This window comes from Streptomyces sp. NPDC088116, assembly GCF_044741745.1.
In the GTDB taxonomy this organism is placed as follows: Bacteria; Actinomycetota; Actinomycetes; order Streptomycetales; family Streptomycetaceae; genus Streptomyces.
In genome coordinates this window covers 811270-853887 of sequence record NZ_JBIUTF010000004.1, presented here as the reverse complement: position 1 = coordinate 853887, position 42618 = coordinate 811270, and the positions used below count along the sequence as shown (strand labels likewise).

General features: G+C 69.3%; 31 protein-coding genes, 1 tRNA gene and 1 pseudogene. 20 read left to right on the top strand and 13 right to left on the bottom strand.

Annotated features, from left to right (window positions below; all coding sequences use genetic code 11):
* Window positions 1-229: 229 nt before the first annotated feature.
* A tRNA-Thr gene (locus tag ACIOJD_RS20595) sits at window positions 230-302 on the top strand.
* A 60-nt stretch (window positions 303-362) separates the two neighbouring features.
* Here ACIOJD_RS20595 and ACIOJD_RS20590 read toward each other — a convergent pair.
* Window positions 363-3014, bottom strand: coding sequence for a SpoIIE family protein phosphatase (locus ACIOJD_RS20590; RefSeq protein ID WP_401915459.1), 2652 nt, complete (start codon window positions 3012-3014; stop codon window positions 363-365).
* Window positions 3015-3309: 295 nt separating this feature from the next.
* Between ACIOJD_RS20590 and ACIOJD_RS20585 the strand changes: the two genes are divergently transcribed.
* The 10 genes from ACIOJD_RS20585 to ACIOJD_RS20540 all read left to right on the top strand — a co-directional run bounded on the left by ACIOJD_RS20585 (window position 3310) and on the right by ACIOJD_RS20540 (window position 18804).
* The gene (locus ACIOJD_RS20585) at window positions 3310-8862 is read left to right on the top strand and encodes a HAMP domain-containing protein (RefSeq protein ID WP_401915457.1); all 5553 of its coding nucleotides are present in this window, start codon (window positions 3310-3312) and stop codon (window positions 8860-8862) included.
* Window positions 8863-9139: 277 nt separating this feature from the next.
* Window positions 9140-9808, top strand: a complete 669-nt coding sequence (locus ACIOJD_RS20580; RefSeq protein ID WP_401884418.1) for a two-component system response regulator — start codon at window positions 9140-9142, stop codon at window positions 9806-9808.
* Between the two features lie 219 nt (window positions 9809-10027).
* Window positions 10028-12838 carry a DNA translocase FtsK gene (locus tag ACIOJD_RS20575; RefSeq protein ID WP_401915454.1) on the top strand — a complete coding sequence of 937 codons (2811 nt, stop codon included), beginning with the start codon at window positions 10028-10030 and terminating at the stop codon, window positions 12836-12838.
* Between the two features lie 273 nt (window positions 12839-13111).
* Entirely contained in the window at window positions 13112-13954 is an 843-nt protein-coding gene (locus tag ACIOJD_RS20570) for a helix-turn-helix domain-containing protein (protein WP_401915452.1), read from the top strand.
* A gap of 49 nt (window positions 13955-14003) precedes the next feature.
* Window positions 14004-15539 (top strand): 30S ribosomal protein S12 methylthiotransferase RimO, encoded by a 1536-nt coding sequence (gene rimO, locus ACIOJD_RS20565; RefSeq protein ID WP_401915449.1) that lies wholly within the window; start codon window positions 14004-14006, stop codon window positions 15537-15539.
* Window positions 15536-16201 (top strand): CDP-diacylglycerol--glycerol-3-phosphate 3-phosphatidyltransferase, encoded by a 666-nt coding sequence (gene pgsA / locus ACIOJD_RS20560; RefSeq protein ID WP_401915446.1) that lies wholly within the window; start codon window positions 15536-15538, stop codon window positions 16199-16201. The genes rimO and pgsA overlap by 4 nt, the downstream gene beginning before the upstream one ends.
* Before the next feature lie 114 nt (window positions 16202-16315).
* Window positions 16316-16846, top strand: a complete 531-nt coding sequence (locus ACIOJD_RS20555; protein WP_401915443.1) for a CinA family protein — start codon at window positions 16316-16318, stop codon at window positions 16844-16846.
* 109 nt (window positions 16847-16955) lie between these two features.
* Complete coding sequence (locus ACIOJD_RS20550; protein WP_401915440.1) at window positions 16956-17339, top strand: helix-turn-helix domain-containing protein; 384 nt, start codon at window positions 16956-16958, stop codon at window positions 17337-17339.
* A gap of 194 nt (window positions 17340-17533) precedes the next feature.
* A complete protein-coding gene (locus ACIOJD_RS20545; RefSeq protein ID WP_401915437.1) occupies window positions 17534-18004 on the top strand; it encodes a Dps family protein in 471 nt (156 codons plus the stop codon).
* 485 nt (window positions 18005-18489) lie between these two features.
* Window positions 18490-18804 carry a hypothetical protein gene (locus tag ACIOJD_RS20540; RefSeq protein WP_401915435.1) on the top strand — a complete coding sequence of 105 codons (315 nt, stop codon included), beginning with the start codon at window positions 18490-18492 and terminating at the stop codon, window positions 18802-18804.
* 7 nt (window positions 18805-18811) lie between these two features.
* Here ACIOJD_RS20540 and ACIOJD_RS20535 read toward each other — a convergent pair whose 3' ends face one another.
* Both ACIOJD_RS20535 and ACIOJD_RS20530 read right to left on the bottom strand, forming a co-directional pair.
* A complete protein-coding gene (locus tag ACIOJD_RS20535) occupies window positions 18812-19570 on the bottom strand; it encodes an Fpg/Nei family DNA glycosylase (RefSeq protein ID WP_401915432.1) in 759 nt (252 codons plus the stop codon).
* A gap of 211 nt (window positions 19571-19781) precedes the next feature.
* Window positions 19782-24401, bottom strand: coding sequence for an ATP-dependent helicase (locus ACIOJD_RS20530; protein ID WP_401915429.1), 4620 nt, complete (start codon window positions 24399-24401; stop codon window positions 19782-19784).
* Between the two features lie 397 nt (window positions 24402-24798).
* Between ACIOJD_RS20530 and ACIOJD_RS20525 the strand changes: the two genes are divergently transcribed.
* Complete coding sequence (locus ACIOJD_RS20525) at window positions 24799-25575, top strand: AzlC family ABC transporter permease (protein ID WP_401915426.1); 777 nt, start codon at window positions 24799-24801, stop codon at window positions 25573-25575.
* On the top strand, window positions 25572-25880 hold the full coding sequence (locus ACIOJD_RS20520) for an AzlD domain-containing protein (protein WP_401915424.1): 309 nt from the start codon (window positions 25572-25574) through the stop codon (window positions 25878-25880). Before ACIOJD_RS20525 ends, ACIOJD_RS20520 begins: the two co-directional genes overlap by 4 nt.
* A gap of 10 nt (window positions 25881-25890) precedes the next feature.
* On the opposite strand, the gene ACIOJD_RS20515 is transcribed toward ACIOJD_RS20520, so the two are convergent.
* Complete coding sequence (locus ACIOJD_RS20515) at window positions 25891-26877, bottom strand: hypothetical protein (RefSeq protein ID WP_401915421.1); 987 nt, start codon at window positions 26875-26877, stop codon at window positions 25891-25893.
* 79 nt (window positions 26878-26956) lie between these two features.
* On the opposite strand from ACIOJD_RS20515, the gene ACIOJD_RS20510 reads away from it, so the two are divergent.
* From ACIOJD_RS20510 to recX, 4 genes and pseudogenes are all read left to right on the top strand, one after another.
* On the top strand, window positions 26957-27151 hold the full coding sequence (locus ACIOJD_RS20510) for a DUF3046 domain-containing protein (RefSeq protein WP_401884400.1): 195 nt from the start codon (window positions 26957-26959) through the stop codon (window positions 27149-27151).
* A 231-nt stretch (window positions 27152-27382) separates the two neighbouring features.
* On the top strand, window positions 27383-28531 hold the full coding sequence (locus tag ACIOJD_RS20505; RefSeq protein WP_401915419.1) for an AI-2E family transporter: 1149 nt from the start codon (window positions 27383-27385) through the stop codon (window positions 28529-28531).
* Between the two features lie 288 nt (window positions 28532-28819).
* Window positions 28820-29947 (top strand): recombinase RecA, encoded by a 1128-nt coding sequence (recA, locus tag ACIOJD_RS20500; protein ID WP_401915416.1) that lies wholly within the window; start codon window positions 28820-28822, stop codon window positions 29945-29947.
* Window positions 29881-30537 (top strand): annotated as a pseudogene (gene recX, locus ACIOJD_RS20495) (recombination regulator RecX); the annotation flags it as partial. The gene recA and the pseudogene recX, both read left to right, overlap by 67 nt.
* A gap of 73 nt (window positions 30538-30610) precedes the next feature.
* Here the strand turns inward: recX and ACIOJD_RS20490 are convergent.
* The 8 genes from ACIOJD_RS20490 to ACIOJD_RS20455 form a co-directional block, all read right to left on the bottom strand.
* A complete protein-coding gene (locus ACIOJD_RS20490; RefSeq protein ID WP_401915413.1) occupies window positions 30611-31087 on the bottom strand; it encodes a rhodanese-like domain-containing protein in 477 nt (158 codons plus the stop codon).
* Window positions 31084-31614, bottom strand: a complete 531-nt coding sequence (locus tag ACIOJD_RS20485) for a cysteine dioxygenase (protein ID WP_401884394.1) — start codon at window positions 31612-31614, stop codon at window positions 31084-31086. The genes ACIOJD_RS20490 and ACIOJD_RS20485 overlap by 4 nt, the downstream gene beginning before the upstream one ends.
* 183 nt (window positions 31615-31797) lie before the next feature.
* Window positions 31798-31869, bottom strand: coding sequence for a putative leader peptide (locus ACIOJD_RS20480; RefSeq protein WP_401915586.1), 72 nt, complete (start codon window positions 31867-31869; stop codon window positions 31798-31800).
* Window positions 31870-31916: 47 nt separating this feature from the next.
* A complete protein-coding gene (locus ACIOJD_RS20475; protein ID WP_401915410.1) occupies window positions 31917-33524 on the bottom strand; it encodes an FAD-dependent monooxygenase in 1608 nt (535 codons plus the stop codon).
* A 143-nt stretch (window positions 33525-33667) separates the two neighbouring features.
* Complete coding sequence (locus ACIOJD_RS20470) at window positions 33668-34573, bottom strand: amino acid ABC transporter permease (protein WP_401915407.1); 906 nt, start codon at window positions 34571-34573, stop codon at window positions 33668-33670.
* The gene (locus tag ACIOJD_RS20465; RefSeq protein WP_401915404.1) at window positions 34570-35244 is read right to left on the bottom strand and encodes an amino acid ABC transporter permease; all 675 of its coding nucleotides are present in this window, start codon (window positions 35242-35244) and stop codon (window positions 34570-34572) included. Before ACIOJD_RS20465 ends, ACIOJD_RS20470 begins: the two co-directional genes overlap by 4 nt.
* A gap of 74 nt (window positions 35245-35318) precedes the next feature.
* The gene (locus ACIOJD_RS20460; RefSeq protein ID WP_401915401.1) at window positions 35319-36143 is read right to left on the bottom strand and encodes a glutamate ABC transporter substrate-binding protein; all 825 of its coding nucleotides are present in this window, start codon (window positions 36141-36143) and stop codon (window positions 35319-35321) included.
* Between the two features lie 309 nt (window positions 36144-36452).
* The gene (locus tag ACIOJD_RS20455; protein WP_401884388.1) at window positions 36453-37238 is read right to left on the bottom strand and encodes an amino acid ABC transporter ATP-binding protein; all 786 of its coding nucleotides are present in this window, start codon (window positions 37236-37238) and stop codon (window positions 36453-36455) included.
* Between the two features lie 293 nt (window positions 37239-37531).
* Between ACIOJD_RS20455 and ACIOJD_RS20450 the strand changes: the two genes are divergently transcribed.
* Both ACIOJD_RS20450 and ACIOJD_RS20445 read left to right on the top strand, forming a co-directional pair.
* Window positions 37532-38242, top strand: a complete 711-nt coding sequence (locus tag ACIOJD_RS20450) for a response regulator transcription factor (protein WP_401915398.1) — start codon at window positions 37532-37534, stop codon at window positions 38240-38242.
* A gap of 4 nt (window positions 38243-38246) precedes the next feature.
* Window positions 38247-39638 (top strand): ATP-binding protein, encoded by a 1392-nt coding sequence (locus ACIOJD_RS20445; RefSeq protein ID WP_401915395.1) that lies wholly within the window; start codon window positions 38247-38249, stop codon window positions 39636-39638.
* A gap of 153 nt (window positions 39639-39791) precedes the next feature.
* On the opposite strand, the gene ACIOJD_RS20440 is transcribed toward ACIOJD_RS20445, so the two are convergent.
* Window positions 39792-40793, bottom strand: a complete 1002-nt coding sequence (locus tag ACIOJD_RS20440; RefSeq protein ID WP_401915393.1) for a TAXI family TRAP transporter solute-binding subunit — start codon at window positions 40791-40793, stop codon at window positions 39792-39794.
* A gap of 219 nt (window positions 40794-41012) precedes the next feature.
* Between ACIOJD_RS20440 and miaB the strand changes: the two genes are divergently transcribed.
* Entirely contained in the window at window positions 41013-42530 is a 1518-nt protein-coding gene (gene miaB, locus ACIOJD_RS20435; RefSeq protein WP_401915391.1) for a tRNA (N6-isopentenyl adenosine(37)-C2)-methylthiotransferase MiaB, read from the top strand.
* Window positions 42531-42618 lie beyond the last annotated feature (88 nt).

Here is a 42618-nt window from a genome sequence, read left to right as displayed (position 1 = left end):
CTGCAGGGGGGACCCTGTGGGAGAGTAGGACGCCGCCGAACAATTGTTGTGGGAATGCCCCGTACCAGTCATGGTACGGGGCATTCCTGCGTTCACGATCTATTCTATTTCCCCTCAGTCTCCGTTTCATGGCTCCGGCCTGCGGGAGCCGGCCCGAGCAGTCGCTTCTGGCAGCTCCTGGGCGGTTCCGAGCATCCCTGAACATCGGGTATGCTTTATCTCGTTGCTCGCCCCAATAGCTCAGTCGGTAGAGCGTCTCCATGGTAAGGAGAAGGTCTACGGTTCGATTCCGTATTGGGGCTCATGTACAGGAAAGGCCCCCGCCAATTGGCGGGGGCCTTTCCTGTTTCCGGACTGCCGCGCTAGACGGTGTGGGGCTCCGGGACGCGCATGGCGAGGATGGCCATGTCGTCGGAGGCCGGCTCGGCCGCGAAGCGCTCCACGGCTCGCAGTACGCGGGCGGCGACCGCGCCCGCGGTGAGACCGGTACAGGTCGTCAGAACGTCGGTCAGACCGTCGTCGCCCAGCATGCGTGCGCCCTCACGGCGCTCTGTGACGCCGTCAGTGACGCACAGGAGGACGTCTCCCGGGTCCAGGGTGATCGTCTGCTCGTACAGCTCCAAGTCCTCCATGACGCCCAGCAGTGGCTGCGGCTCGGCCGCCGGCTCGACCGTGCCGTCCTGGCGCAGGCGCAAGGGGAGCGGATGCCCGGCGCACACCACCTTGAGGATCGCGCTGCCATCTTCTTGTGGCCACAACTCGCCATAAAGAAGGGTGAGGAAGCGGCTGCGGGCGCCCTCCTCGAGGATCGCCGCGTTCAGTCGTTCGAGGACCGCCGGGCCGCCGAAACCCTCGCGGGCCAGCAGGCGGAGTGCGTGCCGGGCCAGGCCGGTGACGGCCGCCGCCTCCGGGCCCGTACCGCAGACGTCGCCGATGGCGAATCCGTAGGCACCGTCCCGGATCGGGAACAGGTCGTAGAAGTCACCGCCGACCTCGTTGCCCTCGCCCGCGGCACGGTAGATGACCTCGACCTCCACTCCGGGCACCTGGGGGAGACCCGGCGGCAGCAGGCTGCGCTGGAGTGCCTGGCTGATAGCCGTGCGCTCGGAGTAGAGACGGGCGTTGTCGAGGGCGAGTGCCGCCCGGCGGGAGAGGTCCTCCGCGAGTTCCAGGATCTCCTGGCGGAAGTGGTCGTCGGACGGCTTGCCGAGGGTCAGCATGCCGATGACCCGGTTGCGGGCCACCAGTGGCAGCACCACGGTCTCGCCGCCGACCGCGGCCGCTGTCGCCAGCGTCGTACCGATGCCCGAGGACACCGGTGAGGAGCTGCCTTCCAGCTCACGCATGGAGTTGCGCAGCGCCGCCTGGTGGGCGGCCGCCGCGGGTGCCGTCCAGATGCGGGCGCCCGGTGTGGGAACCGGGTCCGGCGGGTCGATCTTGGAGAGCAGGGCCTTGAGACCGTCGATGCGCTCCTCGTCCTCGTGCAGCACATAGGAGAGGTACGGGTCCGACGACTGGTCCGCGATTGTGTAGACGGCGCACCAGGTGGCCAGGGTGGGGACGGTCATCTGTGCCATCAGGGCCAGCGTCTGGTCGCGGTCCAGTGTGCCCGCGAGCAGGTCCGAGGCCTCGACGAGGAAGGAGAGCGAACCACGGCGGAGACGTTCCAGTTCGCCGAGGCGGGCCGATTCGACGGCCAGGGCGATACGGTCCGCGGCGAACTGGAGACGCAGTGCCTCCTCGTTCGAATAGCGGCCCGCTCCCTCCGCGGCGACGCCGAGGGAGCCGGTGAGCCTGCCCTCGACCTTGAGCGGGACGGTCACCACGGAACGCATCCCGGTGTCGTTGAGCAGCGGGACGGCCCCGGGGACCGCCGTGAGGTCGTCGTGGACGGCGGGCATCCGTGCCGAGCCGTAGCGGCCCGTGCCGGCCTCCACGGGGACGCGAGCGAAACGCTGGCGGGCGGAGGGGAGCCCGGTGGAGGCCCGTACTTCCAGTTCCGTCTCGTCGTCCGTGGCCAGGAGGAGGAAGGCCGAGTCGCCGTCGAGCATGTCGCGGGCGCGTTCCACCGTGCGCTGGAGCAGTCCGTCGAGGTCGTCGGGGGCCGGTGAGCCGATGAAGACTTCGAAGGGGTCCACACTGCGGCTCTCGGAACCCGCCTCGGTGGCGGGGGCGCGCAGTGGTGTCTGGATGACGGCGCGTTCGTAGTCGCGTACCAGCAGACAGACCGTGGACGGTTCGCCCTGGGTGTCGCGCACCCGCAGATGGGAGGCGTAGACGGGGATGACACGGCCGTCGGCGTGCCGGATGCCGTAACTGCCCTCCCAGCGGGAGAGCAGGAGGGCCTCGGCGATGCCGGTGCCGATGCCGGGCGTGTGCGGCCAGGCGGCGATGTCGGTGAGGGGTTTGCCGACGACCTGCTCGTCGGCGTATCCGAAGATGGTTTCCGCGTCCTCGTTCCAGCCGGCGACGGCGCCGGCCTGGTCGATCTGGACGACCGCGACCCTGACGCGTTCGTCGGCGACGGGGAGCAGACTGGGAGGCAGGACGGGGCCGGCGGAACGGGTGCCGACCGGGCGCTGTGGAAGGTCGAGCTGGAACCAGACCTGTTTGAACGTTGGCGTGTATTCGACACCCCAGCGTGAGGCGAGGGCCGCGCAGAGCAGCAGCCCCCGGCCGTTCTCCCGGTCCGGGTTGGCGAACGACTGGCCGGTGCCCTGTATGGGAACTTCACGTTCGGGGTAACGGTCGGCGACTTCCACGCGGACGCCGTCCTCCGTACGGAGGCACAGCACATCGGCGGAGGTGCCGGCGTGAATGACGGCATTGGTGACAAGTTCACTGGTGAGGACGACGGCATCGTCGACCACATCGGAGTAGCCCCACCCCTGGAGCGTGTCACGCACAAAGGCGCGGGCAGTCGCGACGGACCGCCCGACAGGGTCGAAGCTGGCAGCCGCCCGCGCGGTGATCACAGAACTCCTCGTACGCGTTTCGACGCCCGGCTCCGGCATGATCGGCCCCGCCCTCCAGATGCCCGGTGGTAGTACCTTCGCCAGTCCGCCCCCGCCGGGCGGACCGGGACGGTTGGACAGCCGGATGCCAGGTTACTTACCTTCGCTGTCCGAACGGATGCCGGTCACCACTGTTTCCGCCCTCTGGGGGTGGGGACGCTAGTCGAAGCTGCCGAACTGTTATCGCCTGGTTCGGCCATGGTGAAACACTGGGCAGGCTTTCGGAGACGGCCCGGACAGAACGTTCAAACCCTGCGGGAGGGACACGGTGGAGTCTGGCACGGCAGCGCGTGGCATGAGCACACGCGCGAAAGGCGGACGGTCCCGGAACAATGGGACGACCGAGGTGGACTCTGCGGAGCTGAACAGACTCCTGACCGCCTTGGTGGCGATGAGGGACGGCAACTTCCGTAAACGCCTCACCGTTTCAGGTGACGACGTGATGGCGGAGATCGCCGCTGTCTTCAACGAGGTCGCCGACCGCAACCTCCACCTCACGGGTGAACTGGCCCGCGTACGACGCATGGTCGGGCGGGAGGGAAAGCTCACTGAGCGGCTGGAGACCGGTGCCTGCGAGGGCTCCTGGGCCGCGGCCATCGACGCGTCGAACGCGCTGGTGGACGACCTGTCACGGCCTGTGTCCGAGGTGGGCCGGGTGCTTTCCGCCGTCGCCGAGGGCGACTTGGAGCAGCGGATGGAGCTGCGCTCGCACTCCACCGACGGGGCGGAGCGGCCGCTGCGCGGCGAGTTCCTGAAGGTGGCCCGTACGGTCAACAACCTGGTCGACCAGCTCTCGGCGTTCACCGACGAGGTGACCCGGGTGGCGCTTGAGGTCGGTACCGAGGGCAAGCTCGGTGGCCAGGCCAAGGTGCGCGGTATGTCCGGATCGTGGAAAGACCTCACCGACTCGGTCAACACGATGGCGTATCGATTGACCGCTCAGGTGCGTGACATTGCTCTCGTTACGACGGCGGTCGCCAAGGGTGATCTGTCGCGCAAGGTCACGGTCCATGTGGCCGGCGAGATGCTTCAGCTGAAGAACACCGTCAATACGATGGTGGACCAGCTGTCGTCCTTCTCCTCCGAGGTCACGCGGGTGGCCCGGGAAGTCGGCACCGAGGGCGAGCTGGGCGGTCAGGCGACCGTGCCCGGTGTCGCCGGGGTGTGGAAGGACCTCACCGATTCGGTGAACACGATGGCCGGCAACCTGACCAACCAGGTGCGCGGCATCGCCGAGGTCACCACGGCCGTCGCCAATGGTGATCTGTCGCAGAAGGTCACGGTGAGCGCGCGTGGCGAGGTCGCCCAGCTCGCCGAGACCATCAACCAGATGACCGAGACGCTCCGTACGTTCGCGGACGAAGTGACCCGGGTGGCCAGCGAAGTCGGCGCCGAGGGGCTGTTGGGCGGGCAGGCTCAGGTGCCCGGTGCGGCCGGGACCTGGAAGGACTTGACGGACTCCGTCAACACGGCGTTCCGCAACCTCACTCTTCAGGTGCGGGACATCGCGCAGGTGACGACGTCGGTCGCGAACGGCGACATGTCGCAGAAGGTCACCGTCGATGTCGCGGGCGAGATGCTGGAGTTGAAGAACACCGTCAACACGATGGTGGCGCAGCTCCAGTCGTTCGGTTCCGAAGTCACGCGGGTCGCGCGGGAGGTCGGTGTCGAAGGCCGGCTCGGCGGCCAGGCCGAAGTGCCGGGAGCCGCGGGGACCTGGAAGGACCTCACGGATTCGGTCAACACGGCGTTCCGGAACCTCACCGGTCAGGTGCGGGACATCGCGCAGGTGACGACAGCGGTGGCCAACGGCGATCTGACGCAGAAGGTCACGGTCAATGTCGCGGGCGAGATGCTGGAGTTGAAGAACACCGTCAACACGATGGTGGCGCAGCTCTCCTCCTTCGCGGACCAGGTGACGCGCATGGCGCGGGACGTGGGCACGGAGGGGCGGCTCGGCGGCCAGGCGCGGGTGGACGGCGTCAGCGGTACGTGGAAGGAACTCACCGACTCGGTCAACTTCATGGCCGGGAACCTGACGGATCAGGTGCGGCAGATCGCGCAGGTGACCACGGCGGTGGCGCGCGGTGACCTGTCGCAGAAGATCGATGTGGACGCCCGGGGCGAGATCCTGGAGCTGAAGAACACCATCAATACGATGGTCGACCAGCTCTCGGCCTTCGCCGACCAGGTGACCAGGGTCGCGCGTGAGGTGGGCACGGACGGACGGCTGGGCGGTCAGGCGCAGGTGCCGGGCGTCGCCGGTGTCTGGCGCGACCTGACCGACTCCGTGAACGGCATGGCGGGCAACCTCACCGCGCAGGTCCGCAATATCGCCGGGGTCGCCACGGCGGTGGCGCGTGGCGACTTGTCGCAGAAGATCGACGTGGATGCCCGGGGCGAGATCCTGGAGCTGAAGAACACCCTGAACACGATGGTGGACCAGCTGTCCAACTTCGCCGAGCAGGTGACCCGGGTGGCCCGCGAGGTGGGCACCGAGGGAATCCTGGGCGGTCAGGCCGAGGTCCAGGGCGTCTCGGGTACGTGGAAGGACCTCACCCAGTCCGTCAACTTCATGGCGAACAACCTGACGTCCCAGGTCCGCAATATCGCCGAGGTCACCACGGCGGTCGCCAAGGGCGACCTGTCGAAGAAGATCACCGTCGACGCGAGGGGCGAGATCCTCGACCTGGTCACGACCGTCAACACGATGGTCGATCAGCTGCTCAACTTCGCCGACGAAGTGACCCGTGTCGCCCGTGAGGTCGGTACGGAGGGCATCCTCGGCGGTCAGGCCCGGGTCCGCGGTGTCACCGGGATCTGGAAGGACCTCAGCGACAACGTCAACACGATGGCCAACAACCTGACCAGTCAGGTACGTAACATCTCGCGGGTCTCGTCGGCGGTCGCCAACGGTGATCTGACGAAGAAGGTGACCGTCGAGGCACGTGGCGAGGTCGCGGAACTCGCCGACACCGTCAACACGATGGTGACGACCCTGTCGTCCTTCGCGGACGAGGTGACGCGGGTCGCCCGTGAGGTGGGCACCGAGGGGGAACTGGGCGGCCAGGCCCGGGTGCCGGGCGTGTCGGGGACGTGGAAGGACCTCACCGAATCCGTGAACTCGATGGCGTCCAACCTGACCGGTCAGGTGCGCCAGATCGCGACCGTCACCACCGCCATCGCCAAGGGCGATCTCACCAAGAAGATCGACATCGACGCGCGCGGCGAGATTCTGGAGCTGAAGAACACCATCAACACGATGGTGGACCAGCTCTCCTCCTTCGCCGACCAGGTCACCCGAGTGGCCCGTGAGGTGGGTACAGACGGCCAGTTGGGCGGTCAGGCGCGGGTGCGGGATGTCGACGGCACCTGGCGCGACCTCACCGAATCGGTGAACGAGATGGCCGGCAACCTGACCCGTCAGGTGCGGGCGATCGCCGCCGTGGCCACCGCGGTGACCCGGGGCGATCTCAACCTCAAGATCGATGTGGACGCGGCGGGCGAGATCCAGGTCCTCCAGGACAACATCAATACGATGATCGCCAATCTGCGTGACACCACCCTCGCCAATGAGGAGCAGGACTGGCTGAAGGGCAACCTCGCCCGTATCTCCGGTCTGATGCAGGGCCGCCGCGATCTCGACGACGTGGCTTCGCTGATCATGAGCGAGCTGACCCCGGTGGTCTCGGCGCAGCACGGTGCGTTCTTCCTGGCGATGCAGACCGGCGCGGTGCCCCAGGTCGGTACGGACGGCGGCAAGGACGCCTCGTACGAGCTGTGCATGCGCGGCAGTTACGGCTACTCGGCCGGCGCGATGCCGACGTCGTTCCGGCCCGGTGAGACGCTCATCGGTACGGCGGCCGAGGAGAAGCGCACCATCCAGGTCAATGTGCCGCCGGGCTATCTCAAGATCTCGTCCGGGCTCGGGGAGGCGTCGCCGGCGTATGTGATCGTGCTGCCGGTGCTCTTCGAGGGGAAGGTCCTCGGTGTGATCGAGCTGGCGTCGTTCCAGCCGTTCACACATATTCAGCGGGACTTCCTCAACCAGATCGCCGAGATGATCGCGACGAGCGTCAACACCATCAGCGTCAACTCGAAGACCGAGGTGTTGCTGAAGCAGTCGCAGGAGCTCACGGAGCAGCTGCGGGAGCGCTCGGCGGAACTGGAGAACCGGCAGAAGGCCCTTCAGGAGTCCAACGCGGAGCTGGAGGAGAAGGCCGAGCTGCTGGCACAGCAGAACCGCGACATCGAGGTGAAGAACACCGAGATCGAAGAGGCCAGGCAGGTGCTGGAGGAGCGGGCCGAGCAGCTCGCCGTCTCGATGCGCTACAAGTCGGAGTTCCTGGCGAACATGTCGCACGAGCTGCGTACACCGCTCAACTCGCTGCTGATCCTCGCCAAGCTCCTGGCGGACAACGCCGAGTCGAACCTCTCGCCGAAGCAGGTGGAGTTCGCGGAGACCATCCACGGCGCGGGATCCGACCTGCTGCAACTGATCAACGACATCCTCGATCTCTCCAAGGTCGAGGCGGGCAAGATGGACGTCAGCCCGACCCGGATCGCGCTGGTGCAGCTGGTCGATTACGTGGAGGCGACCTTCCGGCCGCTGACCGCGGAGAAGGGGCTCGACTTCTCCGTACGGGTCTCGCCGGAGCTGCCCGCGACCCTGCACACGGACGAACAGCGGCTCTTGCAGGTGCTGCGCAACCTGCTGTCCAACGCGGTGAAGTTCACCGACAGCGGCGCGGTGGAGCTGGTGATCCGGCCGGCCGGTACAGATGTCCCGAACGCCATCAGGGAACAGCTCCTGGAGGCGGGTTCGCTGCGTGACGCCGACGGTGATCTGATCGCGTTCTCGGTCACCGACACCGGGATCGGTATCGCGTCGAGCAAGATGCGGGTCATCTTCGAGGCGTTCAAGCAGGCGGATGGTACGACCAGCAGGAAGTACGGCGGTACGGGGCTGGGTCTGTCGATCAGCCGGGAGATCGCGCGCCTGCTGGGCGGTGAGATCCACGCGGCGAGCGAGCCGAGCCGGGGCTCGACCTTCACGCTCTATCTGCCGCTGCACCCGAGCGAATTGCCCCCCCAGGGATATCCGCAGCTGACGCCCGCGGGCATGCAGCCGCTGGGGCGCGTGACGGACAGCCTCACGCGTGCGGGTACGGCGGGACAGCCTCCTCAGCTGGAGGCGGCCTCGCCCCCGCCGCCGGAACTGCCGGAGCCTGCCACGCTGTTCCGTCGCCGCCGCAAGAGCGCGGCGGCGGTGGAGCAGGGTGCGAGGCAGCCCGGACAGGGGCTCGAGGCACAGCCGGGGACACCCGGCTCGTCAGGTACCTCGGACGGCCCGTCGGGCACCACGGACCCGGGTCCGTCGGACAGTTCGGGCGGCCAGGAGGAGTCCTGGGCCGACGGAATGGCCGGAACCGGCCGTCAGGAGGCCTCCAGGGAGAGGCGTACGTTCATGTTCACCGGCGAGAAGGTGCTGATCGTCGACGACGACATCCGTAACGTTTTCGCTCTCACCAGCGTGCTGGAACAGCACGGTCTGGCGGTGCTGTACGCGGAGAACGGCCGTGAGGGCATCGAGGTCCTGGAGCAGCACGACGACGTGACGGTCGTTCTGATGGATATCATGATGCCGGAGATGGACGGATACGCGACGACGACCGCGATCCGCAGGATGCCGCAGTTCGCCGGACTGCCGATCATCGCGCTCACCGCGAAGGCGATGAAGGGCGACAGGGAGAAGGCCATCGACTCCGGTGCTTCCGACTATGTGACAAAGCCTGTTGATCCCGATCACTTGCTGTCTGTGATGGAGCAGTGGATGCATGACAGGTGATCGATTGATGAGCGAATCATCGTGATGTCCTGACCGACTGTGGCCGGGGGCGTGTGAGGCGGTCTTATTCGGGGAACCTTCTGGTCTCCCGCTACGTTTCTGCTTCGGACACAGTGACATCACGGTGACAGGGTGTGGCGACGGGCGGGGTGCAGCTACCATGACCGGCACAAGGACGGACGGCGTAAGGGAGTCGTCCCCTGGGGCGATGTCCGGCGTTTCGCCGGAGGCCGCGAGCAGGGGGCGCCCCATGCCGGGGCGAGGAGGGCGGGCGGCCATGGTGCAGAAGGCCAAGATCCTCCTGGTTGATGACCGGCCGGAGAATCTGCTGGCGCTGGAGGCGATCCTCTCCGCGCTCGATCAGACGCTGGTGCGGGCATCGTCAGGGGAGGAAGCGCTCAAAGCGCTGCTGACAGACGATTTCGCGGTCATTCTGCTGGATGTCCAGATGCCAGGGATGGATGGTTTCGAGACCGCCGCGCACATCAAGCGGCGTGAGCGGACGCGTGACATCCCGATCATCTTCCTCACGGCCATCAACCATGGCCCGCACCACACCTTCCGGGGATACGCGGCGGGCGCGGTGGACTACATCTCGAAGCCGTTCGACCCCTGGGTGCTGCGTGCCAAGGTGTCGGTCTTCGTCGAGCTCTACATGAAGAACTGCCAGCTGAAGGATCAGGCCGAGCTGCTCAGACTTCAGCTGGCCGGAGCGGGCGAGGCCAAGGAACCGGCCGGTCTGCTCGCCGAACTGTCCGCGCGGCTGGCGGCAGTTGAGGAGCAGGCGGAAGCGCTGTCCAAGCAGTTGGACGACGACTCGGCGGATGCCACCGCCGTGGCCACGGCCGCCCATCTGGAGCGCAAACTCACCGGCCTGCGGCGGGCGCTGGACGCGCTGGAGCCGGGTACGGGAAGCGGTTCGGCCACACTTCCCTCGCAGAACTGAGCGCGTCCCCGACCGCCTGGGGCGTGTTGTGCCCGGAACCACCCGCCGTACCTCGGCAGCCCGCCCCGTCTGCCCATCCCGCCCGGTTCGTTCCGGTGGGACGGGGCAGCGGAGCCCGGCGAATCAGCGTCAGCCCGTCGCTTTCGTGGAGGGCGACACGAACGGGTGAAGCGGTGGGCACACGTGTCCGCGGCCGTTCACACCGGTAACCTCACCCCCATGGCCTCACGTACGTCCGGCAAGGGTTCCCAGGGCACGGCGGGCACCGCAAAGCCGCGGGCCGGCCGTACGACCGGCGCCGCGAAAGCGGCGCCCGCCAAGAAGGCGCCGGCGAAAAAAGCCGCGCCCGCGAAGAAGGCACCGGTCAAGAAGGTGCCTGCGAAGAAGGCGGCGGCGAAGCCGGTTCCCAAAGCCGCGCCGTCCCCCACCGCGGGTGTCTACCGGCTGGTGCGTGCCGTCTGGCTCGGCATGGCACACGGCGTCGGCGCGATGTTCCGCGGCATAGGGCGTGGTGCGAAGGGACTTGACCCGGCGCACCGCAAGGACGGGGTGGCCCTGTTGCTGCTCGGCCTCGCACTTGTCGTCGCGGCGGGCACCTGGTCGAACCTGCAAGGACCGGTGGGCGATCTGATCGAGATGCTCATCACCGGCGCCTTCGGCCGGCTCGATCTGCTGGTACCGATACTGCTGGGCGTCATGGCCGTCCGGCTGATCCTCTATCCCGAGAAGCCGGAGGCCAACGGACGGATCGTCGTGGGGCTCTCCGCGCTGGTCATCGGTGTGCTCGGGCTGGTCCACATCGCGTGCGGCGCCCCGGGGCGCGGCGAAGGCACCGAGGCGATCCAGGACGCGGGCGGTCTCATCGGCTGGGCCGCCTCCAAGCCGCTGATCTTCACCATGGGTGACGTACTCGCCGTACCGCTGCTTCTGCTGCTCACGGTCTTCGGGCTGCTGGTCGTCACGGCCACCCCCGTCAACGCCGTCCCGCAGCGGCTGCGGCTGCTCGGTACCAAGCTGGGGATCGTCCAGCCCGCCTACGAGCCGGAGTACGAGACCGGTGACGACGAGCGGTACGACGAGCAGTGGCGCGAAGCGCTGCCGGGGGGCGCGCGCCGTCCGTCCGCGCGCCGGGGTGCGGGGCGCGGGGAGTACGACCCCGACGAGGCGGAGGCGGACGCGCTCGCCAAGCGGCGCAGGCCGCGCCGGAGTTCCGTGCAGCCGTCCGTGGACCGGCCCCTGGACGCCGTGGACGTGGCCGCCGCCGCGGCGGCGGCACTGGACGGCGCCGTGCTCAACGGGATGCCGCCCTCGCCGCTCATCGCGGACCTCACCCAGGGCGTCTCCACCCAGGGCGTCTCGACGGACCGTAAGCGCAAGCCGGGGCAGCGGCCCGGGGAACGCTCGGACGACGCGGCCCCGGCGGAGCGCCCCGTAGCCGTACCGACCGCCCGGGAGCCCGAGAAGCCGGCCGCCGGTGTCGCGGATCTGACCAAGCCCGCGCCCCGGCAGGACAAGCCGCTGCCGTCTCGTGCGGAGCAGCTCCAACTCCGCGGCGACATCACCTACTCGCTGCCCTCGCTGGACCTGCTGGAGCGCGGCGGCCCCGGCAAGACGCGCAGCGCCGCCAATGACACCGTCGTCGCCTCGCTCACCCAGGTCTTCATGGAGTTCAAGGTCGACGCGGCCGTCACCGGCTTCACCCGGGGGCCGACGGTCACGCGGTACGAGGTCGAGCTAGGCCCGGCCGTGAAGGTCGAGCGCATCACCGCGCTCACCAAGAACATCGCGTACGCGGTGGCCAGCCCCGACGTACGGATCATCTCGCCGATCCCCGGCAAGTCCGCCGTCGGCATTGAGATTCCCAACACCGACCGCGAGATGGTCAATCTCGGCGATGTGCTGCGGCTCGCGGACGCCGCCGAGGACGACCATCCGATGCTGGTCGCGCTCGGCAAGAACGTCGAGGGCGGCTACGAGATGGCGAATCTCGCGAAGATGCCGCACGTACTGGTCGCGGGCGCCACCGGATCCGGTAAGTCCTCCTGCATCAACTGCCTGATCACCTCGGTGATGGTCCGGGCGACCCCGGAGGACGTCCGGATGGTCCTCGTCGACCCCAAGCGGGTCGAGCTGACCGCGTACGAGGGCATCCCGCATCTGATCACGCCTATCATCACCAACCCCAAGCGGGCCGCGGAGGCGCTCCAGTGGGTCGTGCGGGAGATGGATCTGCGCTACGACGACCTCGCCGCGTACGGCTACCGGCACATCGACGACTTCAACCACGCCGTACGCACGGGCAAGGCCAAGGTGCCCGAAGGCAGCGAGCGTGAGCTCGCGCCCTATCCGTATCTGCTGGTCATCGTGGACGAGCTGGCCGACCTGATGATGGTCGCGCCGCGTGATGTCGAGGACGCCATCGTCCGTATCACTCAGCTGGCCCGTGCCGCCGGTATCCATCTGGTGCTCGCCACGCAGCGGCCCTCGGTGGATGTCGTGACCGGTCTGATCAAGGCGAATGTGCCCTCACGGCTCGCCTTCGCGACCTCCTCGCTGGCGGACAGCAGGGTCATCCTCGACCAGCCGGGCGCGGAGAAGCTGATCGGCAAGGGCGACGGGCTGTTCCTCCCGATGGGGGCCAACAAACCCACGCGTATGCAGGGCGCCTTTGTCACCGAGGACGAGGTCGCGGCGGTCGTCCAGCACTGCAAGGATCAGATGACACCGGTCTTCCGGGACGATGTCGTGGTCGGGACGGCGAAGAAGAAGGACATCGACGAGGACATCGGGGACGATCTCGATCTGCTCTGCCAGGCCGTCGAGCTGGTGGTCTCCACCCAGTTCGGCTCGACCTCCATGCTCCAGCGGAAGCTGCGCGTCGGCTTCGCCAAGGCCGGCCGGCTGATGGACCTGATGGAATCGAGGAACATCGTCGGACCGACCGAGGGCTCCAAGGCCCGCGACGTCCTGGTGAAGTCGGACGAGGTGGATGGAGTGCTCGCCGTGATCCGTGGGGAGTCTCAGACGTAGAGACCGTACCGGGGTGGCAGATGCCCGAGGGATCCCCGAGGATGCCGGGGACGACGGGGAGACCGGTTATCCAGCCGGATTCCCGGGAATCCGGGGGCAACCGTTTCCCTTGGGCGGACGTCAAGTTGAGAGGGGAAGAGCCTCATGTCCCTCTCCCACGCTCTCCGGCCATTCTGATGGCGTACAAAGTGCATCCGCCCGGTTGCCCCACCCTTTCGTACCACCCATAGACTGAACCCCCAGCAGGTGGCTACACGCTCGAAAGGCGCCCCCGTGTCCATCGGCAACTCTTCCGACGGCAGTGCCCCCGACGACAACTCCCCTGAAGACAACTCCCCTGAAGACGACCGCCCTTCGGTCGGTCAGGCCCTTCAGCAAGCACGTATCGCCGCCAATCTGACCGTCGACGAGGTCAGCGGATCCACGCGGGTGCGCGTCCTCATCGTCCACGCGATCGAACAGGACGACTTCTCACGCAGTGGCGGCGACGTCTACGCCCGTGGCCACATCCGTATGCTCGCCCAGAAGGTCGGGCTCGATCCGAAGCCCCTCATCGAGCAGTTCGACGCGGAACACGGCGGGCGCCCCGCGCCCACGCCCGCGGCGCCGCTGTTCGAGGCGGAGCGGATCCGGCCCGAAAGGCGCCGGCCCAACTGGACCGCCGCCATGGTCGCGGCGATCGTCGCCGTGATCGGTTTCGTCGGCTTCACCTTGTTCAACGGTGCGGACGGCGGAAAGACCAAGCAGGTGGCCGAGGGGTCGACGCCCGAGAAGGGCAACGTCAAACCGAGTGCCACCAAGCCGGCCGCACCGAAGCCTGACCCGTCGGAGAGCGCCATCGCGGCCGCTCCGCGCGACAAGGTCACGGTGAAGCTGTCCGCGATAGAGGACAAGAGCTGGATCTCCGCCAAGGCGCACAACGGCAGGCTGCTGTTCGACGGCACCCTCAACAAGGGCGATTCCAAGACCTTCCAGGACGACGAGCGGATCGATCTGATCCTCGGGAACGCCGGGGCGATCGAGCTCTTCGTGAACGGCAAGAAGGTCGGCGACGAGTTCGAAACGGGCCAGGTCGAGCGGCTCTCGTACACGCAGGGTGACCCGGAGGCGGGCTGAGCAACCCTGCACGCCAAGGGCAGGGCCAGGACAAAGTAGTCTTGCGCCCATGCCCGAACGCCGTACCGTCGCCCTTGTCACTCTTGGCTGCGCCCGTAACGAGGTGGACTCGGAGGAGCTTGCAGGCCGCTTGGCAGCGGATGGCTGGGAGCTCGTCCAGGACGCCTCCGGGGCGGATGTCGCCGTCGTCAACACCTGTGGATTCGTCGAGGCCGCGAAGAAGGACTCCGTCGACGCCCTGCTGGAAGCCAACGATCTCAAGGATCAAGGGAGAACCCAGGCCGTCGTCGCCGTCGGCTGCATGGCCGAGCGGTACGGCAAGGAGCTGGCGGAAGCCCTGCCCGAGGCGGACGGCGTGCTCGGATTCGACGACTACTCCGACATCTCCGACCGTCTGCAGACCATCCTGAACGGCGGCATCCACGCCTCGCACACCCCCCGGGACCGTCGCAAGCTGCTGCCGCTCAGTCCGGTCGAACGGCAGAGCGCCGCCGGTGTGGCCCTGCCGGGGCACGGCGACGCTTCCCCGGCCTCGGAGAGCGCCGAGATCGTTCCGGCCCCCGAGGACCTGCCGGAGGGGCTCGCTCCGGCCTCCGGGCCCCGGGCACCCCTGCGGCAGCGGCTCGACCGCAGCCCCGTCGCCTCCGTGAAGCTCGCGTCCGGCTGCGACCGGCGCTGTTCCTTCTGCGCCATCCCGTCGTTCCGCGGTTCCTTCATCTCCCGTCGCCCCTCCGATGTGCTGGGCGAGACGCGCTGGCTGGCCGAGCAGGGCGTGAAGGAGGTCATGCTCGTCTCCGAGAACAACACCTCGTACGGCAAGGACCTCGGCGACATCCGGCTGCTGGAGACGCTGCTGCCCGAGCTGGCGGACGTCGACGGGATCGAGCGGGTACGGGTCAGCTACCTCCAGCCCGCCGAGATGCGGCCGGGCCTGATCGACGTCCTGACCTCGACGCCCAAGGTCGCGCCGTACTTCGATCTGTCCTTCCAGCACTCGGCGCCCGGCGTGCTGCGCGCGATGCGGCGCTTCGGCGACACCGACCGCTTCCTGGAGCTGCTGGAGACCATCCGGGGCAAGGCGCCCCAGGCCGGTGTGCGCTCCAACTTCATCGTCGGCTTCCCCGGCGAGACCGAGGCGGACTTCGCCGAGCTGGAGCGCTTCCTCACGGGCGCGCGGCTGGACGCCATCGGTGTCTTCGGCTACTCGGACGAGGACGGCACCGAGGCCGCGACGTACGGCGACAAGCTGGACGGTGACGTCATCGCCGAGCGGCTGTCGCACCTGTCGCGGCTGGCCGAGGAACTGACCGCTCAGCGTGCCGAGGAGCGGCTCGGAGAGAGCCTCCAAGTGCTGGTCGAGTCGGTCGACCCGGAGGGGGAGAGCGGGGAGGCGGCGGTGGGCCGCGCGGCCCACCAGGCGCCCGAGACCGACGGTCAGGTGATCTTCACCTCGGGCGAGGGCTTGCGTCCCGGTCGTATGGTCGAGGCAAAGGTGGTCGGCACCGAGGGCGTGGATCTTGTGGCCGAGTGCTACGAGCTTTCGGGGGGCGACCCTCGGATCCCGGGCGAGGAGGCGGCCAGATGAGCGGAGTCCCGGCGTCCGCAGCCGGTGGAACCGGCGCCAAGCCGGCACCCGGCGGCAAGCTGGGGGCCGCGGTCGATCAGGCCGGCCTGTGGAACATCGCCAATATCCTGACCATGATGCGGCTGCTGCTGGTGCCCGGCTTTGTCATGCTGCTGATCCAGGACGGCGGATTCGACCCGGTCTGGCGGGCCTGGGCCTGGGCGGCCTTCGCCGTTGCCATGATCACGGACATCTTCGACGGTCATCTGGCCCGTACGTACAACCTGGTCACCGACTTCGGGAAGATCGCCGACCCGATCGCCGACAAGGCGATCATGGGGGCCGCGCTGCTCTGTCTCTCCGTGCTCGGCGATCTGCCGTGGTGGGTGACGGGGGTCATTCTCTTCCGTGAGCTCGGGGTCACGCTGATGCGATTCTGGGTGATCAGGCACGGGGTCATCCCGGCCAGCCGGGGCGGCAAGCTGAAGACCTTGACTCAGGGCGTGGCCGTGGGGATGTACGTACTGGCGCTGACCGGACCGCTGGCCACGCTGCGTTTCTGGGTGATGGCGGTCGCCGTGCTGCTGACGGTGCTCACCGGGCTGGACTATGTGCGCCAGGCGGTCATGCTGCGGCGCCAGGGGCTGGCGGAGGAGCGTGCCGCGGCGGAGTCGGCGCGGTGAATGACGGTTCGATGTGATGAGTTTCGAAGTGACGAGTGACGGTTCGACGCGATGAGTGACGGCTCTATGGATGAGGCCGGGGGCGGGGCTGTGGGTGGTGCCGGGGGTGCTCCCGTGGGCAGTGCCACGGGTGGTGCGGCTGGTGCGGCACAGGTGCTGGAGGTTCTGGGGAAGCACGCAGGGACACTGGCCGTCGCGGAATCCCTGACCGGCGGTCTGCTGGCCGCGGAGCTGACAGCAGTGCCCGGTGCCTCCCGGACCTTCCGCGGGTCCGTCACGGCCTATGCGACGGACCTCAAGCGGGACATCCTGGGTGTCGACGGGGCGCTTCTGGGGGAGCGCGGTGCGGTGGACCCCGAGGTCGCGCGTCAGATGGCCGCCGGTGTACGCCGGGCGCTGGGCGCGGACTGGGGCGTGGCGACCACCGGGGTCGCGGGTCCCGATCCACAGGACGAAAAGCCGGTCGGGACCGTGTACGTGGCGGTTGTGGGGCCGGACGACAGGGGGAAAGTGACCGCTTTGCGATTGAACGGCGACCGGGCGGACATCCGTAAAGAGAGTGTGCGAAGCGCATTCGTACTGCTCCTCGGCGAACTCTCCGGGAACGAGCGGGCACAGGATACGGAAGAGAACGGGGGGAATTGATGTTTGCAGCCCTGAGTGAACACGACATCGCTCCCCGCACGGCCGCGGCGCGAGGCGGTACGGTGGGGCGTGAAGGATGCGGCTACGCGGTCCGAGGAGGGAGCCACCGATGATTCTGCTCCGTCGCCTGCTTGGTGACGTGCTGCGTCGGCAGCGCCAGCGCCAGGGCCGTACTCTGCGCGAAGTGTCCTCGTCTGCCCGGGTCTCGCTCGGCTATCTTTCCGAGGTGGAGCGGGGGCAGAAGGAGGCGTCTTCCGAGCTGCTCTCCGCGATCTGCGACGCGCTTGACGTACGGATGTCCGAGCTCATGCGAGAAGTGAGCGACGAGCTGTCGCTGGCCGAGCTGGCCGCGTCGGCGACGGCCGACGAGCCGGTGCCTGCGGCAGTACGTCCCATGCTCAACTCTGTCTCTGTGACGTCGGTGGCCGGAGTGCCGACGGAACGTGTGACGATCAAGGCGCCTGCGGAGGCGGTGGACGTCGTCGCCGCCTGAGGGCGATCACTCCGTAGCGTTTGACTTGAGCCCGGATCGGTCTTCGTGACCGATCCGGGCTTTATAAATCCCTGAATGCCCGCTTTGTGATGTTTGTGCCATGGTGGAAGTGCGTGTGAAGGCAACACGGGTGCGCGGCAATGCGAAGTCGTGAAGTCGTGAAACCGAGTTCAGAACGGAACTGGAGGATCTGCATGTCTGTCGTGAAGAGTTCTCTGTCCGAGGCGAATCTGAAGCTGGTCGGCGAGGCGCTCCAGGGGGCGCTTGTGGACCTGGTGGACCTTTCTCTGGTCGCCAAGCAGGTTCACTGGAATATCGTCGGGCCGCGTTTCCGCTCCGTACATCTCCAACTGGACGAGGTTGTGGCCACGGCCCGACAGCACTCCGACACCGTGGCCGAACGGGCCTCCGCGATCGGCGTGACGCCGGACGGGCGGTCCGCGACGGTAGCGGCGACGAGCGCGATCGGGACCGTGCACAACGGCTGGATCAAGGACGTGGAAGCCGTACAGGTCCTGGTGGACGCGCTCGGTGCGGTGGTGACGCGGATGCGTGAGCGCGTGGAGGCGACGGCCGATCCGGATCCGGTGACCCAGGACGTGCTGATCCAGGTGACGGCGGACCTGGAGAAACATGCCTGGATGTTCCAGGCGGAGAGTGCGTAGAACGGTAGAGCTCGCAAGGGGCCGAGCACGTAGGGCGGGGAATGCGTGGACAGGTCTCGGGGCCCGGATTTCAGCGGGGTTATGGGTGGCCGGGTCCCGAGGTGAAGACCCTGCTCACGGAAATTCCGGTCACATCGACTGTGTGTCACGGGCGCGATGTGCTCTGGATGCGGCATGGGCTCCGCCGGGGGAGACTTCTGTGGAGAGACATCGTCCGCGGCTGGGCCGTGGTGGAGAAGTCAGTTACCAGGACGGCGGTTTCGGGAGAGGTGTGCCTGGCCCTCGCCGTGATCCGTCGGACAGGACCCAGGGGTTTCGTCTGGAACAGGCCCGATCAGGGCGCGGCGCCAGGGCACGCGAGCCCGGCAAGATCCAGACGGGAGGCCCTGGGCGGAATCGCGAAGTCCCGCGCGCCGGAGCGTGCATCCGATGCGCCCTCCCCGCGGGTGATCGTGCGGGTCTAGCGTCGGTCGGAGGAGGCAGCCATGGCAAGGCGATGGGTCCTTCTGCCGGCGCTTGCTCTGGGCGGGCTGTGGTGGTGGGCCGTACTGCGCATCGCGCTGGAGCCCGAGCACACCGGGCTGGTGGAGGGTGCGGTGGCGGCGGGCGGTTGGGGGCTGAGCCTGCTGCCGGTGCACGCCGCGTCGTCTCGGCGCCGGCAGGGGCAGCAGCCGGTGCGGCGGGGGCAACGACCGGAGCGGCAGGGGCAACGGGAAGTGCGGCAAGGTCTTCGGCCGGGACAGTGTCGGCATGGTCCGGATCCGGAGTCCGATGCGCGCGGGCCGTACGACAATTTCTGACGGGTGATCAACTCGTAGGCCCTGACTGGCAGACAGGGCACCAGTAGACGGGGCGCTCGTCCTGGTCGGCCACGCGGATGGGGGCGCCGCAGCGGGGGCAGGGGCGGCCGGCGCGACCGTATACGTACAGTCGCCGACTGCCGCCGGGGCGTTCGCGGTTGGCTTCGAGGAGTTTCTTCGCGGCCCTCACCAGGCGCTCGGGTGACGGGAGTTCGCCGATCGGCAGCCAGGGGGTCGCGCGGACGAGGAAACACGTCTCGGATTTGAAGATGTTGCCGACTCCGGCAAGATTGCGCTGGTCCAGCAGGGCCTCTCCGATGGAGCGGGCGGGGTCGGCGAGGAGATTGCGCAGAGCGGTGGCGGGATCCCAGTCGGGACCCAGCAGGTCGGGGCCGAGATGGCCGACGACGCGCTCCTCGTCGCTGGTGCGCAGCAGTTCCAGTACGGGCAGGCGATAGCCGACGGCGGTGCTTTCGGCGGTGCCGAGGACGGCCCGGATCTGGTGCGCCGGGCCGCCGAGCCAGCGCTCACCCGACGCGTACACCTTCCAGGAACCGTCCATGCGCAGATGTGAGTGGAGGGTGAGACCACCCTCGATGCGGGCGAGGAGATGTTTGCCGCGCGGGGTGACATCGAGGACGGTGCGTCCGGTGAGATCGGCGGTCGCGAACCGGGGCACTCGCAGGTCGAAGCGGGTGAGCGGCTGCCCGGCGAGCGCGGCGTGCAGGCGTCGGGCGGTCTGCCAGACGGTGTCTCCTTCGGGCATGGTCCCATGATGCGCGATGAGGCCCTGTCCGGCCGTCCCGGCCGATCTTTGCCGGGGCCGGGACGCCTGGCACGGACGTGACCGTTTGTGAGCCGTGCGAGGGGCTGGTCCGTGCGTGTTGCCGTGTGTTTTCCGATCGGGGTGTGCCGGTCCGGGGCGGCCGTACTCGGCTCGGACGCGGTCTGCCGGTCCCGGGTGCGCGCAGGGGCTCTCAGGCGCGCACGCGCAGACCCCTGGGGGTGGCGTGGAAGCCGGCTGCTTCCAGGGCGCGGCCCAAGGGCGACGTCAGGGCCGGAGCGCCATTGGTGCGCTCCACCGTGACGGTGCCGAGCGCTCCCGCGCGCGCCGCTTCGGCCAGAGCCTCGGCGGCGGACCGGAGCGAGGGGTCTTCCGGGTCCGTCGGCCAGGCGAGCAGCGTCTTGCCGCCGCGCTCCATGTAGAGGGTCAGCTCACCGTCGACGAGTACGACCAGGGAGCCGGCCTTGCGGCCCGGTTTGTGGCCCGCGTCGGCCGGGGGCTCCGGCCAGGGGAGCGCCGCCCCGTAGGCGTTGGCGGGATCGGCGGCGGCCAGGACGACGGCGCGCGGCGAGGGATGCGCCTCGGCGCGGTCCCGGGCCGTCGCCGCCGCGCGCAGCCGGTCGACCGCGCCGTCCATCGCGAACTGGGCCGCGCCCAGGCCCTCGACGACATACCCCCGGCGGGCCTGTCCGCTGTCCTCGAAGGCGGACAGCACGCGGTACGTCGCGGAGAAGCCGCCTTCCACACCTTCGGCCGCGACCGCGCCCCGGGTCACCACGCCATGCCGGTCGAGGAGGGTGCGGGCCAGCGCGTGGGCGCGGTGCGTCGGGTCCGCTTCCCGCTCGGGGAGCAGCGACCAGCGGCCGCTGACCGTCGGAGGGCCCGTGCGGGACGTGGGTCTGGCCGCGGCGGTGAGTGTGCCGTACCGTCCGCGCGGCACCGGGCGACGCGCGCGGTGGGCCGTGGAGCCCGCGGTACGGCCCGAGCCGAGCAGCGAGCGCAGCGGCGCGAGGGTGTCATTGGTGAGCCGGCCCGACCAGGCCAGATCCCATACGGTGTCGGCGAGTTGAGGATCGGTCGCGTCGGGGTGGGTGGTGGCGCGGACCTGGTCGGCGATCTGCCGGAAGAACAGGCCGTACCCACCCGACAGGGTGGTCAGGACCGATTCGTGGAGGGCTGTCGGCTCCAGCGGACGCGGCGGCGGCAGCAACAGCGGGGCCGCGTCGGCGAGATAGAGCGAGACCCAGCCGTCCTTGCCGGGCAGCGCGCCCGCGCCGGCCCACAGCACCTCGCCCGTGGTGGTCAGTTCGTCCAGGAGCGCCGGTGTGTAACCGGAGACCCGGGACGGGAGGATCAGCTTCTCCAGCGCCGACGCCGGTACGGGAGCGCCCTGCAACTGCTCGACGGCGCGGGCGAGTCCGTCGATGCCCCGCAGGCTGTTGCCGCGCAGATGCTGCCACTGCGGGAGGAACGTGGCGAGCGCGGCGGGCGCCACCGGCTCCAACTCCTGGCGCAGCGCGGCCAGGGAGCGGCGTCGCAGCCGACGGAGCACGGTGGCGTCACACCACTCCTGGCCGATGCCGGAGGGATGGAACTCGCCCTGTACGACCCGGGAGCCGGCGGCGAGGCGCTGGAGGGCGCCGTCGGTCACCGCCGATCCCAGGCCGAAGCGCGCGGCGGCCGCGGACGAGGTGAACGGGCCGTGCGTACGGGCATAACGGGCCAGCAGGTCGCCCAGCGGGTCCTTGACCGGCTCGGTGAACGCCTCCGGGACTCCGACCGGCAGCGCCGTGCCCAGCGCGTCGCGCAGCCGGCCCGCGTCCTCGACCGCCGCCCAGTGCTCGGCTCCGCCGATCCGGACCCGGATGGCGCGGCGCGCCGTGGCCAGGTCCTCGGCCCACGACGTCCGCGCACCGCGCTCGGCCAGCTCCTCGTCGGTGAGCGGGCCGAGGACCCGCAGCAGGTCGGCGACACCCTCGATGTCCTTGACGCGCCGGTCCTCGGTGAGCCACTGGAGCTCCCGCTCCAGCTCGGCGAGGACATCGGGATCGAGCAGCTCGCGCAGCTCGGCCTGGCCCAGCAACTCGGCGAGCAGGTGCGAGTCCAGGGACAGCGCGGCTGCCCGCCGCTCCGCTATGGGGGAGTCGCCCTCGTACAGGAACTGGGCGACATAGCCGAAGAGCAGGGACCGGGCGAACGGCGAGGGCTCGGGGGTGGTGACCTCGATCAGCCGGACCCGGCGGGACTCGATGTCGCCCATGAGCTCGGTGAGACCGGGGACGTCGAAGACATCCTGGAGGCACTCGCGCACGGCCTCCAGCACGATCGGGAACGAGCCGAACTCGCTCGCCACCTGAAGGAGTTGCGCGGCACGCTGGCGCTGCTGCCAGAGCGGGGTGCGTTTGCCGGGGCTGCGGCGCGGGAGCAGCAGCGCCCGCGCGGCGCACTCCCGGAACCGGGACGCGAACAGCGCGGAGCCCCCCACCTGGTCGGTGACGATCCCGCGGACCTCGCCGCCGTCGAAAGCCACGTCCGCGGCCCCGACAGGTGCCTGCTCGCTGTCGAAGGCCGCCCCGGCGCTGTCCGGCTCGTTGTCGAGGAGGTCCAGGCCCAACAGGTCGGCGTCGGGGAGGCGCAGCACAATGCCGTCGTCGGCGTGCATGACCTGTGCGTCCATCCCGTACCGCTCGGAGAGCCGGGCGCCCAGGGCCAGCGCCCACGGGGCGTGCACCTGCGCCCCGAACGGCGAGTGGATCACCACCCGCCAGTCGCCCAGCTCGTCGCGGAACCGCTCGACCAGGATCGTCCGGTCGTCGGGGACATGACCGCAGGCCCGGCGCTGCTCGTCCAGATACGACAGCACATTGCCGGCGGCCCAGGCGTCGAGGCCGGCGGTCAGCAGCCGCAACCGGGCGTCCTCTTCGGAGAGGGATCCGATCTCGCGCAGGAAGGCGCCCACCGCGCGGCCCAGCTCCAGCGGGCGGCCCAGTTGGTCACCCTTCCAGAAGGGCAGCCGGCCCGGGGCGCCGGGGGCGGGCGAGACCAGCACGCGGTCACGGGTGATGTCCTCGATCCGCCAGGACGAGGTGCCCAGGGTGAAGACATCGCCCACCCGGGACTCGTACACCATCTCCTCGTCCAGCTCACCGACGCGGCCGCCGCCCTTCTTCGGGTCGGCTCCGGCGAGGAACACCCCGAAGAGGCCGCGGTCCGGGATCGTGCCCCCCGAGGTGACGGCCAGACGCTGCGCACCCGGCCGGCCCGTGACCGTACCCGCCACGCGGTCCCACACCACCCGCGGACGCAGCTCCGCGAAGGCGTCGGAGGGGTAACGCCCGGCGAGCATGTCGAGCACGGCGGTGAAGGCCGACTCGGGCAGCGAGGCGAAGGGCGCCGCCCGGCGGACCGTGGCGAGCAGGTCGTCGGCCTGCCTGCTGTCCAGAGCGACCATGGCGACCAGCTGCTGGGCCAGGACGTCCAGCGGGTTGGCGGGCACGCGCAACGCCTCGATGGATCCGCTGCGCATCCGCTCGGTGACGACGGCCGCCTGCACCAGGTCGCCGCGGTACTTGGGGAAGACGACGCCCGTGGAGACCGCACCCACCTGGTGGCCGGCGCGGCCGACGCGCTGGAGCCCCGAGGCCACCGACGGCGGTGACTCGACCTGGACGACCAGATCCACCGCGCCCATGTCGATACCCAGCTCCAGACTGGAGGTGGCCACGACGGCGGGCAGCCGGCCCGCCTTCAGGTCCTCCTCGACCTGCGCGCGCTGCTCCTTGGAGACCGAGCCGTGGTGCGCGCGGGCCAGCACGGCGGGAGCCCCCTTGGCCGCCCCCGACTGGGCCATGATCTCGGCCGGTGAGTGCTTGTCGGGCATGGTCTGTCCGGTCGCGCGTTCGTACGCGATCTCGTTGAGCCGGTTGCACAGGCGCTCGGCCAGCCGACGGGAGTTGGCGAAGACGATCGTGGAGCGGTGTGCCTGGACGAGATCGGCGATCCGCTCCTCCACATGCGGCCAGATGGACGGCTTCTCCGCGTTGTCCGTCTCCGAGGCGGGCGAGCCGCCCAGCTCGCCCAGATCCTCTACCGGGACGACGACGGAGAGGTCGAACTCCTTGCCGGAGGGCGGTTGGACGATCTCCACCCTGCGCTGCGGCGACAGATAGCGGGCGACTTCCTCCACCGGACGTACCGTCGCCGACAGGCCGATCCTGCGGGCCGGTCGCGGCAGGAGTTCGTCGAGCCGCTCCAGGGACAGCGCGAGATGAGCCCCCCGTTTCGTGCCCGCGACGGCATGGACCTCGTCAAGGATCACCGTCTCGATCCCCGCGAGCGCGTCCCGCGCCGAGGACGTCAGCATCAGGAACAGCGACTCGGGGGTGGTGATCAGGATGTCCGGCGGTCTCGTCGCCATCGACCGGCGCTCGGCGGCCGGGGTGTCGCCCGAGCGGATCCCCACGCGCACCTCGGGCTCCGGCAGCCCGCGCCGCACCGACTCCTGCCGGATCCCCGTGAGCGGGCTGCGCAGATTGCGCTCCACATCGACCGCGAGTGCCTTGAGGGGGGACACGTACAGCACCCGGCAGCGCTTCTTGGCCTCGGCGGGCGGAGGCACCGAGGCCAGCCGGTCCAGGGCGGCGAGGAACGCGGCCAGTGTCTTGCCGGATCCGGTCGGGGCCACGACCAGCACGTCCGAGCCCTCCCCGATGGCGCGCCAGGCTCCCTCCTGGGCCGCCGTGGGCGCGGAGAAGGCCCCCGTGAACCAGCCGCGGGTCGCGGGGGAGAAGGAGTCGAGCGCGGTCCGTGCCATGTCCCCCATCGTGCACCCGACCACTGACAATCGCCCGGACCTGGGAAAACGGCCTGCTGCCCGGGAGGGCGGAGCGTGGATGAGCGGCGTGCGTGCCGCCCGGCGCGTACGGCGGGGAGCGGGCGGGCGCCCACAAGGCCTGCCCCCCCCGCCCGCGGCTGCGGCCCGGCGGAGTGTGTCAGGGGCGCAGGAATGTACAAGACGGGTTCAGCACGCTCCGCGTAGCGTCTCGGACGTGCGAGAACAATCAACGTCCGCTTCCGCGGACATACCGGCCGAACCGTCCGCGAGGGCCACTTCTCAAGGCGCTCCTCCTACCGGCGCTTCTCCTGAAGGCGCCGCTCCCGAGGGTGCCACCGCAGGGCCCGTCCACGAGCCCAGGCCCGACGCGGCCGTCGTGCGCGACGCACTGGGCGTCGGCATCGCCGTGGGGCTCTCCGGCTTCGCCTTCGGGGTCACCTCGGCGGGCGCGGGCCTCTCCGTACTCCAGAGCTGCGCCCTCAGCCTGCTGGTCTTCACCGGCGCCTCACAGTTCGCGCTCGTCGGCGCGCTGGCGGCGGGAGGCAATCCGTTCACAGCCGCCGCGGGTGCGTTCTTCCTGGGCGTACGGAACGCCTTCTACGGGCTGCGGCTGTCCCAGTTGCTGCGGCTTCCCGGTCCCGTACGGCCCCTGGCCGCCCAGTGGGTGATCGACGAGACCGCGGCCGTCGCCCTGGCGCAGCCCACCCGGCGCGGTGCCAGGATCGGCTTCACCGTCACGGGGCTCACCCTGTATGCGCTGTGGAACCTCACCACGCTGGCCGGGGCGCTGGGCGCGGAGGCTCTGGGGGACACCGACGCGTGGGGGCTGGACGCGGCCGGGCCCGCCGTGTTCCTCGCGCTGCTCGCGCCCATGCTCCGGACGGCCACCGAACGAATGGTCGCCGGCCTCGCGGTCGTGCTGGGGCTCGGCTTCCTGCCGGTGCTGCCCGCCGGAGTCCCGGTGCTCGTCGCCGCCCTGGCCGCACCCGCCGTCCTCTGGCTCGAAGGCCGGGGGCTCGCCTCCCGTAGGGGCGCTGTCCGTAAGGACACCGAGCGTACGGACACGAGCTGTACGGACACGGGCCGTGAGGAGGCGGACCGTACGGACACAGGCCGTAAGGCCGAAGACCGCGGTAAGGGAGCAGAGCGTTGAACATCTGGATCGCGATCATCGCGACCGCCGTCGGCTGCTACCTCGTCAAACTGCTGGGTCTGCTGGTGCCCGCAGGCGCCCTGGAACGCCCGCTCGTTCAGCGACTGTCGGCGCTGCTGCCCGTCGCCCTGCTCGCCGCGCTGACCGCGCAGCAGACCTTCAGCCTGCACAGCGCGCTCGTTGTGGACGCCCGGGGCGCCGGGCTCGCGGCGGCGGCTCTCGCGCTCGTTCTGCGCGCTCCGTTCCTGGTGGTCGTGGCGGCCGCCGTGGTCGTCACAGCGGGAGTACGGGCGTTGGGCGGCTGACACCGAACCGTCAGCCGATGGCACGGCCGTGCGCGCGCAGTGTCAGCAGCGCTTCGAGGGTCACGATCGGCCGCCCTTCCAGGGCGGTTCCCGGAGCCCACTCCCGCCAGGTGACCGGCCAGCCGCCGTCCTCCCGCTGCCGGCCGGCGAGGAAGTCGAGCGAGCGCTCCATCTCCTCGTCGCTGAACCACCGGCGGGCCAAGGACTCGGGCACGCGCGCGTAGTCGTGCGGAAAATGGTGCTCGCCCGGCGCGTACCCCGGTGGTACGGGGCACTCCGTACGGCGCTCCGGATCCAGCACCACCAGCGCCCGCTCCCTCACCAGCCGGCCGATCCGGTCCGCGGCCGCCTCGGCCCGGGTCCGGTCGGGGACACCGTCCAGAAAGGCGACCGCGGCCATGACCTCGTACGGATGTGACTCCTCCAGCGCCTCGACAGCGGCCCAGCAGAAGTCGGTGGCACGGAAGAGCCAGGCGTGCCACACCCGATTGCGGTGCAGCAGCCCCACCACCGGACCCGTCGCCAGCAGGTCACCCGGCGGATCGTCGACGACCGGGAGGAAGGGCGCGTACGGATAGCCCCGCAGGGAGGGATGGAGCGCGGGCAGCGCCCCCTCGGGTGTCGACACCGCCGTGAGATAGCGGCAGATCCGCTCGACCCGCGGTCCGCCGCAGCGGCCGATGGAGTCGAGGACGCGTAGCGCGTGCGCTGTGTGGAGGGGCTGGCTGACGGGGCCGCGCAGATCGGGTTCGAGTCCGTGGCCGTATCCGCCGTCCTCCTCGCGGTACGCCGTGAGGGCGGCCTCCACGGCGTCCTCCCCGCGGTCCCCGCCGCGCCTCCCTCCCGCTTTGTCCCCACCGGTCGGGCCCGCCCCCGCGGGGCCGCCGTCCAGGAAGTGGTAAGCGAACCGTCGCTGTTCGAGCACCCGGGCCGTGAGCCAGACGAAGTGCTCGGCGCGGGCGAGAGGAGACGCGGAGGGTGCTGCGGTACCGGCCATGGTCCGACCGTAGGACGGAACGGTCCGGAACGAGAGGGGACCGGACGGGACGCACTCTCAGGAGCGCGATACTGAGGGCATGCGGTTGACGAATTTCTGGGAACGGATGGCGGACCATTTCGGTGCCGCCTACGCCGATTCCTTCGCCCGTGACCATGTGATGGCCGAGCTGGGCGGTCGTACGGTGCACGAAGCGCTCGACGCCGGCTGGGAGGCGAAGGACGTCTGGCGCGGGGTCTGCGCCGCCATGGGAATCCCGGCCGAGAAGCGATGACGCGCACAGGGGAGTCCCGGCCGAACCGGGACCGTGGCACGAGTTGTCACAGCGGTAGGCGAGACTGGCACCGTGGCAGCGACTGACAACCCCGCATCGGACGTAGAACCCCCGGTCCCTCCGACGATTCCTGCGCCCGGCTCGCCTCGGAGCGCGCCCACCGACGCGCCGTCGGACGGGCCGTCGGGTACTGAGCCGTCCCCTGCCGCCGAAGCCGGCGGCAACGTCCGGATGCCTCGCTGGCTGCCTCGCGCCATGATCCTCGCGCTGGCGCTCGTCGCCTGCTTCCAACTCGGCAGCTGGGCGTTCCACCAGCTCATCGGGTTGCTGATCAATGTGCTGATCGCCTTCTTCGTGGCGCTGGCGGTCGAGCCGGCCGTCAGCAGGATGGCGGCCCGCGGGATGCGGCGTGGACTCGCCACCTTCCTGGTCTTCTTCGGGGTGCTGGCCGTGGGCGTCGGCTTCGTGGTGATGCTCGGCTCGATACTGGCGAGCCAGATCGTCGAAATGGTCGAGTCCTTCCCCGCGTACCTCGACTCGGTGATCAACTGGTCCAACCAGACGTTCCGCACCGAGCTGTCCCGGGTCGACGTCCAGGACAGTCTGCTGCACTCCGACTGGCTCCAGCGGTACGTGCAGAACAGCGCGACCGGTGTCCTCGATGTCTCCACCACCTTGCTGGGCGGCCTCTTCCGGCTGCTGACGGTCTTCCTGTTCTCGTTCTACTTCGCCGCCGACGGACCCCGGCTGCGGCGCGCGCTCTGCTCCGTGCTCCCGCCCGCCAAGCAGGCCGAGGTGCTGCGTGCCTGGGAGATCGCGGTCGACAAGACCGGCGGTTACATCTACTCGCGCGGGCTGATGGCGCTCATCTCCGGTCTCGCGCACTACGTGCTGCTGGAGTTCCTGACCGTTCCGTACGCGCCCGCGCTCGCGGTGTGGGTGGGCCTCGTCTCCCAGTTCATCCCGACCATCGGCACGTATCTGGCGGGTGCCCTGCCGATGCTGATCGCCTTCACGGTGAATCCCTGGTACGCGCTGTGGGTGCTCGGATTCGTCGTGATCTACCAGCAGTTCGAGAACTACATGCTCCAGCCCAAGCTCACCGCCAAGAGCGTCGACATCCACCCGGCGGTGGCCTTCGGCTCGGTGATCGCGGGTACGGCGCTGCTGGGCGCGGTCGGCGCGCTGGTCGCGATCCCGGCGATCGCCACGCTCCAGGCCTTCCTCGGCGCCTACGTGAAGCGTTACGACGTGATGGACGACGAGCGGGTGCGGGGCAGCAGGCCGCGTGGCCGCCGGGTTCTGCGGCAGATGAACCGCGCGCTGCGCGCGGGCAACGACCCGCGGCCGGCCTCCGAGGAACTGGGCGAGCCCAGGTAGTCCGGAGAGCCTTGGGGCGGAGCGGGCGGTTCCGTTCGGGCGCACGCCCCGGGTCTCATGTATGTGGACATGCCGCGTGGTGCGCTTGACACTAAAATCGAACATCCATTCTTATGGAAGTGCGGCCGGTGCTTCCCGGGACCGGTGGGCGAAGGTGTCCGGTGGAGTCGGCCGCGGAGTTCGAGCGGAGTTGTCCACAGGCCGGGAGGTCGTCGAGGCGCGTTGTCAGTGGCAGGGGATAGCGTCTTTGACGTGAAGCGATCGACTCAAGCAAATCGGGTGGAACCCATGGCAGGAACCGACCGCGAGAAGGCGCTGGACGCCGCTCTCGCACAAATTGAACGGCAATTCGGCAAGGGCGCGGTGATGCGCCTCGGCGAGCGGCCGAACGAACCGATCGAGGTCATCCAGACAGGATCGACCGCGCTCGACGTCGCGCTCGGTGTCGGTGGCCTGCCGCGCGGACGAGTGGTGGAGGTGTACGGACCCGAGTCGTCCGGTAAGACGACCCTGACGCTGCACGCTGTGGCGAACGCGCAGAAGGCCGGCGGAGCGGTGGCCTTCGTGGACGCCGAGCACGCTCTCGACCCCGAGTATGCGAAGAAGCTCGGCGTCGACATCGACAATCTGATCCTGTCCCAGCCGGACAACGGGGAACAGGCGCTCGAGATCGTGGACATGCTGGTCCGCTCCGGGGCGCTCGACCTCATCGTGATCGACTCCGTCGCCGCCCTGGTGCCGCGTGCGGAGATCGAGGGCGAGATGGGCGACTCGCACGTCGGCCTCCAGGCGCGGCTGATGAGCCAGGCGCTCCGGAAGATCACCAGTGCGCTCAACCAGTCCAAGACCACCGCGATCTTCATCAACCAGCTCCGCGAGAAGATCGGTGTGATGTTCGGCTCGCCGGAGACCACGACCGGTGGCCGGGCGCTCAAGTTCTATGCCTCGGTGCGCCTCGACATCCGCCGTATCGAGACGCTGAAGGACGGTACCGACGCCGTCGGCAACCGCACCCGCGTCAAGGTCGTCAAGAACAAGGTCGCGCCGCCCTTCAAGCAGGCCGAGTTCGACATCCTCTACGGCCAGGGCATCAGCCGAGAGGGCGGCCTGATCGACATGGGCGTCGAGAACGGCTTCGTACGGAAGGCCGGCGCCTGGTACACGTACGAGGGCGATCAGCTCGGCCAGGGCAAGGAGAACGCCCGTAACTTCCTCAAGGACAATCCCGATCTCGCCAATGAGATCGAGAAGAAGATCCTGGAGAAGCTGGGCATCGGCGTCAGGCCGGATGCGCCGACGGGTGAGCCCGGTGTGGACGCGGCCGGTGCTCCGGCCCCGGTCGAGGACTCGGCGAAGCCGGTGACCGTTCCTGCCGCCAAGGCCAAGTCGGCCAAGGCGGCAACGGCCAAGAGCTAGTTCGTACCGTGCCTTACGCGAAGAGGCGGCGAACCGAATGGCCGGGCGGCAGCTCCGACTCGTCGAGGGCCGAGCAGGAGCTGCCGCCCCAGGAACCGGCGGAGCGGGCGCGGGCGATCTGTCTGCGTCTGCTCACCGGGACGCCCCGCACCCGTAAACAACTGGCGGACGCGCTGGAGAAACGGGAGATCCCCGAGGAGGTCGCGGAGGAAGTTCTCTCCCGCTTCGAGGACGTGGGGCTGATCAACGACGCGGCGTTCGCGGATGCCTGGGTGGAATCCCGGCACCACGGCCGGGGCCTGGCCCGGCGCGCTCTCGCACGTGAGCTGCGTACGAAGGGGGTGGACGCTGCCCTGATCGACGAGGCGGTCGGGCAGTTGGACTCCGACCAGGAGGAGGCGACCGCTCGCGAGCTGGTCGCCCGGAAGCTCCGCGCCACCCGTGGCCTGGAGCGTGACAGGCGGCTGCGCCGGCTCGCGGGCATGCTGGCGCGCAAGGGGTATCCGGAGGGGGTGGCACTGCGGGTGGTCAAGCAGGCGCTGGAGGAAGAGGGCGAGGACACCGAGGGTCTGGACGAGGGGCTTTACTGAGCCAGGGAGGCCCGGGAGGCCCGGACCTGAGCAGGCCCGGACCTCCGAGTGTCGTCAGCAAACGATCAGGTGCTTACCGCGTGACCGGCAGCCCCTCGGCCTTCCACGCCTGGAAGCCTCCGATGAGGTCGGTTGCGCGGTGCAGTCCCAGTTGCCGCAGGGACGCCGCGGCGAGGCTTGACGCGTACCCCTCGTTGCAGACGACTATCACCCGCAGGTCATGGCTCGTGGCCTGCGGAGCACGGTGGCTGCCCTGTGGATCGAGCCTCCACTCCAGCTCGTTGCGCTCGACGACCAGGGCCCCCGGGATGAGTCCGTCACGCTCCCGCAAAGCCGCGTACCGGATGTCCACCAGCAACGCCGCCTCCGCGCCGGGCGCGCCCGCCTCGCGGCCGGCCGCGCCTTCCGCGGGGCCGCCCGCCGGTCCTTCCGCGGTGGCCTCGAAGGCCTCGTGCGGTCCGATCCGGTCCAGGCCCTCGCGTACCCGCTCCAGCAGTTCGTCTATGCCCACCCGCTCGCTCGCCACCCGCTCGCCCACTGCCTCGCTCACTGCCACTCCTCGGGGCGTTCGACCTGCTCAAGACGGAGCAGCGCGCCCGTGCGGCTGTAGCGCCGCATCAGTGGCAGCGGCGGGTAGTACGCGTGCACCGATACGGCGTGCTCGGTCTCGGACTCGTTGCGCACCTCGTGCACATGGTGCTTGCCGAAGGCGCGGCCCTCGCCCCCCGTGAGCAGTCGCTCACGGTCGATGCCCTCGGCCAGTTCCAGCGTCTTCCACCCCTCGGTGGGCAGCCGGGCCGCCAGCGAGTCCTCCTTGAGGGCGCCCGAGGCCGTGGCGAACGCGCCGTGCGAGCCGCCGTGGTCGTGCCAGCCGGTGCCCGTGCCGGGCGGCCAGCTGATCAGCCATGCCTCGCTGCCGCCGGGACCGTTGAGCCGGATCCAGGTGCGGCCCTCGGGGTCGAGGGGGAGTGAGGAGATCAGTTCGGCGTCGGCGGTGGTCCGGCGGACGAAGTCGAGCAGTTCGGCAGCAGTCGGGGCGGGCCCCGAAGGAGCGACAGCGGCGGGCGCGGAAGACACGGGCGCGACAGCGGAAGACGCGGGCGCCCCAACAGCGGGCTGAGGCGCAGGGGCCGAGGACGACGGCTGAGAGGTCGCGGGCGCGGAGGTACGTACGGGAACAGACAAGGTGACCGTCCTGAGGAGTTCGCGGGTGCCCTGCCGCGACGGAGCGCGGCGAGGACGTGGAGAAGAAAGGGCGAATCAACAGGACGTGCGACACACGCAGCCCGCATAGCGGACCAGGTCCACATGGACCCTCCGCCACAGGCGCACATCGGTGTCAGTCACGTTCCGGAGTACACCATGTGCGCCCGCTGCGGTCAATTGATGTTCGCAGTGTGGTCCGCGGACACCGGCGCGGACCTCTCCGTCGGGGTGCCGCCACGTGCCGTGTCCGCCGCCGCGTAGAGGTCCGCTGGGCGCACCCCGCCGAAGGCCGCGACCAGGTGCCCGTCCGGCCGCACCAGCAGCACGTTGTGCGCGGAAGCTCCCGGATACGCCTCGGTGACCAGCAGCTCCGCCCGTACCGGCAGCGCGGTCACCGCCGCGGCCAGCCGTGGCATCACCCCCGCCGTCAGCCAGTGCCGCCGGTCCCAGACCCCGGTACCCGGCGCGACCAGCACCACCAGCAGCTGCCCCCGCCCGAGCCGGTCGCGCAGCCGTGTGGTCGTACCGTCGGGCGCCGTCACCCGCACGTCCGCGACCGGCCCGCCCCTGGGGGTGCCGACAGCCGTCTGCGCCTCGGCGTACGGAGGCGTAAGGGGGGAGTGCGGATACGACGGCGGTGCTCCCAGTGCTCCGTGCCCCAGATGCCCGTCGGCGAGCAGCGCGTCGTGTCCGCGCGAGGCACCGGGCATATAGGTCCGCAGTCCGCCGCCGCCCCGCAGGAGCGGCAGCGACTGGTCCGCCGCGCGCAGCCGTGCGGCGACGGCCGTGCGCCGCTCCGCCTGGTAGCTGTCCAGCAGGGTGTCCGACGCGCCACGATGCCAGTGCGCCGCGATCTTCCAGGCGAGGTTGCCGACGTCCCGCAACCCCTCGTCGAGCCCCTGGGTACCCACCGCGCCCAGCAGATGCGCGGCGTCCCCGGCGAGGAACGCCCTGCCCACGCGCCAGCGCTTGGCGAGCCGGTGGTGCAGCGTGTAGACGCCCGTGTCGAGCAGTTCGTACGGCGGTGCCTCGCCGCACCAGCCGGTCAGGGTGTCCCGTAAACGCGCCACCAGCGCGTCGGGCGTGACCAACTCGCCGCGCGCGGGGAGCAGCCAGTCGATGCGCCAGACATCGTCCCGCAGCGGCCTGGCGGACACCTCGTCGCCGCCGGTGCGCCAGGGAGGCTGCCGGTGCAGCATCGCCTCGCCGGGCCAGGGCAGCTCGGTGCGGAGCGCGGCGACGGCGTGCCGTTCCACCGCCGTACGTCCGGGAAAGCGGATGCCCAGCAGCTTGCGGACCGTGGACCGGGCGCCGTCGCAGCCGACGAGATGGCTTCCGCGCCACCAGGTCTCCTCGGTGCCGCGCGTGTGCACGGTGACCCCACGGGCGTCCTGCTCCAGCGAGTCGAGCCGACTGCCGGTGATCACGCGTACCAGTTCCTGGCCGTCGATGGCGTCTCGGAGCCCGCGTGCCAGGGCGTGCTGCGGAATATGGAGGGGCGAGGGGGCGCCGTCCTCGCCGAGCGGCAGATGCCGCATCAGTTGCTTGCGCCGCGTCGAGCGCCAGCCGGTCCACCGTGCTCCCTCGTCACCGAGGGTCGTACAGCCGATTCCGGCCACCAGGGCGGCGGTGTCGGGCCGCAGTATGGCGGTACGGGCCGGGCGGGGCTCCTCCGTACCGGATTTCTCGTCCAGGACGACGGAGGGCACGCCTTGCGCGGCGAGGGCCAGGGAGAGCGCGAGGCCGACGGGGCCCGCGCCGGCGACGATCACCGGGTCCACGGCGCGACCCCTCCGGCCCGTGCGGTCATACGGTCATGGGCGGCAGCTGCCCGGTGTGTGATCACAGAACGTATGCAACCGACTGGGGGTGCCCGCGTCAAGCGACGGTCTCAGCGGCGCGCGCACCCCCAGTCCCTTCCGCCTCACATGGTGTTGCCTTCCCCGGTGCGACTCGGCAGGTTGGCCTGTTGCATGTCATCGGCGCCAAGCGTCGCGCCCGTGCTCTTCTTGCCCTGCCGCAGCCGCTTTTCCAGCCATCCGGCGAAGCTCGTGAGCAGGAAGTTCAGCGCGATGTAGAGCAGCGCGATGACGACGAACGCGGCGATGGTGTTGGCGCCGTAGTTGGCCGTGATCGTACGGTTCTGCGAGAGCAGTTCCGACAGTCCGAGCATCGCGCCGCCGAGCGCGGTGTCCTTGACGATCACCACCAGCTGGCTGACCAGGGCCGGCAGCATCACGGTCACGGCCTGCGGCAGCAGGATGTACGTCATGCTCTGGCCCTTGCGCATACCGATCGCCTTCGCGGCGTCGGTCTGACCGTTCGGCAGCGTGAGAATGCCGGCCCGCACGATCTCGGCGATGACCGAGGCGTTGTAGAGCACCAGGCCCGTCACCACGGCATACAGCGGCCGCATGTCGGACGAGACATTCGAGAACTGCACGTACAGCGCGCTGGCGAACACCATCATCAGCAGGACCGGGATCGAGCGGAAGAACTCGACCACGACACCGACCGGTGTCCGTACCCAGGCGTGTTCGGAGAGCCGGCCGATGCCGAGCAGCGCGCCGAACGGAAGCGCTATCAGGATGGACAGCCCCGCTGCCTTGAGCGTCTCCCCGAGTCCTGGCAGGAGATAGGTCGTCCACACCTCGGGGTCCGTGACGAACGGGCTCCACTTCGCGGCCGCCAACTGGTCCTTGTCGGCCATCGTGGCCAGCACCCACCAGGCGGCGAGTACGAACAGGACCAGGAACACGATCGTGTAGAGGATGTTGCGCCGCTTGGCGCGTACACCGGGAGTGTCGTACAGAACGGACGAGGCACTCATCGCTTCACCGCCACTCGCTTGCTGACCCAGCCCAGAAGCAGACCGGTGGGGAGGGTGAGAACGATGAATCCGAAGGCGAACACCGCGAAGACGGCGAAGAGCGCGCTGCTTTCGTTCTCGATCATGTCCTTCATCAGCGCCGCTGCCTCCACCACACTGATCGCCGAGGCCACCGTGGTGTTCTTGGTCAGCGCGATCAGCACGTTGGCCAGCGGCGCCACGACCGAACGGAACGCCTGGGGAAGCACGATCAGGCTCAGCACCTGGAAGAAGCTCAGTCCCAGCGCACGGGCCGCTTCCGCCTGGCCGACGGGCACGGTGTTGATGCCGGAGCGCAGCGCCTCGCAGACGAAGGTGCCGGTGTAGGCGATCAGGCCCAGCACGGCCAGCCGGAATCCCATGGACTCGAAGTTCTGGCCGCCGAGTGTGACACCGAGGGTCTGCTGGAGTCCCAGCGAACAGGCGACGATGATCACGGTCAGTGGGGTGTTACGGACAAGGTTGACGTAGGCGGTGCCGAAAGCACGCATCAGCGGAACAGGGCTGACGCGCATCCCGGCAAGCAGCGTTCCCCAGATGAGGGAACCGACTGCGGAGTAGAGGGTGAGCTGCACCGTCACCCAGAAGGCGCCGAGCAGGTCGTACTGCCCGGAATTTAGAAAGTCGAACACGAGGCCCCGCGCTCTCCCCTGGTTGGCTGGTCGGTACGCGCCGCCGGACCGGCCGGCGGCGCGTCACTTCTCTCTCAGCTGCCGGCGTCGATCTTCGGGGCAGGCTCGTTCTTGTAGCCGGACGGACCGAAGTTGGTCTTCACGGCCTTCTCCCAGGAACCGTCCGAAACCATCTTCGTCAGCGCGTCGTTGATCTTCTTCTTGAGATCGGCGTCGCCCTTCTTGAGGCCGATGCCGTAGGGCTCGTCGCTCAGCTTGAGGCCCACGAGCTTGAACTTGCCCTTGTGCTCCTTCTGCGACGCGTACCCGGCGAGAATGTCGTCGTCGGTGGTCACGGCGTCAATGGCCTTGTTCTCCAGGCCGGTCAGACACTCGGAGTAGCCGCCGTACTGCTGGAGGTCGGCGTCGGGCGCCAGCTTCTCCTTGACGTTCTGCGCCGGGGTGGAGCCCGTGACCGAACAGAGCTTCTTGGAGTTGAGATCCGAAGCCTTGGTGATGGAGTTGTCGTCCGCGCGGACCAGCAGGTCCTGGTGGGCGAGAAGGTACGGGCCGGCGAAGTCGACCTTCTTCTTGCGCTCGTCGTTTATCGTGTAGCTGGCCGCGACGAACTTCACGTCACCGTTGGCGATCAGGTTCTCGCGCTCGGCGCTGGGCGCCTCTTTCCACTCGATGTCCTTGGCTGCGTAGCCCAGTTCCTTGGCCACATAGGTGGCGACATCGACGTCGAAGCCCGCGAACGTGCCGTCCGGCTTCTTCAGTCCGACACCGGGCTGGTCGTACTTGATGCCGATGACGATCTTGCCGTCGTCGCTGCTGCTGCCGCCTCCACCGCACGCGGTGGCGGTCAGGGCGAGGACGAGGGCCGTGGCGGCGGCCGCGCTTGCCTTGTGAAGCTTCATGCGTGAACTTCCCTCGGGTGAGACGTGGACGAACAGGTCCTGCCGGATTCGGAAGAACCGTAAGAAGGGCCCTGGACGGGCGAGTCCGCGGTCCCGTCTGCCCGGGGGCGTCTGCCACGCACGTTCGCCGCGTTGCCGAAATGTCCTGGTAGCTGCGCTGATCCGCTACGAGGACACCCCGGTGCCGTGAGGTCGCGCGCGCCAGACGCCCCCGGGCCCGCCCCTTGGGGCGGACGACGCTGCGTCGGACGTACTCATCCAGATCTTGGTGGGCCGTAAATCGGTCACGTGTAAATCAGTCACGCAGGATCAGTGATGAAGGATCTTCGACAGGAAGTCCTTGGCACGGTCGCTGCGCGGGTTGCTGAAGAACTCGTCGGGCGTGGCTTCTTCGACGATCCGGCCGTCCGCCATGAAGACGACCCTGTTCGCCGCGGAGCGCGCGAAGCCCATCTCGTGGGTGACGACGACCATGGTCATTCCGTCGCGCGCCAACTGCTGCATGACCTCGAGGACTTCGTTGATCATCTCGGGGTCGAGTGCCGAGGTCGGCTCGTCGAAGAGCATGACCTTCGGGTCCATCGCCAGCGCACGGGCGATGGCGACACGCTGCTGCTGGCCGCCGGAGAGCTGAGCCGGGTACTTGTCGGCCTGCGAGCCGACACCCACCCGGTCCAGCAGCGCGCGCGCCTTCTCCTCGGCGTTCTTCTTGTCCGCCTTACGGACCTTGATCTGACCCAGCGTGACGTTCTCCAGCACAGTCTTGTGTGCGAAGAGGTTGAACGACTGGAAGACCATCCCGACGTCGGCGCGCAGCCGGGCCAGTTCCTTGCCCTCCTCGGGCAGCGGCTTGCTGTCGATGGAGATCGATCCCGAATCGATCGTCTCCAGGCGGTTGATGGTGCGGCACAGTGTGGACTTACCGGACCCGGAGGGCCCGATGACGACCACGACTTCGCCCCGGGCGATGGTCAGGTCGATGTCCTGGAGCACATGCAGCGCGCCGAAGTGCTTGTTTACGTTGCTCAGTACGACCAGGTCGCCGGCCGCCGGCACGGCGTCCTCGGTCCCCTTGGTCACTGACACTCCGCTCATCGGCTTTTTGCTCCGTCCTCCTCGGTTGGGGAGGACCATAGTCACGCCCTGCGATCAGCGTCATTACATCTGAGCGGAAATTGAGCATAACGATCCGGCCGCGCCGGATACTCCATGTGAAGAAGGGCGGGCCGGGGAGTACCGGGTAGGTAACGGAAACGTCCGTGTAACGGGAAGACTCTTGACTGGCAGGGAGCCATGGGCGTGGATGCCCAGGTACGTACTAGGAACGCGACCGGTGCCGCGACAGGGCAGACGCTGCCGGGAGTCAGTGCCGCGACCGAAGGGGGCCCGTGAGACTGCTGCTTGTGGAGGACGACGATCATGTCGCCGCCGCGCTGTCGGCCGTGCTCGCCAAGCACGGATTCAAGGTCGTGCACGCGCGGAGCGGGGAGGAGGCGCTCCAGGCCGTACTGCCCGCCGCCAATGTCGGCAAGACGCCCTTCGCGGTCGTCCTGCTCGACCTCGGGCTGCCCGACCAGGACGGTTACCAGGTCTGCGGCAAGATCCGGAAGATCACCTCGACCCCGGTGATCATGGTGACCGCGCGAGCCGATGTCCGCTCCCGGATCCACGGCCTCAACCTCGGCGCCGACGACTATGTCGTCAAGCCGTACGACACCGGCGAACTGCTCGCCCGTATCCACGCCGTCAGCCGGCGCACCGCGGGCGAGGAGGCGGAACCCGCCGCCGATCCGTCCCAGCGGCTCGGGCGGCTCACCCTCGAACTGCCGACCCGCCGGGTCAGCGTCGACGGCACGGCCGTCCAGCTGACCCGCAAGGAGTTCGACCTGCTGGCCCTGCTCGCGCAACGTCCCGGAGTCGTCTTCGGGCGCGAGCAGATCATCAGCGAGGTGTGGCGCACCAGCTGGGAAGGGACCGGCCGCACGCTCGAAGTGCATGTGGCCTCCCTGCGCGGCAAGCTCGGCATGCCCGCGCTGATCGAGACGGTCCGGGGCGTGGGCTACCGCCTGGTCGTCCCGGCCGCGCACCAGGGCCCGTAACCCGGTGCGCTCCCGACTTCTGCCGCTGCTGATCATCCTCATGGCGGGTGTGCTGCTCGCCCTCGGCTTCCCGCTCGCCGTGAGCGTCGCCGCCGCTCGGCAGCAGGATGTCGTCGTCGACCGGATCGACGACGCGGCCCGGGTCGCGGCGCTCGCCCAGTTCGTCACGGAGGGTCGAGACAGCAGCGCGGAACGGCGCAGCATGCTGGAGACCGAACTCGCCCGCTACCACGAGGTGTACGGGATCAAGGCGGGCGTCTTCTACCGCGACAACGACGCCATGGCCCGCGCCCCGGAGAACTGGTCGGTGCCCCGGGCAGGCGAGGGGCGCAAATCCTTCCAGCAGGCCCTGCTGGGCCGCCGCAGCGACAATCCCCAGCAGGTCTGGCCCTGGCAGGAGGGCCGGCTCATCGTCGACTCGCCCGTCGTACGGGACGGAGACGTCGTCGCGGTCGTGGTGACCGACTCGCCGACCGGCCAGATGCGCTCGCGCATCCTCGAGGACTGGCTGTACATCGCGGTGGGCGAGGCCGCGGCCATGCTGGTCGCCGTCGGGGCCGCCATCCGGCTGACGGGCTGGGTGCTCCGCCCGGTACGGGTGCTGGACGCGGCCACCCACGACATCGCGACCGGCCGGATGAAGTCCCGGGTCGCCGCCGCCGGCGGGCCCCCGGAACTGCGCCGCCTGGTCGGCGCGTTCAACGAGATGGCCGACAACGTCGAGGACGTGCTGGAGCAGCAGCGTGCCTTTGTCGCCGACGCCTCCCACCAGTTGCGCAACCCGCTCGCCGCTCTGCTGCTCCGGATCGAGCTGCTCGCTCTCGAACTGCCCGAGGGGAACGAGGAGATCGCCTCTGTCCGTACGGAGGGCAAGCGTCTCGCCCAGGTCCTCGACGACCTGCTGGACCTGGCGCTGGCCGAGCACACCGCCGCCGACCTGCGACTCACCGACATCGGCGAGGTGGCGGCCGAGCGGGTCGCGGCCTGGCGTGCGGTGGCCGAGGAGAAGGGCGTACGGCTGACCGAGCACCGCGCGGCCGTCACCGCCTGGGCCGACCCCATAGCGCTCTCCAGCGCTCTGGACGCGGTGATCGACAACGCCCTCAAGTTCACTCCGCCCGGAGAAGAGGTCATGGTCGCGGTCGCCGGCGAAGGCACCACCTCCACGATCGTCATCGACGACGGCGGACCCGGTCTCACGGACGACGAGATCGCCCGGATCGGCGACCGTTTCTGGCGCAGCAACCGGCACCAGAACATCAAGGGATCGGGACTCGGCCTGTCCATCACGCGGGCGCTGCTCGCGGCGGGCGGCGGCTCGATCACGTACGGACACAGCGAGCCGTGCGGTCTGCGGGTCGTGCTCAGTGTCCCGAGGTCGTCCCCGACGGGGTGATGTTGATGTCCCCTCGGTCCCCGGTTCCTGGTCGATCTTCTACGGGCCGTGGGAGAGCGGCTCGCTCCACGGTATGACCCGGCCGCGGACAGATGAACCACGGCTCGACCGTCCACGGACGGGCCGCGGCTCGGCCGAATGTGGCCGGCCCGGTTACGGCTTGGCCGATCGGTAGTACCGCTTGGCGCCCTCGTGCAACGGCAACGGGTCCGTATAGATCGCGGTCCGCAGGTCCACCAGCTGCGCGGGATGCACCTGGTCGCCGATCCGGTCGCGGCTGCCGATCACCGTACGGGTGAAGCGTTCCGTCAGCTCGGCGCCCGTCCGGTCGGTGGTGATCAGCAGATTCGCCACCGCCACCGTCGGTACGGCCGTCCCTTGCTGCGCCTTGCGATAGGCGTCGGCGGGCATCTCGGCGGAGCGGTAGTAGCGCGAAGCCGTCTCGCCGGCGGCGTGCAGTCTGGAGATCAGCGCGGAGTCCAGGGGCACCAGCCGGATGTCGAAGCGCTCCGACAGCTTCTGCACGACACTGGTGGGCAGCCCGCCCGACCAGAAGAAGGCGTCCAGATCGCCGGTTTCGAGGCGGCCGGGCATGGTGTCGATCCCGGCGGAGACGGGGGTGATGTCATGCGCCGGATCGATCCGCGCGGCCGTCAGAAGCTGGTCGGCCACCAGCCGCACACCCGATTTCCCCTGTCCCACGCCCACCTTCTTGCCCCGCAGGTCGGCGACGGAGCGGATGTCCGAACTCCGGGCGGTGACCAGCTGCACATAGTCGTCGTACAGCCGCGCGCAGCCGCGCAACCGGTCCGCACCCGGCTTGCCTTCCTTCATGTACGTGGCGACGGCGTCGGCGGTGGCGATGGTGAAATCGGACTCGCCGGTCGCCACCCGCGCGATGTTCTCCTGCGAGCCCTGGCTGGTCTGCAGTCCTATCGACATACGGGGCAGGTCGCGCGCGAGATCGTCCTTGAGCAGCTCTCCGTACCGTTCGTAGACCCCGCTCTTCACTCCCGTACTGAAGGTGATCGAGCCACTCGGCGACGTCTCCCCGAAGGGCGCCAGCCACCACACGAGCAGCCCGAGGGCCACCAGCAGCGCGGCCGCGCCCTGGAGGGCCCGGCGACGGCCGATTCGGAAGAGTTCGGCGAACATGCGGCGATCCTGCCAGCTCACTGTCGGCGATAGCCAGGGCCTACGGTCACGAGGTGTGCGCGGGGTTGGTTCGAAAGGCGGCTTCCCCCGGCAGAGCGCGCGAGGCTCCGGGATCGGGCGGTCCCGTCGGGGGGCACCACCCATCGGCCGGTACCCGTCGGGCGCGTCCACTGGCAATCGGGATCGGGGCGGGCCCCGGACACCGCCTACCCTTGTCGCATGAGCAGCGGCGACCGGAGTCAGGCAGTGGACGGCAAGCGAAGTTACGAGGTACGCACCTACGGGTGCCAGATGAATGTCCACGACTCCGAGCGGCTGTCGGGCCTGCTGGAGGGGGCCGGATACGTCCGCGCGCCCGAGGACGCCGACGGCGACGCCGATGTCGTCGTCTTCAACACCTGCGCGGTGCGGGAGAACGCCGACAACAAGCTGTACGGCAACCTCGGCCGGCTCGCGCCGATGAAGACCAAGCGGCCCGGTATGCAGATCGCCGTCGGCGGTTGCCTCGCGCAGAAGGACCGCGACACCATCGTGCGGCGAGCGCCCTGGGTCGATGTCGTCTTCGGGACGCACAACATCGGCAAGCTGCCGGTCCTTTTGGAGCGTGCGCGGGTCCAGGAAGAGGCACAGGTCGAGATCGCCGAGTCGCTGGAGGCCTTCCCCTCGACCCTGCCGACCCGCCGAGAGTCCGCCTACGCCGCGTGGGTCTCCATCTCGGTCGGCTGCAACAACACCTGCACCTTCTGCATCGTCCCCGCGCTGCGCGGCAAGGAGAAGGACCGCCGCCCCGGCGACATCCTGGCCGAGATCGAGGCGCTGGTCGCCGAGGGAGTCTCCGAGATCACGCTGCTGGGCCAGAACGTCAACGCGTACGGCTCCGACATCGGCGACCGCGAGGCGTTCTCCAAACTGCTGCGGGCCTGCGGGACGATCGAGGGCCTGGAGCGGGTCCGCTTCACCTCGCCGCACCCGCGCGACTTCACCGATGATGTGATCGCCGCGATGGCCGAGACGCCGAACGTGATGCCGCAGCTCCATATGCCGCTCCAGTCCGGTTCGGACACCATCCTGAAGGCGATGCGCCGTTCGTACCGGCAGGACCGTTACCTCGGCATCATCGACAAGGTGCGCGCGGCCATCCCGCACGCGGCCATCTCCACCGACATCATCGTGGGTTTCCCCGGCGAGACCGAGGAGGACTTCGAGCAGACCATGCGGGTGGTGCGCAAGGCGCGGTTCGCGCAGGCTTTCACCTTCCAGTACTCCAAGCGCCCCGGGACCCCGGCCGCCGAGATGGACGGACAGATTCCCAAGAAGGTCGTCCAGGAGCGCTACATGCGCCTGTCCGCCCTCCAGGAGGAGATCTCCTGGGACGAGAACAAGAGCCAGGTCGGCCGGACACTGGAGGTCATGGTCGCCGAGGGCGAGGGGCGCAAGGACGGCGCCACCCACCGGCTCTCGGGACGCGCGCCCGACAACCGCCTCGTTCACTTCACCAAGCCGGACGATGCGGTCCGTCCGGGCGATGTGGTGACCGTCGAGATCACCTATGCCGCACCGCACCACCTGCTCGCCGAAGGGCCGACGCGCGCGGTGCGCCGCACCCGTGCGGGAGATGCCTGGGACAAGCGGAACGCGACCGGGGCGACGAAGCCCGCGGGGGTGCTGCTCGGACTGCCCACGGTCGGGGTCCCGGCTCCGCTGCCGGCCGTGACCGGCGGCTGCGGCGCGCAATGACCGGCTGACGGCCGGCCGGTTCGAGTTCCGGCGCGGACTGTTTCGAGGGGAGTTCGTGCCGCGCAGGGTCCGGCCTGAAGTCGGGTCC

Bases quoted from the DNA above. Each gene is read 5' to 3' on its own strand.
- miaB (WP_401915391.1), top strand. From the start codon at position 41,013: ATGAGCAGCGGCGACCGGAGTCAGGCAGTGGACGGCAAGCGAAGTTAC.
- ACIOJD_RS20530 (WP_401915429.1), bottom strand. From the start codon at position 24,401: ATGGCACGGACCGCGCTCGACTCCTTCTCCCCCGCGACCCGCGGCTGG.
- ACIOJD_RS20540 (WP_401915435.1), top strand. From the start codon at position 18,490: ATGGCAAGGCGATGGGTCCTTCTGCCGGCGCTTGCTCTGGGCGGGCTG.
- rimO (WP_401915449.1), top strand. From the start codon at position 14,004: ATGCCCGAACGCCGTACCGTCGCCCTTGTCACTCTTGGCTGCGCCCGT.
- ACIOJD_RS20510 (WP_401884400.1), top strand. From the start codon at position 26,957: ATGCGGTTGACGAATTTCTGGGAACGGATGGCGGACCATTTCGGTGCC.
- ACIOJD_RS20585 (WP_401915457.1), top strand. From the start codon at position 3,310: ATGAGCACACGCGCGAAAGGCGGACGGTCCCGGAACAATGGGACGACC.
- ACIOJD_RS20455 (WP_401884388.1), bottom strand. From the start codon at position 37,238: ATGAGCGGAGTGTCAGTGACCAAGGGGACCGAGGACGCCGTGCCGGCG.
- ACIOJD_RS20535 (WP_401915432.1), bottom strand. From the start codon at position 19,570: ATGCCCGAAGGAGACACCGTCTGGCAGACCGCCCGACGCCTGCACGCC.
- ACIOJD_RS20590 (WP_401915459.1), bottom strand. From the start codon at position 3,014: ATGCCGGAGCCGGGCGTCGAAACGCGTACGAGGAGTTCTGTGATCACC.
- ACIOJD_RS20550 (WP_401915440.1), top strand. From the start codon at position 16,956: ATGATTCTGCTCCGTCGCCTGCTTGGTGACGTGCTGCGTCGGCAGCGC.
- ACIOJD_RS20545 (WP_401915437.1), top strand. From the start codon at position 17,534: ATGTCTGTCGTGAAGAGTTCTCTGTCCGAGGCGAATCTGAAGCTGGTC.
- ACIOJD_RS20470 (WP_401915407.1), bottom strand. From the start codon at position 34,573: ATGAGTGCCTCGTCCGTTCTGTACGACACTCCCGGTGTACGCGCCAAG.
- ACIOJD_RS20505 (WP_401915419.1), top strand. From the start codon at position 27,383: ATGCCTCGCTGGCTGCCTCGCGCCATGATCCTCGCGCTGGCGCTCGTC.
- ACIOJD_RS20460 (WP_401915401.1), bottom strand. From the start codon at position 36,143: ATGAAGCTTCACAAGGCAAGCGCGGCCGCCGCCACGGCCCTCGTCCTC.
- ACIOJD_RS20575 (WP_401915454.1), top strand. From the start codon at position 10,028: ATGGCCTCACGTACGTCCGGCAAGGGTTCCCAGGGCACGGCGGGCACC.
- ACIOJD_RS20440 (WP_401915393.1), bottom strand. From the start codon at position 40,793: ATGTTCGCCGAACTCTTCCGAATCGGCCGTCGCCGGGCCCTCCAGGGC.
- ACIOJD_RS20580 (WP_401884418.1), top strand. From the start codon at position 9,140: ATGGTGCAGAAGGCCAAGATCCTCCTGGTTGATGACCGGCCGGAGAAT.
- recA (WP_401915416.1), top strand. From the start codon at position 28,820: ATGGCAGGAACCGACCGCGAGAAGGCGCTGGACGCCGCTCTCGCACAA.
- pgsA (WP_401915446.1), top strand. From the start codon at position 15,536: ATGAGCGGAGTCCCGGCGTCCGCAGCCGGTGGAACCGGCGCCAAGCCG.
- ACIOJD_RS20515 (WP_401915421.1), bottom strand. From the start codon at position 26,877: ATGGCCGGTACCGCAGCACCCTCCGCGTCTCCTCTCGCCCGCGCCGAG.